General features: G+C 55.3%; 52 protein-coding genes (2 of these 52 cut by a window edge). 24 read left to right on the plus strand and 28 right to left on the minus strand.

The window, feature by feature from the left end:
* Window positions 1-74, plus strand: the end of a protein-coding gene (pyk, locus tag MPRO_RS13695) for a pyruvate kinase (RefSeq protein WP_067293524.1). 1375 nt of this gene lie to the left of the window's left edge; only the last 74 of its 1449 coding nucleotides appear in the window; its start codon lies off the left edge, out of view; it ends in the stop codon at window positions 72-74.
* Window positions 75-341: 267 nt separating this feature from the next.
* Here pyk and choX read toward each other — a convergent pair whose 3' ends face one another.
* Together choX and betC are read right to left on the minus strand one after the other, a co-directional pair.
* The gene (gene choX, locus MPRO_RS13700; protein WP_245635095.1) at window positions 342-1304 is read right to left on the minus strand and encodes a choline ABC transporter substrate-binding protein; all 963 of its coding nucleotides are present in this window, start codon (window positions 1302-1304) and stop codon (window positions 342-344) included.
* A gap of 122 nt (window positions 1305-1426) precedes the next feature.
* Complete coding sequence (betC, locus tag MPRO_RS13705) at window positions 1427-2947, minus strand: choline-sulfatase (RefSeq protein ID WP_067293526.1); 1521 nt, start codon at window positions 2945-2947, stop codon at window positions 1427-1429.
* Window positions 2948-3090: 143 nt separating this feature from the next.
* Between betC and MPRO_RS13710 the strand changes: the two genes are divergently transcribed.
* Window positions 3091-3996: a choline sulfate utilization transcriptional regulator gene (locus tag MPRO_RS13710; protein ID WP_067293529.1), complete on the plus strand. Its 906-nt coding sequence runs from the start codon at window positions 3091-3093 to the stop codon at window positions 3994-3996.
* Between the two features lie 45 nt (window positions 3997-4041).
* Here the strand turns inward: MPRO_RS13710 and MPRO_RS13715 are convergent, their stop codons facing one another.
* Window positions 4042-5022 carry an aldo/keto reductase gene (locus MPRO_RS13715; RefSeq protein WP_067293532.1) on the minus strand — a complete coding sequence of 327 codons (981 nt, stop codon included), beginning with the start codon at window positions 5020-5022 and terminating at the stop codon, window positions 4042-4044.
* Between the two features lie 149 nt (window positions 5023-5171).
* On the opposite strand from MPRO_RS13715, the gene MPRO_RS13720 reads away from it, so the two are divergent.
* The 3 genes from MPRO_RS13720 (at window position 5172) to MPRO_RS13730 (ending at window position 7227) form a co-directional block, all read left to right on the plus strand.
* Window positions 5172-6083 carry a LysR family transcriptional regulator gene (locus MPRO_RS13720; RefSeq protein WP_067293535.1) on the plus strand — a complete coding sequence of 304 codons (912 nt, stop codon included), beginning with the start codon at window positions 5172-5174 and terminating at the stop codon, window positions 6081-6083.
* 105 nt (window positions 6084-6188) lie between these two features.
* On the plus strand, window positions 6189-6653 hold the full coding sequence (locus MPRO_RS13725) for an NUDIX hydrolase (RefSeq protein ID WP_067293537.1): 465 nt from the start codon (window positions 6189-6191) through the stop codon (window positions 6651-6653).
* A 172-nt stretch (window positions 6654-6825) separates the two neighbouring features.
* A complete protein-coding gene (locus MPRO_RS13730) occupies window positions 6826-7227 on the plus strand; it encodes a DoxX family protein (protein ID WP_067293541.1) in 402 nt (133 codons plus the stop codon).
* 69 nt (window positions 7228-7296) lie between these two features.
* Here MPRO_RS13730 and MPRO_RS13735 read toward each other — a convergent pair whose 3' ends face one another.
* The 7 genes from MPRO_RS13735 to MPRO_RS13765 all read right to left on the minus strand — a co-directional run bounded on the left by MPRO_RS13735 (window position 7297) and on the right by MPRO_RS13765 (window position 14200).
* Complete coding sequence (locus tag MPRO_RS13735) at window positions 7297-7803, minus strand: DUF2780 domain-containing protein (RefSeq protein ID WP_369406733.1); 507 nt, start codon at window positions 7801-7803, stop codon at window positions 7297-7299.
* On the minus strand, window positions 7763-8098 hold the full coding sequence (locus tag MPRO_RS13740) for a YegP family protein (RefSeq protein ID WP_067293546.1): 336 nt from the start codon (window positions 8096-8098) through the stop codon (window positions 7763-7765). Before MPRO_RS13740 ends, MPRO_RS13735 begins: the two co-directional genes overlap by 41 nt.
* 184 nt (window positions 8099-8282) lie before the next feature.
* Window positions 8283-8894, minus strand: a complete 612-nt coding sequence (locus tag MPRO_RS13745; protein ID WP_067293681.1) for a 3'-5' exonuclease — start codon at window positions 8892-8894, stop codon at window positions 8283-8285.
* Window positions 8895-9257: 363 nt separating this feature from the next.
* Window positions 9258-10772, minus strand: coding sequence for an IS1182 family transposase (locus tag MPRO_RS13750; RefSeq protein ID WP_067293549.1), 1515 nt, complete (start codon window positions 10770-10772; stop codon window positions 9258-9260).
* 156 nt (window positions 10773-10928) lie between these two features.
* Window positions 10929-11999 (minus strand): AraC family transcriptional regulator, encoded by a 1071-nt coding sequence (locus MPRO_RS13755; RefSeq protein WP_067293684.1) that lies wholly within the window; start codon window positions 11997-11999, stop codon window positions 10929-10931.
* A 208-nt stretch (window positions 12000-12207) separates the two neighbouring features.
* Entirely contained in the window at window positions 12208-12585 is a 378-nt protein-coding gene (locus MPRO_RS13760) for a hypothetical protein (RefSeq protein ID WP_067293552.1), read from the minus strand.
* A gap of 190 nt (window positions 12586-12775) precedes the next feature.
* Window positions 12776-14200, minus strand: a complete 1425-nt coding sequence (locus tag MPRO_RS13765) for an FAD-binding oxidoreductase (protein WP_067293554.1) — start codon at window positions 14198-14200, stop codon at window positions 12776-12778.
* Window positions 14201-14396: 196 nt separating this feature from the next.
* Between MPRO_RS13765 and MPRO_RS13770 the strand changes: the two genes are divergently transcribed.
* On the plus strand, window positions 14397-14636 hold the full coding sequence (locus MPRO_RS13770) for a thioredoxin domain-containing protein (RefSeq protein ID WP_067293558.1): 240 nt from the start codon (window positions 14397-14399) through the stop codon (window positions 14634-14636).
* 258 nt (window positions 14637-14894) lie between these two features.
* Here the strand turns inward: MPRO_RS13770 and nagA are convergent, their stop codons facing one another.
* From nagA to nagB, 3 genes are read right to left on the minus strand one after another with little or no spacing between them, the layout of a single operon-like run.
* Entirely contained in the window at window positions 14895-16037 is a 1143-nt protein-coding gene (nagA, locus tag MPRO_RS13775) for an N-acetylglucosamine-6-phosphate deacetylase (protein ID WP_067293561.1), read from the minus strand.
* The gene (locus MPRO_RS13780; RefSeq protein ID WP_245635096.1) at window positions 16037-16936 is read right to left on the minus strand and encodes a glucosamine kinase nucleotide-binding domain-containing protein; all 900 of its coding nucleotides are present in this window, start codon (window positions 16934-16936) and stop codon (window positions 16037-16039) included. Before MPRO_RS13780 ends, nagA begins: the two co-directional genes overlap by 1 nt.
* 54 nt (window positions 16937-16990) lie before the next feature.
* Entirely contained in the window at window positions 16991-17770 is a 780-nt protein-coding gene (gene nagB, locus MPRO_RS13785) for a glucosamine-6-phosphate deaminase (protein ID WP_067293564.1), read from the minus strand.
* A 393-nt stretch (window positions 17771-18163) separates the two neighbouring features.
* Between nagB and MPRO_RS13790 the strand changes: the two genes are divergently transcribed.
* From MPRO_RS13790 to MPRO_RS13825, 8 genes are all read left to right on the plus strand, one after another.
* On the plus strand, window positions 18164-19438 hold the full coding sequence (locus MPRO_RS13790; RefSeq protein WP_067293567.1) for an ABC transporter substrate-binding protein: 1275 nt from the start codon (window positions 18164-18166) through the stop codon (window positions 19436-19438).
* 104 nt (window positions 19439-19542) lie between these two features.
* Entirely contained in the window at window positions 19543-20475 is a 933-nt protein-coding gene (locus tag MPRO_RS13795; protein ID WP_067293570.1) for a carbohydrate ABC transporter permease, read from the plus strand.
* A 12-nt stretch (window positions 20476-20487) separates the two neighbouring features.
* On the plus strand, window positions 20488-21336 hold the full coding sequence (locus tag MPRO_RS13800; RefSeq protein WP_067293571.1) for a carbohydrate ABC transporter permease: 849 nt from the start codon (window positions 20488-20490) through the stop codon (window positions 21334-21336).
* 40 nt (window positions 21337-21376) lie between these two features.
* Window positions 21377-22531: an ABC transporter ATP-binding protein gene (locus MPRO_RS13805; protein ID WP_067293573.1), complete on the plus strand. Its 1155-nt coding sequence runs from the start codon at window positions 21377-21379 to the stop codon at window positions 22529-22531.
* A 60-nt stretch (window positions 22532-22591) separates the two neighbouring features.
* The gene (locus MPRO_RS13810; protein WP_067293577.1) at window positions 22592-23374 is read left to right on the plus strand and encodes a GntR family transcriptional regulator; all 783 of its coding nucleotides are present in this window, start codon (window positions 22592-22594) and stop codon (window positions 23372-23374) included.
* A 497-nt stretch (window positions 23375-23871) separates the two neighbouring features.
* The gene (locus tag MPRO_RS25835) at window positions 23872-24333 is read left to right on the plus strand and encodes a hypothetical protein (RefSeq protein WP_067293580.1); all 462 of its coding nucleotides are present in this window, start codon (window positions 23872-23874) and stop codon (window positions 24331-24333) included.
* A complete protein-coding gene (locus tag MPRO_RS13820; protein WP_067293583.1) occupies window positions 24330-26906 on the plus strand; it encodes a GH3 family acyl-acid amido synthetase in 2577 nt (858 codons plus the stop codon). Before MPRO_RS25835 ends, MPRO_RS13820 begins: the two co-directional genes overlap by 4 nt.
* Window positions 26893-28038 (plus strand): mandelate racemase/muconate lactonizing enzyme family protein, encoded by a 1146-nt coding sequence (locus MPRO_RS13825; protein WP_067293585.1) that lies wholly within the window; start codon window positions 26893-26895, stop codon window positions 28036-28038. The genes MPRO_RS13820 and MPRO_RS13825 overlap by 14 nt, the downstream gene beginning before the upstream one ends.
* 53 nt (window positions 28039-28091) lie before the next feature.
* On the opposite strand, the gene MPRO_RS13830 is transcribed toward MPRO_RS13825, so the two are convergent.
* The 11 genes from MPRO_RS13830 to MPRO_RS13880 all read right to left on the minus strand — a co-directional run bounded on the left by MPRO_RS13830 (window position 28092) and on the right by MPRO_RS13880 (window position 39474).
* Entirely contained in the window at window positions 28092-28658 is a 567-nt protein-coding gene (locus MPRO_RS13830) for a hypothetical protein (protein ID WP_158651819.1), read from the minus strand.
* Window positions 28659-29022: 364 nt separating this feature from the next.
* Window positions 29023-29430 (minus strand): GFA family protein, encoded by a 408-nt coding sequence (locus MPRO_RS25090; RefSeq protein ID WP_082708765.1) that lies wholly within the window; start codon window positions 29428-29430, stop codon window positions 29023-29025.
* 107 nt (window positions 29431-29537) lie between these two features.
* The gene (locus tag MPRO_RS13835; protein WP_067293590.1) at window positions 29538-30137 is read right to left on the minus strand and encodes a hypothetical protein; all 600 of its coding nucleotides are present in this window, start codon (window positions 30135-30137) and stop codon (window positions 29538-29540) included.
* A 911-nt stretch (window positions 30138-31048) separates the two neighbouring features.
* The gene (locus MPRO_RS13840; RefSeq protein WP_158651820.1) at window positions 31049-31453 is read right to left on the minus strand and encodes a hypothetical protein; all 405 of its coding nucleotides are present in this window, start codon (window positions 31451-31453) and stop codon (window positions 31049-31051) included.
* A 1608-nt stretch (window positions 31454-33061) separates the two neighbouring features.
* Window positions 33062-33862 (minus strand): metallophosphoesterase, encoded by an 801-nt coding sequence (locus tag MPRO_RS13850; protein WP_067293598.1) that lies wholly within the window; start codon window positions 33860-33862, stop codon window positions 33062-33064.
* Between the two features lie 78 nt (window positions 33863-33940).
* On the minus strand, window positions 33941-34273 hold the full coding sequence (locus tag MPRO_RS13855) for a YnfA family protein (protein WP_067293601.1): 333 nt from the start codon (window positions 34271-34273) through the stop codon (window positions 33941-33943).
* Window positions 34274-35017: 744 nt separating this feature from the next.
* The gene (locus tag MPRO_RS13860) at window positions 35018-35566 is read right to left on the minus strand and encodes an SRPBCC family protein (protein WP_067293602.1); all 549 of its coding nucleotides are present in this window, start codon (window positions 35564-35566) and stop codon (window positions 35018-35020) included.
* A gap of 99 nt (window positions 35567-35665) precedes the next feature.
* Window positions 35666-36397: an EAL domain-containing protein gene (locus MPRO_RS13865; protein WP_067293605.1), complete on the minus strand. Its 732-nt coding sequence runs from the start codon at window positions 36395-36397 to the stop codon at window positions 35666-35668.
* Between the two features lie 46 nt (window positions 36398-36443).
* Complete coding sequence (locus MPRO_RS13870) at window positions 36444-36875, minus strand: BLUF domain-containing protein (RefSeq protein ID WP_067293608.1); 432 nt, start codon at window positions 36873-36875, stop codon at window positions 36444-36446.
* 169 nt (window positions 36876-37044) lie between these two features.
* Window positions 37045-37668, minus strand: a complete 624-nt coding sequence (locus MPRO_RS13875) for a sulfotransferase family protein (protein WP_067293610.1) — start codon at window positions 37666-37668, stop codon at window positions 37045-37047.
* A 351-nt stretch (window positions 37669-38019) separates the two neighbouring features.
* The gene (locus MPRO_RS13880) at window positions 38020-39474 is read right to left on the minus strand and encodes an MFS transporter (RefSeq protein WP_082708767.1); all 1455 of its coding nucleotides are present in this window, start codon (window positions 39472-39474) and stop codon (window positions 38020-38022) included.
* Between the two features lie 142 nt (window positions 39475-39616).
* On the opposite strand from MPRO_RS13880, the gene MPRO_RS13885 reads away from it, so the two are divergent.
* From MPRO_RS13885 to MPRO_RS13925, 9 genes are all read left to right on the plus strand, one after another.
* Window positions 39617-40543 (plus strand): LysR family transcriptional regulator, encoded by a 927-nt coding sequence (locus MPRO_RS13885; RefSeq protein ID WP_067293613.1) that lies wholly within the window; start codon window positions 39617-39619, stop codon window positions 40541-40543.
* A 244-nt stretch (window positions 40544-40787) separates the two neighbouring features.
* Window positions 40788-41747: an AAA family ATPase gene (locus MPRO_RS13890; protein WP_067293616.1), complete on the plus strand. Its 960-nt coding sequence runs from the start codon at window positions 40788-40790 to the stop codon at window positions 41745-41747.
* Window positions 41748-41760: 13 nt separating this feature from the next.
* Window positions 41761-42714, plus strand: a complete 954-nt coding sequence (locus tag MPRO_RS13895; protein WP_067293620.1) for a DUF58 domain-containing protein — start codon at window positions 41761-41763, stop codon at window positions 42712-42714.
* Window positions 42711-43241 carry a DUF4381 domain-containing protein gene (locus tag MPRO_RS13900; RefSeq protein WP_067293622.1) on the plus strand — a complete coding sequence of 177 codons (531 nt, stop codon included), beginning with the start codon at window positions 42711-42713 and terminating at the stop codon, window positions 43239-43241. Before MPRO_RS13895 ends, MPRO_RS13900 begins: the two co-directional genes overlap by 4 nt.
* Window positions 43235-44251 (plus strand): vWA domain-containing protein, encoded by a 1017-nt coding sequence (locus MPRO_RS13905; RefSeq protein WP_067293625.1) that lies wholly within the window; start codon window positions 43235-43237, stop codon window positions 44249-44251. Before MPRO_RS13900 ends, MPRO_RS13905 begins: the two co-directional genes overlap by 7 nt.
* The gene (locus MPRO_RS13910) at window positions 44248-46257 is read left to right on the plus strand and encodes a VWA domain-containing protein (protein ID WP_067293627.1); all 2010 of its coding nucleotides are present in this window, start codon (window positions 44248-44250) and stop codon (window positions 46255-46257) included. The genes MPRO_RS13905 and MPRO_RS13910 overlap by 4 nt, the downstream gene beginning before the upstream one ends.
* Window positions 46251-48050 carry a BatD family protein gene (locus MPRO_RS13915; protein ID WP_067293630.1) on the plus strand — a complete coding sequence of 600 codons (1800 nt, stop codon included), beginning with the start codon at window positions 46251-46253 and terminating at the stop codon, window positions 48048-48050. The genes MPRO_RS13910 and MPRO_RS13915 overlap by 7 nt, the downstream gene beginning before the upstream one ends.
* Window positions 48051-48199: 149 nt before the next feature.
* Window positions 48200-49084, plus strand: a complete 885-nt coding sequence (locus tag MPRO_RS13920) for an AEC family transporter (RefSeq protein ID WP_067293634.1) — start codon at window positions 48200-48202, stop codon at window positions 49082-49084.
* A 91-nt stretch (window positions 49085-49175) separates the two neighbouring features.
* Window positions 49176-50027 carry an SDR family NAD(P)-dependent oxidoreductase gene (locus MPRO_RS13925; protein ID WP_067293637.1) on the plus strand — a complete coding sequence of 284 codons (852 nt, stop codon included), beginning with the start codon at window positions 49176-49178 and terminating at the stop codon, window positions 50025-50027.
* A 232-nt stretch (window positions 50028-50259) separates the two neighbouring features.
* Here MPRO_RS13925 and MPRO_RS13930 read toward each other — a convergent pair whose 3' ends face one another.
* The 3 genes from MPRO_RS13930 to MPRO_RS13940 all read right to left on the minus strand — a co-directional run bounded on the left by MPRO_RS13930 (window position 50260) and on the right by MPRO_RS13940 (window position 55297).
* Entirely contained in the window at window positions 50260-52896 is a 2637-nt protein-coding gene (locus MPRO_RS13930) for a TRAP transporter permease (RefSeq protein ID WP_067293639.1), read from the minus strand.
* 77 nt (window positions 52897-52973) lie between these two features.
* Window positions 52974-53963, minus strand: coding sequence for a TAXI family TRAP transporter solute-binding subunit (locus MPRO_RS13935; RefSeq protein WP_067293650.1), 990 nt, complete (start codon window positions 53961-53963; stop codon window positions 52974-52976).
* 41 nt (window positions 53964-54004) lie between these two features.
* Window positions 54005-55297: an aminotransferase class V-fold PLP-dependent enzyme gene (locus MPRO_RS13940; RefSeq protein ID WP_158651821.1), complete on the minus strand. Its 1293-nt coding sequence runs from the start codon at window positions 55295-55297 to the stop codon at window positions 54005-54007.
* A gap of 344 nt (window positions 55298-55641) precedes the next feature.
* Here MPRO_RS13940 and MPRO_RS13945 point away from each other — a divergent pair, with 344 nt between their 5' ends.
* Window positions 55642-56604 (plus strand): LysR family transcriptional regulator, encoded by a 963-nt coding sequence (locus MPRO_RS13945; protein WP_245635097.1) that lies wholly within the window; start codon window positions 55642-55644, stop codon window positions 56602-56604.
* Between the two features lie 244 nt (window positions 56605-56848).
* On the opposite strand, the gene MPRO_RS13950 is transcribed toward MPRO_RS13945, so the two are convergent.
* Window positions 56849-57671, minus strand: partial view of an Ig-like domain-containing protein gene (locus MPRO_RS13950; protein ID WP_067293656.1) — the 3' portion only. The gene runs 1553 nt beyond the window's last position; the window shows 823 of its 2376 coding nt (coding positions 1554-2376); its start codon lies beyond the right edge, outside the window — the gene reads right to left on this strand; it ends in the stop codon at window positions 56849-56851.

Genomic DNA, 57671 nt, shown 5'->3' on the forward strand with positions numbered 1-57671 from the left:
AGGGTGATTACATGAACGCCCAGGGCGGCACCAACACCATGAAAGTCGTCAAGGTGGGACAGGCTATCGCCTAGCAGGTTGTTGCAAGACAACCGGTGAAGTAACACAGGAGGCCCGGCCTGGCCGAGCCTCCTGCACCACACTCCTTGGAGTGGCCCCCGTTATCGTCTGTTGGCTCACAGGCTCATATTGGTTGCAGATATGATTTATCGATAACGGTCTTGGCAGGCACCGGACGGATTCCCTCGGTTGCCTGCTTTTTTATGCCTGTGTGTTTGCTTTGCGTTTCAGTTATCTTTCCTGCTGTAAATATATGTTTTTATAATCTATTTTATCCGGCCTCAAAGGCTTAGATGGTTTTGTACCGCCGCCAGTCCCGGCTGCCCGTCACGGGTGCTAACGTTTTCCAGCCAGCCTGCCAGCACCTCAGGATTTGCCTTGAGCCACTCGCTCGCAGCCAGATCCGCCTTCTTGCCGTCTTCCAGAATGGCGCCCATGATGGCGCTTTCCATGTCCAGGTTGAATTCCAAATTGCTCAGCAGTGTGCCGACGTTGGGGCATTCAGCACTGTAGCCCTTGCGTGTAACCGTATGGATACTGGCACCGCCATAGTTGGGACCAAAGTATTCATCGCCCCCTGCCAGGTAACGCATGTCGACGCGCAGATTCATTGGGTGCGGCGCCCAGCCCAGAAAAACAATGGATTCATTCTTGCGCACCGCCCGGCTTACCTGGCTCAGCATGGCCTGCTCGCCGGACTCGATCAGCTTCCAGCCCTCAAGGCCAAAGTCGCCCTTGTCGATCATGCCCTGCAGCAGACTATTGGCCGGCGCACCCGGGTCTATGCCATAAATGCGCTGGCGAAAGTCTTGGCCGCGGCTGCCAAGATCCGCAAAAGTGGTGATACCGCTGTCATACACATAGGTTGGCACTGCGAGGGTGAATTTCGCGCCCTCCAGATTACTGCGCACCAGGTCAAGTTCAGGTCCGTACTTGTCGATAAAACCCTGCTGTGCCGGCATCCAGTTGCCCAGAAACACATCGATCTCGCCCTTTTTCAGGCTTTCAAAGCCGATGGGGACCGCCAGCAGGTCCACTGAATGTTTGTACCCCAGCCCTGTGAGTACAGTGCCAGCCAGTGCATTGGTGACGCTGATATCGGTCCAGCCGGGGTCGGTCAGGCGCACCTGCTCGCACTGAGGCGCCTCGGCGGCTGCTGCATTCTGTGCCGCTGCGGCCAGCCCCAGCGCCATGGCGCTGACTAAAACGCCACGCTTGAACGTCATTTTACGTTTTGCATTCATTGTTATTGTCCTGAGTCTGTATATGACCAAAATAAAGCCTGGAAACCAGACCGCCGTGTATCGGCCTGGCTTCCGTCAGCTCTTCAATCCTGTTCTTCAGTTCAGCCCCTCACTCCAACTCTTCAATCGAGATGGGGGAAACGCGAGCGGCGCTCCAGGTCGTCCAGATCTATTGTGTTGCGCATGTACTGGACACTGGCATCGACGAAGGGCTGGTGATCCCAGGAGGTGACCTTGCCCTTGCTCAGGGCATCGGCCACCAGGCGACGGCGGCGCTGGCTCCAGAGCACATCCTGATGCAGCGCATCCATATCCCAGCGCTCACTGACTTCCTGCATCAGCGCGGCTACCAGGTCCGCCTGGGCTGGGTTCTGCGCCAGATTGTTCAGTTCCTGCGGATCAGCCTTGAGGTCATACAGCTGGGCGGGATCTGTCGGGCAATAGATGAACTTGTAGTTGTCTCGCCTAATCATCAGCACAGGCGCTATGGTGCCCTCGGCCATATACTCACCGATTACTTCATCATGCCCCTTGCCGCCCTGCAGATGGGGTACCAGGCTGCGGCCTTCGATCGGGGTGGCGTAGGCGCTGAACTCGCCGTTGCTGGCCATATCGACAAAGGTGGGCAGCAGATCGAGGGTCGAGACGCTGGCACTGATGCGTGCCGCATTAAAATGGGCCGGCGCATGCACAATCATCGGCACCCGAGCCGAGTTTTCGAACCAGCTCATCTTGTACCAGAGGCCGCGCTCGCCCAGCATGTCACCATGATCACCGGAGAACACGATAATGGTGTTTTCATCCAGTCCGGTTTCCTTCAGTGTTTTTAGCAAGGTGCCGATCTGATCGTCTACATAACTGATGGCACCGTAATAGGCGCGGCGTGCGTTGCGGATCTGCTGCTCGGTGATGTCGGTCTTGTCCATTTCGTAAACGAAACGCAGGCGTGCCGAATGCGGATCCTGATCCTCGGGCGCTATGTTGACGGTCGGAAGATCTATATCGTCATTGTCGTAGCGGTCCCAGTACTCCTGCGGAATCGCATAGGGGTCGTGGGGGTGGGTCATGGAGACCGTCAGACAGAACGGACGATCATCGCTGTTGCGGGCATGGTCATAGAGGTAGCGGCGGGCATTGAAAACGACTTCGTCGTCATAATCCAGCTGATTGGTACGCACGCAGGGGCCAGCCTGGGTTACCGACGACATGTTGTGATACCAGGTCGGACGGGTTTCAAATTGATCCCAGTTCACCGCCCAGCCAAAGTCCGCCGGATAGATATCGCTGGTCAGACGCTCTTCAAAACCGTGCAGCTGATCCGGGCCGCAGAAATGCATCTTGCCCGACAGCGCAGTGCGGTAGCCCAGATGGCGCAGATAGTGGGCAAAAGTCGGCACGTCGGCCGGCAGTTCCGCTGCATTGTCGTAGGCACCAATCTTGGATGGCAGGCGACCGGACATCAGTACGAAACGCGAGGGCGCACAGAGCGGGCTGTTGCAATAGGCTGAATCGAACACCACGCCCTGCTCGGCCAGGGCACTGAGGTTGGGTGTCTTCACCAATGGATGACCGTATACCGGCAACGCCGATGCGGCCAGCTGATCGGCCATAATGAACAGAATATTGGGTTTGGTTTTACTCATGGCAGCTAGGTACTCCTCTAACCCTTGTTTAATACTCAGGCCCCGCACAGAGAGGCCGCGATATAAGTGTCAGGGAAGATACTGCGCGCCCGCAGCATTGCTGTAAACTGGGTAAAAACTAATGCCAGAGATTAGTAGTGCTAATGTCAAAGCCGGATTTTCTGCCACCCACTGCCAGTCTGCAGGCCTTCGAAGCCGCCGCCAGGCTGCACAACTTTACTGCGGCGGCACGGGAGCTCAACAGCACCCAGTCAGCCATCAGTCAGCATATCAGCCGGCTCGAAGAGGATCTGGGCGTGCCGCTGTTCCAGCGCCTGCACCGGGGCGTGCGTCTGACCGCTGGCGGCGAGCTGCTGTTTGATGCCGTGAGTGAAAGCCTCACGCGTCTGCGCCTAGGCATTGCCGCGGTGCAGCAGAAACAGGCGAAGGAAATCATCAATGTCGCCACGGACTTTGCCCTGGCGGCCTTCTGGCTGGTACCGCGCCTGGCAGACTTTAGAGCCCTCCATCCCGACACCGAAGTCAGGGTTATCACCGCGCAGCATCAGATCACGCCGGATCAGGCCGATATTGATATCGCCATCAACTTTGGCGATGGCAGTGAAGCACCCGGGCGCAGCGTGAAATTATTCGATGAGCGGGTGGTGCCCGTTTGCAGCCCGGCACTGCGGGAGCGCTGGGTTGATGGCAGCAAGCAGGCTTTAACCCAGATGCCCCTGTTGCAGCTGGAAGCGGATCATAATGCACGCTGGTTTAACTGGTCGCGACTGTTTGTGGCGCTTGATATTCGTGAAACGCCACGCGAGCCTGATCTGGTGTTCAACAACTACACCCTGTTGCTGCAGGCCGCTATCGCGGGCCAGGGTGTCGCTATTGGCTGGCGCCCGCTGGTGGACTCGATGCTCGACAGCGGCCTGCTGCTATCGCTGCTGGAAGAACCGGTCAGCTCGGACTACGGCTACTACCTGATACTGCCCCGGGCACGAAAACTGTCAGCTATTGTGCAGCATTTCGCCGACTGGCTACAGACTCAAGCCAGTCCTGCCTAAGAGCTGACACCAGCAGAACAGGGACCAAACGCGCTGAGACTTTTATCAGATACTGCCGCGTACCTGTGCTCTGACTTCGCTCTGGTAAAATGCAAACAGTTCCTCATGCAGCTCTCGCGGCAGTGCAGCCAAAGTACTGGTTGCCACATTCGCCGCTACCTGCTCTGGCTTGCTGACACCTGCGATCACCGTTGATACCGCTGGCTGATCCAGTATCCAGCGCAGCGCCAACTGTGCCAGCGTTATGTTTTGCGGCACATAGGTCTGCAATTTGGCGACCAGCGCCACGGCGGTTTCAAAAGGCAATCCGGAGAAGGTTTCGCCCACATTGAATGCCTGGCCATCGCGATTGAAATTACGGTGATCCTGTTCGGCAAAACGGTGATCGAGCCCGAATTTCCCGGACAGCAAGCCGCTGGCCAGAGGCAGGCGCACGATCACACCCACATCGGCTTTTTGAGCCGCTGGCAGCAATTCGGTGATGGCATCCTGGCGAAACAGGTTAAAGATAATCTGCAGGCTGGCAAGATTGGGTTGGGCCAGGCAGTGCAGCCCCTCTTCCAGGGTTTCTACACTGGCGCCGTAATGCTGAATCAGGCCTTCGCTGCACAGGTCATCCAGCCAGCCAAATATTTCGCCATCGCGCAGCACTTCAAAGGGCACACAATGCAACTGCGCCAGTGTCAGAGTCTCCACGCCCAGGCGCCGTGCTGAAGCCTGCAGGCTGGCGCGAACACCGGCCTTGGTGTAGCCCGACGGATAAAGGGCCGCATCGCGCCCAAGCTTGGTAATTACCCTGACCGGATGGCCCGTTCTGGCCCGCCAGTCGCCGATGCGCTGCTCACTCTCTCCGGCGCCATAGACATCAGCGGTATCCCACAGGCTAACGCCCTGCTCCCAGGCGGCATCCAGAATCTGCGTCGCCTGTGCTTCGGGTACAGGCCCAAAGTCCCCACCCAGCTGCCAGCATCCCAGGCCTATTTCGCTTACCGCCAGTCCTGTCTTGCCCAATATACGTGTATTCATGTGCCCCGGTGCCCCTTTTAAGGTTTCTGCAATAGACGCCTACTGTAGGACCTAGCATATTGTTAATAAATAGCCTCCAAATGAACTCACTGTTTTAAATAGAGATACAATAAAGCCCATTACATCAGAGTTAATCAGGAGCCACTCCGATGCAGGCCGGCATTACTGAATTTGTAGCCGTGGCACAGGCGGGTAGTTTCACCGCTGCCGCCCAGGCCCTGGATACATCCAAATCACGCCTGTCCCAGGCCGTCAGTCGGCTTGAGAAGGAGCTGGGCGTTACGCTTTTGCAGCGCACGACCAGGCGCATCAGCCTGACCGAAGTCGGTGACGCCTTTTATCAGCAATGCCGCCAGGGACTGGATCTGCTGCGCCTGGCGGTGGATGACGCTCAGACACAACAACAGCAAATGAGCGGTACCATCCGCATCAACTCCGTGGGCGGCATTCTCGGTGAACAATGGCTTAGCCCTATATTGCTGCGCTTTATGGCGCTCTATCCGCAGATTAGGGTCGATCTGGATTTCAGCAGCCAGCGGGTTGATTTGATCAGCGATCAATTCGATCTGGTGGTGCGCATGGGTGAACTGCCGGACTCCAGCCTTATTGCCCGCCCGTTGCAACAACTTGAGTCCATCGTTTGTGCCAGCCCTGACTTTATTGCTCGCCATGGCATGGTGCAGCACCCCGACGAACTGTCGCAGTTACCTGCAGCTCTGGGTTCACTAACTCGCTATCGCTTTAACCGTGTTAGCGCCGCAGATACTCAGACCCAGAGCCCCGACAGTACGGAGTGGCATGCAAGCAGCCGCCTGCGCTGTCGCAATGGTCATGTTATGAAGCTGGCGGCGCTGCAAGGTACGGCCTTTACCATCCTGCCGCGCATCTATCTGCAGGCCGATATTAAACGCGGTACTCTGGTGCAGCTACTGCCCGACTGGGCATTGAAACCTGCGATTCTGTCACTGGTATATCCGCAGCATCGCTATCGTCTGCGCCGGGTGGAATTGCTGGTGGACTTTCTGACCGAGGAGCTGCGAAACCCCATTCGGTTGTCATAGCTCCGGGGGTATTAATCGCAGTAATGCAGGCCCGCATCGATACACGACCGGCAGAGTCCGGCTGCTATACTGCTGTCCCCACAGCGCCAGAGCCTAAGATTTCTTATGACGACTGATGCCACTCCACCCCAGGGCATTTCTGAACTGCATCCAGGGCCCATTCCTGCCGCCAGCGCCGTGTTACTGCAGAACGGCTGTGCCCTGCTGGTACAGCGTGGCCAGGCCCCCAATGCGGGCTGCTGGAGTTTCCCCGGTGGCAAGATTCAGGCTGGCGAAAGCGTGCAGCAGGCGGCGTTGCGCGAACTTGAGGAGGAAACCGGTGTACAGGCAAGCGCAGACAGCATCCTCACGGTACTCGATGTTATGGGCCGCAGTGGCGTTAATCTGGACTATCACTATCTGCTGGTGGTGATTTACTGTCACTGGCGCGCAGGCGCCCCCCGCGCTGCGGACGATGCCGCCGATGCCCGCTGGATTCCTATTGAGCAGCTGCGCCGCGGTGACTACCTGCTGACCGACAGCGTGCTGCCGGTGCTGGATCTGGCGCTATCACAAGGCCACGCCACCTAAAGACATAACCCAACGCAAGGCGCCGACCAGATCTGAAATCAGCGAGCGGTTGCAGCTGTTCGTTCGGTTCTTGCTCTTCGAGACTGTTATCTATACTTAGCGCTGTAACAGCTTGAGCCTGCACCCGTTAAAACCAAAGGCAAGCAACAGGATATCCCTGAAGGAGAATCCCATGTCTGGTATAGAGTCAATCAACACTCGTGTATCACCCTGGCTGCTCAGTCTGCTGCGCATTGTGTCTGCCTTTCTGTTCATGCAGCACGGCGGGCAGAAACTGCTGGCTTTCCCGGCGCCGCCCAATAACCCTATTGAACTTATGTCCCTGATGGGCCTGGCCGGCGCCCTGGAGCTCTTTGGGGGCGCACTCTTGCTAGTGGGCCTGTTCAGTCGCCCGGTCGCATTCCTGCTCAGCGGCATGATGGCGGTAGCCTACTTTATGGCCCATGCTCCGCAGGGTTTTTGGCCTATGCTCAACGGCGGCGAACTGGCAGCGTTTTACAGCTTCACCTTTCTGTATCTGGCCTTTGCAGGCCCAGGGCCACTGAGCCTGGATCGATTGTTTGGCGGGCGCTGAAACGAAAACGACTCAGTCCGCTATCAGGCTGAGCCGTTTGTGTCCTGAGTTCTGGGCTACGCCTGTGAGCTACTGTCCGAGGGCTTTTTTCACCAGCGCCGCTACGCCCTCGCCACCCTGGCTCTGGATGTAATTGAGCAACACGCTGGAGAACTGGCTGATCATGTCGGCATTCAGCCCCAGCTTGGAGAAGCCCGCCGCCAGCCCCGCAAGATCGCCAAGCTTGCCGCCACCAAAACTCGATACCAGGCCGCCGAGGACGCCCATCAAACCACCACCGCCAGAATCGGGCGCGGCCTCCAGCAGACCTGAGGCATTGGGAATAATTGCCGACAGTTGGGAGAAATCGCCAGCCGACAGCTTGTCCTGCAATAACTTAAGCAACAGGCCACTGCCACCTTCGGCCTGACCTTCAGTGACACCCGCCGCGCTGACGAGTTGTTGAATCAATTCACTCATTGTTCTATCCCCTTGCCCTGATTTCGCCGCCCGGCTGCTGCCGGACTCGCCATAACATCTATTCGTATCTGCCGATTCAGTCGGCATCGACCTCTTCGACAGGCATGGCGGGGGCATGGGCCTTCAGAAACGCCATGGCTTCACTGCGCAGCGCCACCGATGCGAACAGACTGCTGGTCGCCACCACCTGACCATTGGTGGCTTTCAGGTTAAAAAAGAATTTTCCGTTCTTGGACTCTGCCAGATCATAGCGGCCTTCGGCCTGGCTATTTTTGCGGACCGACTCGATGCCGTTCATACAGCTTTTCTTAACGGCATAGTTTTCACTGCGCACGACAGAAGACCCGTCCGCACCCAGGAAGGAGAAGGTATAAGGCTCTTTCGCCTGACTTTTCTTTACAAGGATTTTCACTGTTTGACACTCCTGTTATCAAGGGAACGGCGTCTTCCTGACCGGAACAGCAGTCGCCGGAAACTTGCCCGACAGGCGCGGACATACTGAGTATGTCCACATCTATTACGCAAGTGCAGCAAAAGTATAGCCACAGAGTGGAAAAGCGATAGTCAGCAGGGAGAAAAACGACGGTAAATACAGGCTAAAGCGCAGCAATGAATCCTGGAACGGTTTTTTTCGGCATTTTGCTGATCTTGTACAGCAGCTCAAACGGAATTTCACCCAGCCGACAGCGGCCCGACAGCTCGGACAGCATCGCCAGCCAGAGCTTTGCGGTCATCTCGGAATCGTAGAGGGCGCGGTGAAAAACGCCTTCGACCGGAATATTGGCATAACGCACCAGGGTACCCAGTTTGTAGTCCGGTGCTGCCTGAAACAGCCTGCGGGCCAGCAACATGGAGCAGGCAAACTGCCCTGGATAACGCCGGCCGATACGGCCAAATTCAGCATCCAGAAAGCGTTTGTCGAAGGAGGCGTTGTGTGCGACCAGATTAAAATCGCCGATAAAATCGGCGAAACGCGCCATAACCTCAGCGTTACCGGCGGCGCTAGCCAGCATTTCGTTACTGATACCGGTATAGCTTTCAATAAAACCACTGACGCGCTGGCCAGGATTCATCAGCTCCTGAAAACGCCCCGTAACCTGGCCATTTTCCAGTCGCACGGCACCAATTTCTATGGCCCGGTCGCCACCGTCGGGCGAAAGCCCCGTGGTCTCGAAATCCAGTATCACCACAGTGTCAGCATTGAACATCAGTACTCGCCTACCCGCTTTCAGCATTGAACATCAGCACCTGGCTATCAGCTTCTTAAGCCCAGGCCGGCGGCATTATAACGTCACCCAAGACCTGCGTCGCCCAGACTGGGTATGTCCGTGTCATTGTGTTTCTTCTTATCAGTAGCCCATGAGCAAACTCAGGTGGCTCGCAGTAGGTTGAGTATTGTCGGACAGCCTCCTAGGAGGCTGTCCGAGAATGCCCTACCAGCCACCACTGCGACCAATAAATGACCACTTGGCTATCCGAAGGCGAGCTGCGGTCAACTAAAAGGCATCCAAGAACATCGCTATCCGCTTTTTTATGCCTCAGTTACTTGTTTTCAGCCCCAATCCAGCCCTTCAGACCGGATTGGGGACTAAGTTTCCACGTTTCGGGCGCACCAATCCTGTCGCCATCGCTTTGACCATTTTTTTGAGGTTATGGGTCGCGCACATCAGGGCAAATTCTCCCGCCGCCTTCACAAGGCCTCGGACGCTAAAGCCCTTAAAGCCAAGGTTCTTGATCTGACCGAATACCGGTTCCACGATGGTTTTGCGCTTTTTATAGATCTCTTTGCCCTCGCTCGAAGCCATTTTTTCATTCATCTGCTGTCGCAAAGGCTCTTTGTCATCGGTGCTGATCGTGCGCCCTTTACCTTGGCGGGATTGGCAGCAGCGCCCCTGGAAGGCACAGGCCGTACAGTCGGCGGCCGCGGCTTGATAGAACTTTCGGCCATCGCGGCTATGCTGCTTCAGAACCAGCACGGCGCCACCGGGACAGCTGAAGTGATCGGTTTCCGGATGATAGTCAAAATCGGCCTTGACGAGTTTCCGCGCCGAGGTATCCAGCGGTGTAGGGCATGGCTTTTCGCCTCTGTCGGTGGCGATATAGGCGTCGATCTGCGCATTCTCCAGCGCCTCCAGGTTCGACCCCGACATATAGCCATTGTCGACACTCATCTTGTCTGGCAGTTGACCGCCGGTGGCGGCACTGAGGGCCTCCAGGGCCGGGGCGACTTCCTGGATGTCATTGGCGTTCTGGCTCAGGTGCTGTCCCAGAATGATTTGGTTGTCACTGTCAACGCTGACCTGGCCATTGTAGCTGTATTGAAAGTGCCCCTTTTTGCCCATGATGCGGGCATCGGTGTCGGCAAAGCTGATTTGCTTCTTGCCGTCGATCGCCTGGCCCGGATTAAGGGCTTCTTCGCGCTGTTCCAGGGCCTTTTTTGCCGCCCGGATCTTCTGCTGACGTTGCTGTTTGTGCTTCAGGTCATCCGCTATCTCGTAGCCGGTTTGTTGCTGATAGGCCCGATTTTCCGCGTCGTCGCAGCGCTCAGCCTGGCGAACGAGATCCGCTATCTGGGTCGTCAATACCGCATCTTGCTCCCTCAGGTGCTGATAGCTCATCGCCTTGTGCCTGGAGGTATTGGCCTTGAATTTTGAGCCGTCGAGGCTGATATGCCCGAATGAGGCCAGCTTCAACGCCAGAGCCAGCTGGACGCTTTGGCGAAAGCAGTCGTGGAAAAACACCGCGTGCTTCTTGCGAAAATCGCTGAGCACGCGAAAGTCGGGGCACTGCATCTGCGCGATATACATGAAGGCCAGATCCTGCCGACAGTGCCGCTGAATATCACGTGAGCTAAACACGCCATGGCTGTACGCATAGATCAGGATGGCGACGAGGACGCGAGGATGAAAGGCTCTTTGTCCGAGGTGACTGTACTGCGGCTCGATTGTACTCGTGTCGAGCAGCTTGAAAATGTCCTCATAGAGAAAGCAGTCATGATCCTCAGCCAACAAATCAAAGATGTTGCTGGGGAACAGAAGATGCTGGTTCACTTCAACCGGACTGTCCTTAAACGGAGGCGACTGCATAGCGATACTCGAGGTCTTCCTTGAGGGGCGGATGCCATTATAACTTATGCTCGCCCATTCTCGGACAGCCTCCTAGGTAGTGCGGTGCGGATGAGCCATGCAGACTGACCTTAAGCGTCACGAAAGCGCCTTCAACAGATGCGCGAAAACGCGGTATCAAGATGTAACAGAGCTGGGCTCGCCTGCCCCTGCGCGGTGGCTGTGGCGATAAACTGCCGGCGTCACGCCGCTCCATTTTCGAAAGGCGCGCACAAAGGCACTGGGCTCCGTAAAGCCGAGCATGGCCGCGACTTCCTGCACGCTGATATCGGGGTAGTTCAGGTATTCCTGGGCAGCGGCGAAGCGACTTTGGTCCTTCAGCGCCTGATAGGTCGTGCCCTCGCGCTCAAGTTGGCGCCGCAGAGTTCTGGATGACATGTGCAACGCGCTCGCCGCCGCAATGATGGTGGGGGGTGTTCGGCTAAAATCCCGCCCTATAAGGCCACGTACCTGGGCGCTGACCGAGCGATCACCGTTCACCATCACCATCAGCTGATAAGGTGCCGTGCGCAGGAAGCTGCGCAGGGTTTCAGCATTTTGCATCATCGGCATCTCAAGCTGCTCTGCCGGAAACACCAGGCAGTTTTCCGGGCCGTTAAACTCAAGCGGACACTGAAACAGGTTCTGGTAATCATTCAGATTAGGTTGTGGTGCGAAGGTAAAACCGACTTTTGCCAGCGGCAGACGATACCCCAGCATCCAGCTCATGAAGTGATGCCAGATCGACAGCGACGAGCGTATCAGCCCAGGGGTTTCATTGGATACCAGCCGCTTGACGGTATCGGCAGGCATGGAGTTGAGCGCCACGTAGCGAAACACGGCATTGCTGCCCTCGATATCAATATGGGGCTTGACCGTAGGCCCCTTGCAGATCTCGTAAAACTGGCTGCAGCGGCGTATCGCCTCGCCAAGCGTGGCACAGGTGATAACACTGAAACACATCATGCGAAAGGTGCCGTTGGGCATGCGCCCGCCACTGAGCATGCCAAAGGATTCGTCCTGCACCAGCCACATCATGCGCTGGTATAGCTGCCCAAACTGTTCGGCCGGGAAATCCTCCCGTCCCTCCAAATCGGCACGGGACAGCCCGATGGAACGCAGTAACGAGTTAACGTCATAGCCTTTTTGCTCGGCATGGATCAGCAAGCTATCAACGTAATCAATCGCAACGGCGTCAGACTTTGACATAAAGAAGGTGACCATATGCTTGTAACTGATTGAAAATATTACAGGCGAATCAGGTGCAGGTACAGTCTCGGGTGTTTCGAAAGAACGGCCGCCCAGGGGCGGCCGAAATCAACTCTGTGGCTTGGCAGATGAAGCGTGAACGCTTCATCACTGGGCCTTGCGTCGAGTATTTTGCTGGAACTAAGGCCCAATGCGAACAGTTAATGGCTCAGAGCATCACCTTGATTGTTGCCATATCTTCATCAGAAGGCTTGTGATTGAGTTGCAGCAGTATGCGCGTCAGAGTACGTATCTGCTCGCTGGTGCTGTCGTTTTCGAGCAGCTTTTCCAGCGCGGCGGCATCTTCGCTTTTAACCTTGTGTTCTGTCCTGGCCAGTGCCTGGGCGAGAACCTTCTCCCCTTCACTGCTGCCGGGATCCTCCGCAATTCTAAGTAATGATTTCTGTGCAGCCTCCGCAGGAAAATGATTGAAGTTGTAGAGAATGTTCGCAATCGTTCTGGCTCCAGGCGAATCTGCCAGGCTCATAGGCGCAACCAGGGCAGTCATGAGCAGCAGCACAAGCATGCGGATGTGTTTCAGATACATAAAAAATCTCCCTCAAAGCGTTTTCGCCCTGTCATTTAATCCTGCAGGGGGCCCTGTTTATCCGCAGCATAGCCGTTAAAAGGCGAGCATTGGTTTCCATTGTTATGCAGTTACAGCCACATGTGCACCTAAGTGTAGCCAAATCAGCCGGCTCTTGTTACGGCAGCCTTTTTGGACAGCCTGCGACGTTTTAGCCCACGGGCGGTATGTTCTGGTTCATGCGCAAAAGGTTGTCGGGATCATACTTCTGTTTGAGATTGGCCAGACGCTGGTGATTTGCACCATAGGCTGCGCCTACCCGGTACTGCTCGTCGGCAGTCATGAAGTTGACATACACGCCGCCCATGGCATGGGGCACCAGAGCATCAAACAACTGCCGACACCAATTAATACAGCGCTCATCATCTTTGACTGAGTTCCAGCGACCGTGAACGTTAATGATAAATTGATTCTCGCGGTGCGGATAAGCCGTCGCATCCACCGCCAGCCTGTTGGTCGCTCCCCCCATCTGTGCGATAAAGATCTCGGTCTGATCTGATGGCAGTTTCTGACAAAACTCAATCAGGGTATCGATAAGCGCGTCTGGCAGTGATGCGAGGTTATGGGACTTCCAGTAATTTCGCGCTCCTGGCGTTAACAGGGGATCAAAGGCAGACTGCCAATCCACGAATGGTTGGCGGCCCACATGCTCTCCCAATGGCGTACCCAGCCTGCGCAGTGGATCAATGAAAGCTTCAGCATCGTCCAGATTACCACTGTAGCAAAGCGCAAGTATCAGGACCTCGGTTCCATGTACCGTTTCGGGTAGAAACGGCAGCGGCGGTGCCTTTCGCATCACACCCCAAACGCTGAGGTTATCGGGAGCTTCTGCCGCGAAGTCCCCATACTGCTGCAGTACGTCACGGGCCTGACTCAGCGGGTATACAATCAGACCTGCCACCACTTCGGGTAAAACGGGCTGCAATGAAAACTCGAAGGCCGTGACGATACCAAAATTTCCGCCACCACCGCGCAGCGCCCAGAAAAGGTCGGGATTATCCTGCTCACTGGCCCGCAGTAGCCGACCATCGGTACCGACAACATCCGCTGATAGCAGGTGATCAATGGCCAGCCCGAAGCGCCGTGACAACCAGCCAAATCCCCCGCCAAGTGTCAGGCCCGCGATACCGGTGGTCGAATTAATGCCCAGCGGCACGACGAGCCCGTGGGCCAGGGTCTCTTGGTCAACATCACCCAGAAGCGCACCGGCACCAACCCAGGCCGTTGCGGCTGTCGGATCGACACGAACCCAGCGCATAGGCGCAAGATCGATCATAAGGCCGCCTTCGCAGACAGCGTTGCCGGCAATATTGTGACCACCTCCGCGGACCGAGATCAGCAAATTATTGTGTCTGGCAAAATCAATTGCCGCCCGCACATCGGCCGGTACGGCACAGCGAACTATCAGCCCTGGACGTTTGTCGATCATGGCATTCCAGAGCGTACGGGCCCAGTCGTAGTGTGCGGCATCAGTAGTGATTAATTCGCCGCGCAGGGATGCGGCGAAACTGTCGATGGTAGATGCATCCAGCTCAACGATACCGCCATCTAACTGGGTTAAGTGGTAACTAGACATAAACACCCCCTGAACGCTATTTGGTGCACATCCATGTCTGAAAAATAGGAGCCAGGCCGCAGGTGCGGCCAATTAAGTAAAGCTTAGTGCACCTTTACGCGTTGCAGGGCTCTATAGCTATGCGGGCATCGTTTGCCCGTGGTCGGTATCACTTTGCAGGGAAACACCTTAAGGCTTAAAGCCGGGAAACAGCATCATGAGAGTTCAGCTGCTCGTAACAAAAACGGATTTTTCAGTGGCCAATATAGAGAGAGAATTCCGGGATCTGGGGGTTGGTTATCAGGTTAATTACCTGGAAGACCATCCGGAACTGATCAGTCGTCATAATATTCGCCACTCACCCAATATTTTGATCGACGGTGAACTGGTGTTTCGGCACCAACCTACGGAGAACGAATTAAAGGCCTATTTCCAGCAAATGAAGCAGCGCCATTAGTCGGCTTTTATCGACTGTACTGCAGCGGGCAGATCCAAGATCTTGAGATCTGCCCATTGCCTCAGGAACGCAGTGTTGCACTCTGCGGTTGGAATTCACTAGCAGGCGCTCCCTATCTGTTGTTTAACCGAGCTTTTTACAGGTTAGATTCTCTCAGTAGATAACGGTATAAACCTATATGGTATTATCCATCGCTGATTTTTATCAGTTACCTAAGCCCCATCGCTAAGATGATTAAAAGCCCAACATAGGCGGCTATTAGTCTATATCGGCCTTCCCATCTATCCACGTCGGCCCTACTTCCAGCTGCTCGTTCAATAGCACCAGGCTCGCCTGGTAGCCTTTACGAATACGGCCATACCGATCCCCCAGGCGCAAAAACTCAGCTGGATAAAGTGACGCCATGCGAAGACTCTCCTCCAGCGACTGTCCAAGCAGGTTCACGCTGTTGCGTACCGCAGTAGCCATATCCAGATCCGATCCTGCCAGGGTGCCTTCAGGCGAGCTGACACGGCCGTTTTCCCGCACAATCGACTGACCGAGGAGTTCGAATTCACGGCCGCCTACCCCCACTGACTGAACCGCATCGGTTACCAGCATCATTTTACCGGCAGCTTTCGCGCGCAGGGCGATCCGCAGCGTTGCGGCATGTACATGGTGATTATCTACAATCAGGCCACACCAACTATTGGTATCTTCCAGCGCTGCCCCTACAACGCCGGGCTCACGGCTGGTGAGTGGCGTCATGGCATTAAACAGATGGGTAAAACCGCTCACCCCCTGGCGCAGTGCTTCGGTCATCTGGGCATAGCTCGACTGCGTATGTCCTGCAGCAACCACAATACCTGCCTCAACAAGATGGCGGATAAACCCGGGGCTTACCTGCTCCGGCGCCAGCGTCACCAGCGTGACCCCTTCTGAATTCAGGCTGCTCAGCAGCGCCAGAGCATCATCTTCTGGCGAGCGAATCATGCTGGCGGGATGAATACCCTTGCGTTGCAAGTTGAGGAAGGGCCCTTCCAGATGAATACCCAGTACACCCGGCACGCTGACAAGCGCCTCCCGGGTGGCACTCAGTGCAGCCGTCATGACTTCGCGCTTGTCACTGATCAGAGTTGGCAGAAAGCCGGTGGTGCCAAAGCGCCTATGGGCACGGCCTATTGCCCGAATGCCATCGACATCCGGACTGTCGTTAAAGAGCACACCACCGCCGCCATTCACCTGGGTATCAATAAAACCCGGCGCCAGTAACTGACCGCCAAGATCCAGAGTGCTGATACCCGAGGGCAGCTGTTCGGGGCTTGTGAGCGCTTCAATACGCCCGTCTCGCACCCACAGAGCACGGCCGTCAAGCATCTGTTCGCCATCAAAGATGCGGCCATTGATTAACGCATACTGCATCAGGATTTCCTCACATTTAACAGGCCACGGGCCAGCAACAGGGCACCATCCATTGCATCACCAACAGGCGCACAGAGTAACGGCAGCAGCACTGTCGGCAGCCAGGGCCGCAATGGCTCACTCAAGCCCCCCATCAGGCAAACCCGCTGGGCACCGAGACGCTGCAATCGTCCCAGCAGTGCGCCGGCGTCTTCGCCGCACTGCTGCAACAGACGCAGCGCCAGCGGATCCAGATCAGCGGCAAACTGCAGCACCAGCGGCGCAAAGGCACCGTAGTCCCGCGGCCGCGCCTGTTCGGACCAGTCCAGCACCTGGCTGTGGCTGTTGCCGAAGCCCGCCAGCACGGCCTTGCTCAGCGGTGTTTGTTCGATAACAGCGTCCAGGGCCAGCATCGACTCGCGCACCAGGTTCAGCCCCAGCCAGGCACCGCTACCCTGATCCGAGATCATAAAACCCCAGCCGCCGATAACGTCGAATTGGCCGGCATTCTGATAAACCCCGCAGGAACCGGTGCCCAGAATCAGTATGCCGCCGGCTTCACCGCCGTGCGCACCCAGGCAGGCGGTATGGGCATCGGTTTCGATGGCCACACCGGCAAAGGGATGGGGGAAGTCGCGTACCGAGGCCCGGCGCGCTTCATCCACGGCACCCGCCAGACCAAAGCCTGCATAGGTGCGCGGCAACACCGACCTGTCGAGCCCGGCTTGATGGAGGGCAACGTCGGTTGCCTTGAGGATCTCGGCGTAAGCCTTGTCCACGCCCAGGCGCACATTGGCACTGCCCGAGCGCCCTTCGCCCAGTATCTGTCCCTCTATGGTGCTCAGGCGCACCCGGCAGGAAGTGCCGCCGCCGTCCGCGCCGAGCAGGTAAACCGCGTTATCGTTCATGCTCTTTGCCATGCCCTCTGATCCGTTATTAAACCGCTGTTACGCCACACCCATAAGCCATGTCCGCTAGCGGGCTCTAAGCTGGTCGGTTTCTTCACGTACACGCTGGTAATACTCGCAGTGTTCCAGCCGCGCGCCGGCGGCTCGATCCACAATCACCACTGCGCAAGGATGCAACTGCAGCGCAGACGCAGGACAGCTGGCCGTGACGGGCCCTTCTACCATTGCATGCACCGCTTCGGCCTTGGCGTCTCCCGTTGCCAGCAGCAGGGTCTTGCGTGAGCGCAGAATTGTACCTATGCCCATGGTGATTGCCAGACTGGGCTGAAACTCATCGGCAGCAAAGAAGCGACTGTTATCTACCAGGGTCTGAGGCGCCAGAGTCTTTATCCGGGTGCCTGAGCCCAGGCTTGAGCTCGGCTCGTTAAAGCCAATATGACCATTGCGGCCTATACCCAGCACCTGCAGATCAATGCCGCCCGCAGCTGCTATCTGTGCTTCGTAAGCCTCACCAGCGGTCTGCGGGTCCGCCATGCCATCCGGCACCCAGGTATTTTCCAGCGCAATATCGATCTGACTGAACAGGTACTGATTCATAAAATAGCGATAGCTCTGGGGGTGCTCCGGCGCCAGGCCGACATATTCGTCCAGATTGAACGAACGGGCGCCGGCAAAGCTCAGGCTGCCACTGCGGTAGCGCCGCACAAGTTCTTCATAAAGTGCAATGGGTGTATTTCCGGTGGCGAGCCCCAGTACCGCACTGGGCCTGGTGTGCATCAAGCTACTTAGCTGATCGGCACCCAGACGCGCCACCTCCTGCGCTGAATCAGCAATGATTACCTGCATAGCATTCCTCCAGCCCCGGGGGGCTCTTATTGGCATTGTTGTTAGAGCTGCTTCGTTTAACTGCGTTGCACCCTGCCTGATTGCGGATCAGCCTGCGCTTCGCCCCTCGCGTGACCTGCAGCCTGCACTTAAGTCCACCAGCTCGATAACGAAAGCAATACCACAACAATACCATTATTTTTCCTTGACGCAACAATAAAGACCATTAGCTCTTAGAAAAGCCTGAAGTCGGACAACAAATAACCATTAAACGCATTATATTTATTAAGTGGTATTGCCATTGGCATTGCTAATGGTCTACATTGGTATCACCTGAGCGGCCACCACCTCTGTAGAGGTAGCGACCACTCCAATACAAGGCTCTTGCAACACTAAACCCGGAGAACAATAACAATGAGCACACCCATCAAAGCTATCGCAACAGGGCTTGGCGGCCTGTCCCTTGGTCTCCTGCTGGCCACCAGCTCAGTCGGTGTCTGGTCAGCTGAAAAGCTGGTAATAGAAAGCTGGCGCAACGATGACAGCAATATCTGGAACGACATCATCATCCCTGCCTTTAATCAGCAGCACCCGGAAATAAAACTGGTGTTCTCCCCCACGCCCCCGAGTGACTACAACTCGGCGCTGCAGGCCAAGCTGCAGGGCGGCACCGCCGGTGACCTGATCACCTGCCGCCCCTTTGATGTATCACTCAGCCTCTATACCAAGGGCAACCTCGAGGGCCTCAGCGGCCTTGCCGGTATGGAAAATTTCTCCGAATTTGCCCGCAGCGCCTGGGTGACCGACGACGGCAAGGAAACCTTCTGCCTGCCCATGGCTTCGGTTATTCACGGCTTTATCTATAACAAGGAGCTGTTTGAGGAGCTGAACCTGGAAGTGCCCAAAACCGAAAGTGAGTTCTTCGAGGTGCTCGACACCATCAAGAGCGAGAGCCGTTACATACCGCTCGTTATGGGCACCTCGGATCAGTGGGAATCGGCCACCATGGGCTTTCAGAATATTGGCCCCAACTACTGGAAAGGTGAAGCCGGACGCCGCGGCCTTATCGATGGCAGCGAGAAATTGACCGACCCGCAGTACGTGCAGGTATGGGAGCAAATGGCCAAGTGGGGCCCCTATATGGGTCGCGGCTACGAGGCGCAGAAATATGCCGATTCCCAGAATCTGTTTACCCTGGGCCGTGGCGTTATTTATCCTGCGGGCTCCTGGGATATTCCGACCTTTAATGACCAGGCCGACTTCGAGTTCGCCGCCTTCGCCCCACCGGTGCCGGATGGCCAGGAGAACTGCTACATCAGCGATCACACCGACATCGCCATGGGCATTAATGCCGCCAGCCCCAACAAGGAAGCGGCCCGTACCTTCCTGAGCTGGATGGCGAGCAAAGACTTTGCCGAGCTCTATTCCAACCAGCTACCGGGCTTCTTCTCGCTGTCCAATCACCAGATCGATATCAAGGACCCTGTGGCACAGCAGTTCCTCAGCTGGCGCGAGAGTTGCGAGCAGACTATTCGCAATTCCTACCAGATTCTGTCCCGCGGCACGCCCAGCATGGAGAACGAGCTCTGGAACGTCAGCACCCAGGTGCTTAACGGCACCCTGAGCGCAGAGGATGCGGCCAAGCAGGTCGAGGCAGGTTTGGCCCAGTGGTACAAGCCGCACCAGTAAAGATTCCTCGGGGCTTGCCAGCAACGGCGAGCCCCACACAGCAAGGATGCACCCTGGCGACCGGCTATCTACAAAAAGCAAATCCTCAAGGCGGGTACTGAACCATGTCTCACCCCAGCTCCATCCAGCGCCGCTTTCCGTGGCACATTCTGTTCTTTCTGGCCCCGGGCCTGCTGATCTACGTGACCTTCAGCGTGTATCCGCTGCTCGACACCCTCTGGCTCGGCCTTTTCCAGGAAGACGCAACCGGCCAGCGTTTCTTCGCCGGTATCAGCAACTACCAGACCCTGCTGCTGGATGCCGCCTGGTCCGAGCCGTTCTGGAACGCGCTCTGGAACAACACCAAGTTCTTTATCATTCACATGCTGGTACAGAACCCCATCGGGCTCTTTCTGGCCGCCCTGCTCAGCTCGCCACGACTGCGCCTGAGCAATACCTATCGCACCCTGATCTTCATGCCCACCATGCTGTCGGTAGTAATTATCGGCTTCGTCTGGCAGCTGCTGTTGAGCCCAATCTGGGGCATCAGCGAAGGCTTTCTGTACAGCATTGGCCTGGGGCAGTATTTCGATGCCTGGCTGGGCAAGGAATCCAGCTCGCTCATAACGCTGGCGCTGATTTCGGTGTGGCAGTTCGTCGGCATTCCGATGATGCTTATCTACGCCGCCATGCTGAGCATTCCGGATGACCTGATCGATGCCAGCGTGGTAGACGGCTCCAACGCCTGGCAGACCTTCTGGAACATCAAGCTGCCACTGATACTGCCCACCATCGGCATGGTATCGATCCTGACCTTCGTGGCCAACTTCAATGCCTTTGAGCTGGTCTACGCCGTGAAGGGCGCCCTGGCGGGCCCCAACTTCTCCAGCGACATCATGGGCACGCTGTTTTACCGCACCTTCTTCGGCTTCCAGCTGCAATCGGGCAGCATCACCATGGGGGCTGCGGTAGCAACACTGATGTTCCTGATCATTCTGGTGGGTGTGATGCTGTATCTGTTCGTTGTACAGCGTCGCATGAAACGCTTTCAGCTCTGAGGGGTAACAACAATGATTAGCCTGCCCGGCCTCAAACATAACACCGGCAAGACCCTCATGACCCATGCGGTTCTGCTGACCTACACCGTGATCGCGCTCTTCCCGATTCTGGTGATCATCATCAACGCCTTCAAGAGCCGCAAGGCCATCTTCAAGGACCCGCTGGCCCTGCCTACGCTGGAGTCGTTCAGCCTGGAAGGCTTCGAGCAGGTGCTTGGGCGCGCCGACTTCGGCCTCTATTTTGGCAACAGCATGATCGTGACCCTGGTCTCGCTGTTCTTCGTACTGCTGTTCGGCGCCATGGCGGCCTGGGCACTGACGGAGTACAAGTTTCGCGGCAACCTCTTTCTGGCGGTCCTGATCGCCATGGGCATCATGATTCCCATCCGCCTGGGCACCGTGAGCATCCTTAACCTTATGGCGAGCCTGGACCTGGTCAACACCCTCACCGCCCTGGTACTGGTGTATATCGCCCAGGGGCTGCCGCTGGCGGTGTTCATCCTGTCGGAGTTTATCCGCCAGGTGCCCAAGGAGCTGAAGGAAGCAGCGCGCTGCGACAACGTCAGCGAGTACAAGATCTTCTTCACCATTATCCTGCCGCTGATCCGCCCGGCCATGGCCACGGTGGCCGTGTTCACCATGATCCCGATCTGGAACGATCTCTGGTTCCCGCTGATCCTGGCGCCCGGCGAAAGCACCCAGACCATTACCCTTGGCGTGCAGCAGTTTATCGGCCAGTACGTGACCGACTGGAACGCGGTGTTGTCATCCCTGACGCTCGCCATAGTACCGGTGCTGGTGCTCTACGTGATTTTCTCCCGTCAGCTGATTCGCGGCCTCACCTCCGGGGCTGTGAAGTGATACGGGCAATACAGACACACAAGAATAAACGAGGTTAATCATGGCTGACGTTAAACTAAGCAACATCAAGAAAAGCTACGGCGATACACCGGTTCTGCACGGTATCGACCTGGACATCAAGCACGGCGAGTTCGTGGTACTGGTCGGCGCCTCCGGCTGCGGCAAATCTACCCTGCTGCGCCTGATTGCGGGCCTGGAAGATATCAGCAGCGGCGAGCTCTGTATCGGCGAACAGCAGGTTAACAGCCTGCCACCGTCGCAGCGTGGTATCGCCATGGTGTTTCAGTCCTACGCGCTCTACCCCCATATGACGGTGTTCAAGAACATGTCCTATGGCCTCAAGATTGCAGGCAAGGGCAAAGACTTTATCGACGCCAAGGTGCGCGACGCCGCCAAGATACTGCATATCGATCACCTGCTGGAGCGCCTGCCCCGCGAGCTCTCCGGTGGTCAGCGCCAGCGTGTCGCCATTGGCCGCGCCATAGTGCGCGACCCCAATGTATTCTTGTTCGATGAGCCACTGTCAAACCTGGATGCTGCGCTGCGGGTAAAAACCCGGGTCGAGATCGGCAAGCTGCACAAAGAACTCGGCGCCACCATCATCTATGTAACCCACGATCAGGTGGAAGCCATGACGCTGGGCGACAAGATAGTCGTCATGAACCAGGGCCGGGTCGAACAGTGCGGCACTCCGCTGGAACTTTACCAGCATCCCGCCACCCGCTTTGTAGGCGGCTTTATCGGCTCGCCCAAGATGAACTTTATCGAGGGCAAGGTTGCGGCAATAAGCCCCGAGCATATCGAGATTCAGCTCAGCAATGGCTGTCGCAGCCGTGCCTGTGTTGAGGCCGGCGATCTCAAGATCGGCGACGCTGTCACCCTGGGCGTGCGGCCCGAACACATCGAAGAGCGCAGCGACGCCGGCACCCCGCTCAGTGGTGAGGTTAGTCTGGTGGAGCGCCTGGGCGAGGCCAGCTTTATCTACATGACCCTGAGCGATGACACCGAGATGGTTGTACGCGGCAGCGGCGAGAGCACCGTTACCACTTGCGAGCATATAGAGGTATCCTTCGCCCCCCATAACGCCCACGTGTTTGACAGCAACGACCGTGCGCTGCGCAGACTCAAGCCCGGCAATGTGCATTCAACCGCACAGCTGGCAGAGCTCAAGGCCGTGGGTCAGGAAGCACTTTAAGGAATCCGCCCGTGCCTATCTGCAGATAGGCGCGGGCTTTGTTGCGGTACAGGATCAGCCATGGACAAGACAGACAGCCTCATTCACAGCATCTTCGACGCCCCCGTGGAAAGCTCGCGGGTCGCCAAACCTTTGTATCTGCAACTGCAGCAACGCATCCGCGATGCCATTCACAATGGCCAGCTGCAATATGGCGAGGCCATACCGCCGGAGCGGGAAATCGCCAGCAGCATGAACGTCTCCCGCGTGACTGTGCGACGCGCCATTGATGACCTGGTCACCGAGGGCCTGCTGGTGCAGCGCCAGGGCGTGGGTACCTTTGTCAGCGATCGCGTGGAGCAGCCGCTGAATTTTCTCAAAAGCTTTTCCGAAGTCATGCGCGAGCGTGGTCGCAACCCAGGTTCCAAATGGCTCGACCGCTCCCTGGGCCTGGCCAGTGACGAGGAACAGCGGGCGCTAAAGCTGGGCCCTGATGACGAGGTGGTGCGCTTTCATCGCCTGCGCACCGTAGACGATCAACCCATGGGGCTTGAAATGGCCGCCATTCCACGCCGCTTTCTCGACAACCCCTTCGCCATCAAGGATTCGCTCTATCAGGTGATGTCGGAACTGGGCCTGCGCCCGGTCAAGGCACTGCAGCGGCTGCGCGCCATCTCCATCGACGAAACCCGCGCCGCCCACCTCGGCATCCCCGTCAACAGCGCCGTACTCTATATCGAGCGTCTGGGCCTGCTGGCCGACGATACCCCGGTGGAATTCACCCGTTCCTGGTTTCCAGGTGATGCCTACGATTTTGTCGCCGAGATACGTAATCCGGATGGCGTGCCGGTGGAAAGCTTGTAACCGTATTAGGGTTTGGTGCATGCGCTGAGGACACTATCAGCGATGGGAAGGCGGGAATATATCGGAGACTGAGCCGATAGCGATATTGCGGGGGATTTGTAGGTTGGGTGAAAACCCTAAGGGTTGTAACCCAAGAACGGGGTTGTACCGCGTCATTCCAAGATTGCCCGACTCAGGAAGTGTTACCGGTGTCGGATAATCCTGGTTTCGCCCTCTGGGGCGAGCCTCCTATGCGGGGTCTTCGGTGACCCGCCAGGATCCGTAAATTGATATACACCTGAACGCATGGAGTCACTCAACACCTCACGGCCAACAGTCACCAAAGCACACTTCCCAGTTCTGTACTCGTACCTGTACGAACAACACCATGGAAAGCTTCATTCAGCCCTGCACTTCTAGCAGCGGCAAGTAGCATTTATTGATACTTGCTGGCGCGAATTCGTCCACTATTTCCATACCTGTTGCGGTAAATACTACTCTTCGCCAAGAATGGCCGCATGCAGCCACTCCCCCACAAGACCTTCCTGAACGCCAGAGCCGCCCAGCCCCTGATAATACTGACGGGCCTGTTTGCGCTGCGCGTGCTTGCACAGCCTCTGTCCCTGGTGATTGACCATGCACTACTGCCAGGGTGGGACAGCTGGCAGTCGGGTGTACTCGGCTATCCGCTTTTACTGAGCTGTCAGCTGTTGATTTTAATTGTGATGGGGCGCGTGAGCTGGCAGCTGCGGTGCGGGCTTAGCCTGCAGCGGCCCAGGCTGGGTCGTTTTCTGCTGGCCACAGGCGGCATCTATTTTGTGGCGATGCTGATCCGCGCCATGGTTGGGCTTATATGGCTTCCGTTACACCCCTGGTTCGGGAAACCCCTTCCCACCTTCTTTCACCTGCTGCTGGCCACCTGGCTGCTCTATCTGGGAATGACTCACCTGCGCTCAACGTCAAGGAGTTCGAAAACATGATCAAAACAAGTCGGCGACTTGTGGCTTTGTTACTGTTTCCGCTCACACTCTGCCTTGGGATCGCGACTCATCTGGTGTTGCTGAACATTGGCTATGGGGTAAATATTGCCACCTTCGTGCCCATTGTCTGCGGCGCGGCGCTTATCGCCGCCATGGAGTGGCTGGTACCGGCACGCCGCATCTGGTGGCCATCAGCAAAAGAACTGAAAACCGACTGCCAGTTCATGGCGCTGGTGCAGGTCGTACTGCCACCATTGGCAGGTTTTGCCGTACTGCTAACGCTGGTGACCCCAATCCAGGCGATGGCACCTGAATTCGCCCACCTGTGGCCTTCCGAGGCTCCGCTGCTGGCCCAGTTGGTGCTGTTCCTGTTGATCGCTGATTTCAACGCCTACCTGCTGCACCGGGCAGCCCATCGCGTGCCCTGGTTATGGAAATTGCATCAGGTTCATCACTCCCCGCGCAGGCTCTACTTTCTTAACGTGGGCCGTTTCCATCCGCTGGAGAAAATACTGCAAATACTCCTCAACACATCCCCCCTTATTCTGCTTGGGGCTGGCACCGAGGTCATCTCAGTCTATTTTGTGTTCTACGCCCTCCACGGCTTCCTGCAACACTGCAATGTAGACGTACGTCTGGGCCCGCTGAATTACATCTTCAGTGGTCCCGAGCTGCATCGCTGGCATCATTCGGCTAACCCCGAGATTTCCGGGCATAACTTTGGCAACAACCTGATCCTGTGGGATATGGTGTTTGGTACCCGCTACCTGCCGGATAACCGGCGTGTGGTCCGGCTTGGCCTGACAAACCCTCACCCGGCACAGGATTTCAGCACCCTGCTGCGACTGCCGTTCACTTCAAAATCTGCCACTTGTGGCTCCTTGCCGCGCCTGCTGATGTCCCTGGTGTTACGCCTGGTGAACTGGCACAACAGCCGTGACTGGGCCGCACGCAAATGGCATCCGCGCCGCGCGCAGGAACGTACACTGCGAAAAATCCTGCAGCAGAACCAGAATTGTCGTTACGGCCGGGAGCACCAATTCGCCGACATCAAAAGTATCGATGATTTTCGTAACCGCGTGCCCATCATTAACTATGAAGCAGTAAGGCCCTATATAGACCGTCACCTGCGTGAGGGCCGCGCTGAACTGACCCAGGCCCAGCCCCAATGCTATGCCAGAACCAGTGCAACCACCGGATCAGCCAAGCAGATTCCGTTAACCCGCTCAGGTCTGTTGGCATTGCGAATGCTGCAATGCCAATACCTTGCCACTGCCTGGACCATGGTGCCGGCTGCGTTCACCGGCTCACTGTTGTCATTCACCGGTGCAGCCCGGGAAGGCACCCTGACCAATGGCCAGCCCTTTGGCGCCATGACGGGTATTCTGTTCGATCGCCTGCCCGCGCGATTGCGGGCATATTCAGTGCTCAAACCCAGTATCTTTGAAATTGATGACTACGACCTTCGCAGCCGGACCATAGCACTGCTGGCATTGGCAGATCGCAACATCACCTGTATCACCGCCGCCAATCCAAGCTCATTGCTCCAGCTGTTACGGGTGCTGAAAGACAATGCCCAGTGCATCGCCAGAGCTCTGGTCACCGGGGATGCACGCGAGATACTTGCAAATAAAAACGCGCCTTTGCCCGATGATGTGCTCAGTGTTCCTGCGAATCCACAGCGGGCGGCTGAATTCCTCGAACTGGTCGCGGACGATCAACTGTCGTTCGCCAGGCTCTGGCCGAAAGTTGCCCTGCTCGCCACCTGGACAGGCGGCAGTTGCGGCATCACCCTGGGCAAACTGATGCCCTTAATGCCGGCTGATGTGCGGGTAACTGATCTGGGGTATGCCGCATCCGAATGCCGCGGTACCACACTGGTACCGAACACCGGTGACCCAGGACTACCGGTGCTGAAGTCAGTATTTTTTGAGTTTGCCGAGGTGGGCAAATGGGATTCAGGACAAAAAGACACTCTGCTCATCGATCAACTCAGCGAGGGCATCGATTACTACATCATTGTGACCACCGCCAACGGACTCTATCGCTACTTCATGAATGATGTGCTGCGCGTAACCGGCTACTACGGTGCCACGCCGCTACTAAAATTTATGCGCAAAGGCGCCGGGGTGACCAACATCACGGGGGAAAAGCTTGCGGAGGATCAGGTGATCGAAGCCATGCACAGAGCAGGACACAGCCGCAGCTTAGAACCTGCCTTTTACCTCTTTGTCGCCAACCTGGAGGCCGCCCGATACGATATTTACGTTGAGGGCATAGAAGGCACAGACGGCATAACAGGCTCAGAAGACGAAACCACCATCGACCTGGCGCAGGAGATCGACCGACAATTAAGCGCGCTCAATATCGAGTATGCCGCCAAACGGGGCAGCCACAGGCTTCTGCCGCCCAGAGTCATTCACCTTGCAGATGCAGCAGGCGAGGCGTACAAGCGTGCTGCGCTGGCCTGCGGGCAGCGCGAGACACAGTTCAAACCCAGGCTGCTGCTGGGCGAGTTGCCAAAACCCTTTCCCCTGCAGCCATTCCTGAGGCCTTTAGATGACACTGATTAGCACACTAGAACTGCGGGATTTGCGGATTCCCTTCACCACCGCCTTTCGCCACGCCAGTGCATCACGGGCTGAAACCGAATCGGTACTGGTTATCGCCAAGTCCCCGGCAGGCCTGGTGGGCGTTGGCGAATGTTGCCCACGCAATTACGTTACCGGTGAATCCATCGAATCGGTGCGCCGATTTTTCGAGGCCCATGCCAGAGACATTATTGGAACGGTTAACGATGTGCCTGCCCTCTTGCAGTGGGCGCTGGAACACAAGCAGGTCATAGATGCATCACCGGCTGCCTGGTGTGCGCTGGAACTTGCAGTGCTCGACCTGATTGGACGGCTACAAAAAAAATCCCTGGAAGCACTGCTGGGGTTGCCCGAGTTACAACGGCCACACCAGTACACAGCGGTGGTGGGCGACCAGTCACCGGCCAGCTTCGAAGCAACGCTGCGCCGCTACCAGGCGCTGAATTTCAGGGATTACAAAATAAAACTGTCCGGCAACCTGGCGCGGGATCAGTCCAAATGCCACATGCTGGAAGCGACGGGAATCAGATACTGTCGCGCCGATGCTAACAACCTGTGGCAGGACGCCAAAACGGCCAGCGCATACCTGCACAGCCTGGCCTTCGGTTTTGTCGCCATCGAGGAGCCGCTGCAAGCTAATGACATCGCCAGCCTGATCACCCTGGCTGATTCCCTGGAGACGCTGATCATTCTCGACGAAAGCCTGGTGCGCATAGAGCAACTGGATTCACTGCACGCGGCCAGTGATCATTTCTGGTTAAACCTGCGTGCCTCGAAGCTCGGCGGCCTGAGTCGCAGCATCGCTCTAATTGATAAAGCGCGGCAACTTAACCTGAAACTTATCGTCGGCGCCCAGGTAGGCGAAACAAGTATCCTTACCCGAGCGGGCCTGACCCTGAGTGAGTACGCCGGCGATCTTCTGCTGGCGCAGGAAGGCGCATTTGGCAGCCACCTGCTGCAATACGACATTGCCGATCCACAGCTTCAATTCAGTGCCGCAGGCAACCTGAGCATCCACAATCACTCTGTCTCGGCAAGCCCGGGTAACGGTCTGAATCTGTCTATGGAGCTTGTTCGTGCGGCGCCCATAATTGCGCAGCAAGGGCCCGCCTGAGCATTGATAAAACATATGGCTCAATCACTTCCTGCAACTTCGACTCTCGACACCTAGCGTATCCAGCGCTTGGCGTCGTCTATGTCCTTGGACGGCAATCCTTTCGTCAAGTCCTCAATCATGGAGTATGAACGGCAAAGCCGTACTTCCAGCGTATTTTCATTCTGCAAGGTTCCGTCTTCTTTCACCGGCCGATTATAATACCCAACAAAATACCTATCATCGACCTTTACCAGATTGCATGTACCCCAACTGGCGGTATCATTTCTTTTCGGCCAGAAACTAAAAAACATTTTTGAAGCGTCGCTAAACCCCGTCATTGTGTATTTTCGACCAACTTCAGACGCTGCAGGCCCTGCATACAGTCGACGTATATCCCCTTTAATTGTATTTCCAATCTGGCGGAAACGATAAAGATCTACCTTGGATACATTCTGGGTATTACTGTCAAAGATAACCAGAACCCACTTACCAGTGAGTGTATTTAATCGGTAAAGAGCCCATTTAAAAACCCATTTTAATGACTCATAGACAGCCGTAATAATCAAAGCAACAAATATTCCGGCCAAAGGATACTCTTTCAGCAAGGAATTAAGATTCGCTAAAATGCTATCCAACATATTGAAACCCTCACACCCTGAGCCCTGGCAGTACATGGCCACTAGCAGCCAACCAAACAGATCTCCATTTACTGAGAGTAGTAGGATGCCTGGCGACCCGCAACACGAGAGACCCAACGAGCAACCAGCACTTGAGGGACACGAATCCCCTGTAGCCTACATAATTCTCTGTATACGTTTGACCGGTCTTGCTCGCAGTCTCAAAAAAAACTGCTCCGCCACAGGCGCAACACGCGATACGGGTGGCCGGTTAAACCTTACCCGACAGGGACTTTCACCCTGCAAGATACATCAAGTTTCGCTTGACGCACTAACGCCAAAAGAAACGGCGGTGAAACCGTCCGCTTGCTTTCCTTGTTAAAAACTACTCTGGGAAGCCATTGAAATTATCAGCTTGCAAGCCTTGTTTGAGCCAACAGGCTTCTTCAGCGGTGAAAATATTGGCTTGCGGCTGTATATCAGGCAGCTTATTTAGTGAACCAGCAGGCACAATGAGTGACGTTTTAGTTTTGTTTATGAAGGGTACTGCCGATCCACATACTTTACAAAAGGACTTTGAAAACTCTCGTGAAGGGTGTTCATAGTTGGCGACACTGTCTCGCCCACTAAGCCACTCGATGTTGTCAGGATCGGTAAATAAATTAGATGCAAACGCAGAGCCCGTTAATTGCTGGCACTGTTTACAATGACATTGATAGAAAGCCTTGAATCTATTTTCTACAGAGAACTTTACTGTGCCACATAGGCACTCTCCGGTTAAATTATCTTCCATATCTCAAGTGCTCCGAGTTTTAACGCTTAGGTAATGGGCGCAAGCGCGCGTCAGCACGAAGCGTCCTTATTGTCTTGACTTGTTAGGTGGCTTGGGTAATGCGTTTTTCAGGCGAGGCTACCCGCTGCGCCCCAAACTAATAACACTGCAGCCAGCGCGGGGCTTAGTAGTAATATAAACATGTAAATACGACTAAGCCGCCTCGAGTAGCTTCGATTACCAATCATGAGAAAGTCTCTCAAGCCACCACTGCCACTCGGGCCTGGCCGATTACAAACCCACATTGTTAGCACAAAGACGAAAAAGAGAGGGCCAGTGAAACTCAGCAACAAGTTTAGAAACATAATCAAACCGCTCGGTCTCGCTGAATTTTCTCCACGACCAACGTCACCCAAGCCTGTATATAGCCTACCCCCTATGCCTTCATTAGCCCCAATGCCTTTGTACGTGAGAAACCGGTAATTCGATCCAACGAAAAGCGCCCATACGATAAATAGATGAACAGTAAGATCCGACAAGTGGATATTGAACGGGAATTCAATCAACCAATATTTAAGATCGGCTACAAAACTTGTGTAGCTATCTATAATGAACTTCGGGATTCCTTCGAACCCAATGTTCAGAAAATGGTTTGCAAGTTTAACCAGAGACAGTGCATTAGTTAAAGCTCCTACGGCGCCGCCTACCCAAAAAAGCTTCTTGCTCATTGTTGCCACCTAACGCCAAAATAACCCACGCCTACTGCGTCGGGTTGCTTGCCTTGTTGAACTAAGCCGCTGCGCGGCAGCTGGCGATACCGCCCCATCCCCAGCGAACTCATAAATACTTCTGAAGGGCACCCACTGTCGGGTGCCTGCCACCTCAGGAGTCATACCATCAACAGTATCGATCAACAACGCACCGATGTCCTGTATCAACGCCATGTCACCGCCCTCAGCCTGCAGGGCAAACGCCCCAAGACCATCGATGCCTATACCCCTGCCCTGTGGCGACTGTTTTGCGCTTTGTCGAGGGTCTTCAATCTCTTGGAGATGGCTGAGCAGAGAACGCTTTGATAGGGTATTCGCGCCTGACCTATGATGGAAATTCTCTGAATACCAGCCGGGCTAGTCGGTTGCAATAGAGAAGTAAGATCCGCGCTGCGCTGTGCAAAAAACGTTCATTCGTTTGCCCTGGTCCCTGGGGGCAATCGTGGATCTCTCAAGTTCCTGATCCATCTCTTCATGCATGCCACGGCTTAAGAACCCTGCTGGTTCGCCACACCTCACCTGATACGGTTGTTTTGCATGGACTTCGACTGCGTTACAAGCCTCGTCAACCAGACCATTATTACTGGAGCGATGCCAGCACGTCAGGAACACGGAATCCCCTGTGGCCTACATGATTCTCTGTGTACGCTTCACCTGTCTTGTTCGCAGCCTCGACATGAAACTGCTCCGCCTCAGGCGCAACACTCGATACGGGTGGCTGGTTAAACCTTACCCGACAGGGACTTCCACCCTGCAAGATGCATCAAGCTTCGCTTGACGCACTAACGCCTTTCTTCAACGGCCCAGCTTTGCTGGGTCCGCTGCAAGAATTTGTTATGTGCGCCGATAAACATTTCCACAAATCGGAACTAGCAAAGAAGCACACTTAGTGCTTTAGAAAATGAACTGACTGCAGCCAATACACCCACCCAAAAAGATAGATGCTCTAGATTCTCCCAATATTTTCCGAGCATGCGAAACCTGCCAAATGGGCCCCAAAGGTTCTTTTGAAAATATTCTAAGCTGCAGTCTAGTTCGACGAGAGTTCCAAGGATAACCCCTCCTGCAATTCCGGATATTACCCAGCTCAAAACCGATACCGCTGCTAGCCCTACGACGAATTGATCATCTAGTACCTCGCCTTGACCAATACCAATTAAAGCGATTACGCCGAACACCAGGCTTGCGTACAGTCCGACATGAAACTTCGTGTAGTCATACAGACGCTCGATTCGTACTTCATTATGTGGTTTATCTTCAGTTTCCTTGGTCATTTTATCCTCGGGAATTAAAGCACATAACATTTGTATCGTAGCCTCGGAGACCTATTTGCCTGAGGCCAGTATTTCCTGATAAATTTTCGTCAAAAATGGGCGCAAAGCCAGCCAGCATGATTCGCGCTCTTTTCTGTTAAATAGAACCACTATTTGTCTCAAAAGAGCTCAAAAACTGCCTTAAAACAGACTTTCTCTCGCTACGACCCGCCAAGCCCTACAGGCTGCTAGGTCGCATACCCACATTTTATGCCTCGACGTAATTTTTTGATTTTAAAGAAGTATTTTTATATTTTTGGCCACATGTCAAGATACTGGCCTGCAAGGCTGTTTATCCAGTCAGAGAACCCAAAGCGTATAAAAAACCACGCTACCGCCCTTCCTGTAACGGAATACCACCTGCGATATGGCCACAGGCCGAGTCAGGAGAACAGAAGTATAGGAAACATGGAGAGAATTCACCCAGCCTGGCTTCCGTTGCTCAGCTGACGATTGCGTTATTGACGATCAAAATCAGGCACCATTGCTCCGTCGGTGCTTCCAGTATCATGCCGAAATCAGCCGCAAGGCTCAAGGAGAAAGATGATTGGTGATTCACCATGAGAGAGTACCGGCCCACGGTGCTATTCAGCACCACCGGAATAACAGAGCGGCTTCGATCCCCTTCCAAACCGGATCAGCACACAAATACATCAGAACGGCTTATATTCCCCCTTATGAGCAGAAAATTGCTCCTGCATTTTCTGGCTACCGGCCATCCATGGCCGTATGCCGGCGAGCACTGGCGTCAGTGTGCGACCAGGCCCGCAGAGGCGAAGACAGGGACTGTCGAGCCGCAGATTAGGCACAGGATGTGCCGACTCCCCACCTTGAAGGCCGGCGCCCGCACAAAGGCGTCAGAGCGCAGCAAGAAGGCTTCATTGGGGGCGCCTTTCTTTGCACACGTCACCTTGTAGCAAGTCCTTGTCGCATAACAAGGAAAGTGGGCGCCGAGAGGCGAAATACAAACTCAACGACTCAACATCCGACATGGCGGTGCACCGCCGCTCGGTGCAATTCGCAGGATTATTGGCACCCTGCCAAGCCGTTGCCCGTTGCCCGCTGCCAAGCTTACAGAACGGCTCTTGAACCCCTTGTGAAGCCGGCGAGCACTGAGGTCATTCGACGATCAGGCCCGCAGGGGTGCAACAGGGACTGTTGCGCCTGCGACGCGGTACATGGATGTACCGTCGGCGGAGCCCGTCGAATGAGTTCAGAGCGCAGCGGAAAGGCTTCTTCGGGGGCGTGCTTTCTTTGCATACTTTCTTTGCACGAGCAAAGAAAGTATGTCGCCAACAGGCGAAACTCAAACTATCAGATAGCCGCGCAGCGTCCGTAACCACAGCGTTTCCGAGGCTTAGACCCGATAAGTCTCCAAAAACTGTTACCCATGTTATTGAATTGAACTGTTACCTATGAGGGTGAACTGTACCGAGAGGTGGCATACCACCAAATGGTGCAATTCGCAGGCTCATTGGCACCCTACGCAAACCAGTATCTCATCCCACCACCAGCACGCTCTCGTACGGCTTACGGCTTACGTCTTATAGCTTATGGCTTGCATTTCAGTCAGACAAAGACCAGCAGATTCGCGTTATAGCTGTGGGCACACTCGTTCCCGTAACCCCGCTGATTGCTGATCACGCGCGTTGCACCTATCTCGATATCGAAATTGTCGTGGGTATGGCCGTAACACCACAGATCAGGGGCATATTGGTGAATCAGCTGATCCAGGTCCTGGTTGAAATAGGGTGTCAGGTCACTGGGGTCAAAACGACGGTTGGCCAGCGACATGCTGGGCGCGAAATGGGTCACAGTCACGGTCTTCCCATTGAATGGGGTCGCCAGCTCCTGCGCCAGCCAGGCCTGATGCTGTTCACTCAGAACCTGGCAATCATCAGCCGTAAACACCCGCTTTTGGTAACCGATTACACGAAAGTCTTCAATCGTTTTTTGCGCCCGCAAACGGGCAATGGCCTGGCGCGCCTGACCATTGCCCAGAAAGCTGCTCCACAGGGTGCAGCCCAGGAATCGAACGCCTCCGATCACGACCGAGCCCATCTGCAGCACATGGATGCGGGGGTGGTTGACGAACCTTAACTTCAATGCCAACTCCGCAGCCTGGACATCGGCAATCCCATAGCCTTCGTGGTTGCCAGGAACATAGAGGATATGCGCGGCTGGAAACCCCTCGGACAGCTCCTGCAGGTAATCACCAACCTCCATGAGATTGGCAATGTCACCCGCCAGAACAATCACATCCGGATACTCTCTGGTACCCGGTATATGGCTCGCCATCATGCCCTTGGGCCAGCCCTGCAGTTCCAGGTGAAGGTCGCTGTGTAGCGCAATAGCCAGGGAGTCAGTCATAGATATGCTCTTGGGTAATCACGTTAAGCGCCGGCGGCAAGGCCTTGGGCTGTCTTTGAACGCAAGTTTGTGGTCATGTTATGCGCTGCGCGGGGCAAACATGATGATGGCCATCCCCACAAGTGCCACACCTGAACCAACAAAATCCCAGGTTGTTGGCCGAATGCCATCGACCACCCACAACCATAAAATGGCCATGAAAATATAGACACCACCATAGGCGGCATACACACGACCGGCAGCTTGCGGATGCAGCGAAAGCAACCAGGCAAAAGCCGCCAGGCATAGGGCCGCGGGAACCAATAGCCAGATTGATTTACCTTCACGCAACCAGAGATAGGGCAAGTAACAACCAACAATTTCAGCCAATGCTGTAGCGAAGAAAAGACTGACTGTTTTTAGTTCCAGCAAAAGACGCTACCTCTTGTGATCGAACTCCATGAGTGTCAGTCATCATGCCCACAACAGACTCTGGTTGGAAGGGAAAAGGCGCAGCGTTCGAGGTGCGAGGTGCGAGGTGCGAGGTGCGAGGTGCGAGGGGCGAGGGGCTAGATGAAAGAATCAAAAGCACCGAAAGCTGGTGCAACCCACCAGCATTTGGCGCCAGTTTGAGTAACATCTACGCAAATCATGGCCATTCGTGATTCGTGATTCGTCATGACTGCGTACCGGCCCACAGTGCAATTCGCACCACCGGGATAGCAGAACGGCTTTCATTCCCCCTTCTGAGCAGAAAATTGCTCCTGCATTTTCTGGCTACCGGCCATCCATGGCCGTATGCCGGCGAGTACTGGCGTCAGTGTGCGATCAGGCATGAAAGGTCGATGCAGGGACTGTATCGACGCCGATTAGCACATGGATGTGCACTTCTTACCTTGCAGGCCGCCCGCGCGCGCAAAAAATAACGCGCCAGCGAGGCGCAACCCCGGCCATCTAACCGCCTTGTAGCGTCCACCGGCACTGCAGACCAAAGGTCCATGAAGTCTCCCATGTCATTGCGCTGAGCTGTTACCTATGCGCATCAACTTCTCTACCAGGCAATTGCATCCCTTCTGCGGCCATACCGCCATAGCTGCGTACCACCACATGATGCAATTTGCAGACTTATCGCCACCCGACCAAAGCGCCCGCCAAGAAGTGATATTTCAGCAATATTTATACATCGCGAAAACGATGTTTAAACGCTTCGGCTCTGGCAGCCGCAAGATTGCCTGCACCAGAGTCTGTGAATACCCGCAGCAGACCATCGCTCAGCATATGAAGCATCTTGGCCAGCAGGTTGCTGTGGGAAACCGCGTAGATGTACGTGAAGTGCGTTTGCTCTTGTGGCTCGTCACGCCCAGTTGAGAGCAAAATAAATTCATGCTCGCAAATTTGCAGATGGGTGGGTTGGCTCAGCATCTTGACTTCTTTCTCTGCGCCTTTTGCTGTGCGAATCTTCGAACCCACCTTCAGCGGCCCCGTGACCGGCTCATAAAACGTGAAGCCAAACATCCAAAAATGCCAGCATTCGAACCTGTTGAGTTCGCCCCATACGGCATCGATAGGAGCCTCAACTAACGTGCTTGCTCTATATTCACTCTGTTTGTTGCCAAGATTTTTCAGGAACCCTCGAATGCTGTCTTCCCTGTGCGATAGAAAGATTCCGTAGATGGCGCTAACCAATACGCCAATGATCAGAGAATTCAATGCGGTCACTAACATCACAGGTGCTCCTTGCCTTGCCTTGCCTAACAACAGCATTTATTAACAAAAGTGAACGCTGGAGTCCGTAAACATTAGAGTCCACCCGCACTTTTTTTGTCAGACCATTAATGCCGGTTTAAATATCAACTCATCCTTCGTTAGCAAACACTCAAATGCGGGCTTTGCAAAATAATAGCCTTGATAAATATCTATTCCAATATTTTTCAACCAATTAAATTCAGCTTCTGTTTCAACACCTTCAGCCAAGATATCAATACCCAAATCCAGACATACATTATCCAAAGCCCTGACGATTGACTGCCGCGGACCATTTTCATTTATATTTCGAAGTAATGACATATCAATTTTTATAATATCTGGCTGTATATCCGCGAGCATATTTAACCCAGCATAGCCTGCCCCGAAATCATCGATAGCAATAACTACTTTTTCTTTACGAATTTTATTCAACACATCTGACAGTACATCTAAACTAGTAATGAATTCGTTTTCGGTGATCTCAATAACCAATTGTTTGGAAGAAAAGCCAAGCTCTTTTGCTTTAAATATAGTCTTCAAGACATTCGATCCGCCATCAAACAGAACCGAGCCTGGTGTAAAATTTAAATTTATAGAACAGTTTAGCCCTAATCGCGCGGCAAAAGTTAATGCTTTCTCACGATTGTATTGATCAAAATTGATCAGGTCTTTCTTTTTTACTTTATTGAATACAGAAAATGGCGGTTCGTTATTAATCCCTCTTAACAAAACTTCGTAAGAAATTATTTCGCCTTTCTCTATACTTACAATAGGCTGAAAGGCATGTGTGAACTCCATTTCCTCAAACATTAAGCATATCCCTAAAAATAATTAACTGAATGATAATGAACCCTTTCTAACTCAATCTCCACCTTCCTTTAGTGAACGCCTTGAGTAATTTTAATGACCGTCCAGCATCAATATTGTGCAAGCAGGATTGACCTTCGAAGAAGTCGTTCATTCCTTCGATTTGGTTAAGCTCACTCTTTGATAAGGGTGCATATCCCATGCTCCAGTCAGCGAAGTCTTTTTCAGGTATGGCTTCAAAAATTATTCTTACTATATTGCGATGTCTTTTATCTTTTGATATTTTAGAAAACAACTCTTGAATCTGAGTCTTTTCTCCTTCAAGAATTTGAAAAAAAGAACCCCTATCATAAAGAAGCATCCCGCTTACATTCAATTTATGATTGAATTCTCTGGCTTTTGATAACAACTCAAACATTTCCTCCTGACTAAAATCTCTTACGGCCTCACTGGCATATATTAGATGATATGTTTCATTCATGTCCCTTCATCCTTGTAAATATTTTCATTCCTGATCTAACAATTAAATTTAGTCGGTTTTGGTTCGTTTAGTGCGAAAAGCGAATAACTTTCAGGTGACCGCGTACCGACCAATAAATGTTGTTGAGATCCGCTACAGACTCCGCCTCCCACCTGAAAGGACGCCATAATCACTGGGACTTTCCTGGCGCAGCACTTTTCAGAATCGCATCCTGGAAATCCTGGGTGTTGTTTCGGTTCGGATACGGCTGCTCAGGCACAGGCAAGCGCAGGAACGCACAGAGCGGCTCCCAACCGTCCCCCAGATTGTGGACGAGCAGCCGCTCCGACGCTATGGTCGCCTTCACCGCCTTGATGTTTTCCTCGTAGGTCGCAATCGCATGGGCACGATCATCCGGTCGACCGCCAAAAACCTTGTCACGTACCAGCGCAAGCCCAAGTGACTCCGGGTCCGAACTCATCTGGATGCCACCCAGGATAGTCTTCTCAAAGCTCTGCCACCAAGTCTCGGCTGTCCGGCAGGTCAGCACGACTTTGGCCTGCGGATAAAATTCAGCCAGCTCCCTCCAGTAGTACGCCGACGGCCAGTCGACGCAGCTGCCATATCCTGCGAACAACCGGTTCCAGTCTGGTATCGCACCCTGTACAAGTGCGCGCCACATCAATTTTTGCTGCTCTTGCGCATTCACCTCATACATATGGTGACAAGGCCCAACCCCAAGGATGTCGAGCGCCTCGCGCATCGAGTCCGTGCCGGTACGCCCAAAACCTGCACCAATAACCTTAAGCATCATTCAAGCACCTTATTGGATGAAACCCGCCTGTGTCCGTCGATTACTGACACCTGCACTATTAACCCGGTGAACAAATAGGTTCCCTCCGTATTTTCCGTCACGCCCGACCTCTTTAGCTTAAAAGAATGGGCGCAAGTGGATGGACTTACTGGCCTTCTTGGGGGCGAAGAGATGGCGTTCACATTGGCCTGCGGCCAATGATGAAGCATCCCTGCTTCATGTATCAACCCGCCGGGTTAATAAATACAAATAGGGCGCCCCACATTTGTATCATAGCCTCGGGGCCTTTGTGTCTAATCCCAGCATTTCCTTATGCTTTTTTGTATAAACGGTCAAAGCCAGGTGACGTGATTAATCATGACGGCGTACCGAAGCACGTTTAACCAGCACCCGACTGATGGCCCCGATACCAAGGGCAACAACCATCAACAGGCCGGCAACAGCGAAGGTGACCTGCATGCCACCCGCAATGGCCTGCGCACTAGCGGTTGTAATGTCGGTCGTCATAGACGCGAACGCAAATAGCGCTCCCATGACGGCGGCACCGGTGATAAGTCCGATATTGCGCGACAGGCTCAGTAGACCGGAGATTACACCGCGCTGGTCTGCGCTTACCTCCAGCATGACGGCAGTATTGTTTGCCGCCTGAAACAGCTGATAACCGGGGGTCAGGATAGCCATCGCAGCCAGATAACCAGCAACACCGAAGATCGCGGGCAGTGCAGACAGTCCAAAGGCACCTGCCGCCATGGCGACCAGTCCTGCGATGGCCATGAATGGTGCACCCAAGCGGTCGACCAGATGGCCGGCAGGGACACCGCTTAGTGCGGAGATGATGGGGCCCATCGACATAACGATGCCAACAATCAGGTCACTGAGCCCGAGCGCCCGCGACAGATAAAAAGGCCCGACCACCAGCGTCGCCATCATCACATTCGCGACCAGCACGTTCAGGGCCAGGCTTGTGCTCAATACCACGTTGCGCAGCGCTGCCATTGGAATCAGGGGAGATGCCACCCTCGTCTGCGCCAGCACGAAGAGGCTCGCTACCAGGGTCGCGGCCAGCAACAGGGCCAGGTTAAGCGAATTGAAATCACCGCCCCCAGCTGTCACGGCCAGTGCATAGGTCGCAAGCGTGAGGCCAAGCAGCAGCGTTCCCACAGTGTCGAAGCCTTTACGCTCAGCTCCGCCTTTGCGTCCCGAAGCTGGCAGGTAGCGGTACGCCAGCAGAATATTCAGCATGCCCAGCGGCACCAGGATCAGAAAGATGGCACGCCAGCCGGGGCCTGCAAGCAGTAGGCCTCCCAGCGAAGGCCCAAGCGCGGTGCCAATGGCCGACATGGTGCCGAGCAGCCCCATGGCACTACCGGTTCTGTCCTTGGGCGTGATCTCTCGCACAAGGGCCAGGGTCAGCGCCATCAGGATAGCCGCGCCCAGACCCTGCAACGCGCGGGCAAGGATGAGTAACCCCAGCGTAGACGCTGTGCCGCACATAATTGATGCCAGCGTGAACAGGCTAATACCCGCGAGCAGAACCCGACGATGACCCAGAATATCGCCCAGGCGCCCAACACTCACGATCATAACGGTGATGGCAAGCAGATAGCCGATGATGACCCATTGCACCTGCTGGAAGGAGGCGCTGAACACCTCGACCAGGGTGGGCAAGGCAATATTGGCGATGCTTACGCCCAGGGAGGCCAGCAGCATCGAAAGTGCAAGGCTGGCGAGCGCCCAGCGGCCCCGCTCTGTCAGCTCGGGGGTTTGAGTCAGGTCCGGGACTGCATCTGTGATGTTTCGTTTCATGCTGGTATCCGTCTTCTCGCTGCTACATTCAACTCACCCTGAATATATCCCCTCGCCTTTCAGTGCGGTACACGCACCCCTTACACTTAATAAGTGCATCCAACGCCATGTCAGACCAGAGGACCCGTGCTATGGTTTGCGAATGCAGACCCCCGATTTCAATTTGCTTGTCACTCTTAATGCACTGCTTTGTGAAGGCAGTGTAGTCCGCGCCGCACAACGCTTAGGGCTCAGCCCGTCGGCCATGAGTCGGGCGCTGGCGCGGTTGCGCCAGGCAACGGGAGACCCGCTGCTGGTCAGGGCCGGGCGCGGGCTCGTGCCTACACCCCGAGCACTTGAACTGCGTGCTCAGGTAAGCCAGCTGATTGACGAGGCAGAGGCCGTTCTGCGCCCCCAGGCGGCGCTCGATCTCAAACAGCTGGTGCGGACATTTACCCTGAGAACCGGCGAAGGTTTTGTGGAGACTTTTGGCCCGAACCTTATCGCCCGCGTCAGCTCGCAAGCGCCCGGGGTGCGACTGCGCTTTGTGCCCAAACCCGACAGGAACAGTGCGTCGCTGCGCGACGGGGTCGTGGATCTGGAAACGGGCGTTGTGGGCAAAACCCTGGGACCGGAGATCCGTACCCTGGGCCTCTATCGGGATCGCTTTATCGGCGTCGTACAACCAGGCCACCCACTAAGCACAGGCAAGCTTACCGCCGCCCGTTATGCCGCCTGCGACCATATTGCAGTATCACGGCGGGGCATCGACCGGGGGCCTGTGGATGCAGCCCTTGAATTGCTGGGGCTGGAACGCAGGATAGTGATCATGGTGGGCGGCTATTCGGCGGCGCTCGCGCTGGCCCGCAGCTCGAACCTTATTGCGACAGTACCCGAAATAACCACGCACTCCTGGCGAGCGGCCCTGCATAGCTTTGCGCTGCCATTCCCGCCACCAGAAGTCACGGTGTCACTGCTCTGGCACCCGCGCATGCATGCGGATCCGGCCCATCGCTGGCTGCGTGAATGCGTCCGCGAGGCCTGCGCGCAACAATTTGCGAATCCTTCTACGAATGGGACTCTTGATTAAGGCTGCTGATTAAAACTGCTAAGTTAACGGCCCCTGACCAACCGAGTTGATTCTTACCCCTCATCGTCATAGCGCCCTGGGTTTGTTTATGCGTTCACCCCAGGCCGATGGCCCGTCTGCCCTTGATTTTTTCCCCTCAGCAACGGAACCAGAATCCCGCAGTAGAGTCCCAAGCCCTTGAAATTTGCTGATTTAACACCAGATAGAGCCTTACCATTGCGCTGTGCAGGGAATCGCCAACACCATGACACCACTTCTTCAGTTTCAGAGCCTGCAACAATGGCTGCAATCCCAGATCATTGGCCAGCACAGTCTGATTGAGCGGCTACTGATCGCCCTGCTGGCCGATGGCCACCTGTTAGTAGAAGGCGCGCCTGGGCTGGCCAAGACCAAGGCCATCAAGACACTGTCCCTGGCGCTGCAAGCGGACTTTCACCGGGTGCAGTTCACCCCCGACCTGCTGCCCGCCGATATCACCGGCAGTGATATCTATAGACCCGAGACCCATAGCTTCGAATTCCAGCCAGGGCCGCTGTTCCATAACCTTGTGCTGGCGGATGAAATCAACCGCGCCCCGGCCAAGGTACAGTCGGCGCTACTTGAGGCCATGGCGGAACGCCAAATCAGCATTGGTCAGCAAAGCTATCCGCTACCCGAACTGTTCCTGGTGATGGCAACCCAGAATCCCATCGAACAGGAAGGCACCTACCCGCTTCCCGAAGCTCAGCTCGACCGCTTTCTGATGCAGGTAAACGTGGGCTACCCGGATCGTGAAGCAGAGCTTGCGATACTGCGGCTGGCGCGCCAGGAAATCAGCGCCGAGGTGGCAGAGCCTCCCGCCCGCCTTACTCAGGCAAGTCTGTTCGCCGCCCGCGCCGAGGTTCAGAGTCTGCACCTGTCTGAAGCCGTGGAGCACTACATGGTCGAGCTGGTGATGGCCAGCCGTGACCCGCAACAGCATGCGCCTGACCTGGCGCGCTGGATCGACTATGGCGCCAGCCCGCGCGCCACCATAGCGCTGGAACGCTGTGCCCGCGCCCATGCCTGGCTGCAGGGGCAGGATTACGTCAGCCCCGACAATGTCCAGGCAATCGCCCACGACGTCTTGCGCCACCGCCTGCTGCTCAGTTTCGAGGCCGAAGCCAACGGCCAGAGCAGCGACGCGGTCATCTCCCGTTTGCTGGAGCGAGTACCGGTGGCCTGAGCGGAGCTGCAGCATGAGTTATCCAATCGATAAAACTACCGATCAGTTTTCACTCGAGGGCGCCTACACCCGGCTCGATCAACTGGTGGCGCTGCACCGCTTCGCCGCCCGTCTGAGCCTCAGTGCCCGACGCCACAGCAGCAGCACCCTGGCTGGCGAATGGCGCACTCACCAGCGCGGGCGCGGCATCGATTTTGATCAGGTGCGCGCCTACCAGGCCGGTGATGATATCCGCAGCATCGACTGGCGTGTCACCGCCAGGCGTCAGGCACCCCACACCCGGGTCTACCGCGAAGAGCGCGAACGGCCGGTGCTGCTGGCCGCCGACCTGCGCTCGCCGATGTTCTTCGGCAGCCGCCATTGCTACAAGGCGGTGCTGGCCAGCGCCCTTATCGGCACCCTTGGCTGGATCGCTCTGGCCGGGCGCGACCGCGTCGGCGGACTGGTATTTGGCGATCAGGAACACCGCGATGTACGGCCGCGCCGCAGCCGCCACAGCGTGCTGGAGCTGCTGCAACAACTGGATGCCTTCAGCCATCGCCTGACCACGCCCTGTCCCGCAGAAACACCTGCGCCCCTGAGCCAGCTGCTCGACAAACTGCTGCACACCAGCCACCCCGGCACCGCCGTCTATATCGCCAGTGACTTCCACGATCTGGACGACGCCAGTGAACAGCGCTTCTACCAGCTAGCCCGCCACAGCGACCTGACCCTGTTTCTGATTAGCGACCCGCTGGAGTATGGGCTGCCTGACAACGATGACCTCTGGATTGGCAACGGCCAGCAGCGCGCTGCGGTGCGCGATCTGAACCAAGCGGGCGAACAATTGGCCCAACGGGATCAGCGCCTGCGCGCGCTCTGCACCCGGCTGGCAATCCCGCTGCATCATCTCAGCACCGAAACCTCACCGCTGACCCTGCTGCAACAACTCTACGGCCAGCGCAGCGGCGCACGGGGGCGCGCATGAACACTACGCCCCAGGTCAGCCCCGCTGCTGCACCCATACCCGCAGGCCCGCCGTCGCTGGAACAGTTGCGCGATTTGCAGCTGCCGGCCGAGGTCGGCTTCTGGCCACCGGCGCCGGGCTGGTGGCTGCTCGCAGCCCTGCTGCTGGGCGGGCTGGTCTGGGCCGGCCTGTGGCTATGGCGGCGCTGGCAACACAACGCTTACAGACGCGCCGCGCTCAAGCTGCTCAGCGCCTATCAGCTGCAGCTACAGCAGGACAACAACCGTCAGCGCTATCTAACCCAGGTCGCCCAGCTGTTGCGCCGTACTGCCCTTAGCGCCTACCCGTATCAGCCACTGGCCGGATTGACCGATAATGCCTGGCGCCAGTGTCTGATCGACAGCAGCGGTCTTGATGCCTTTAACGGCAGTGCCGGCGACGCCCTGGTGCGCGGACCCTACCAGGCCGTGATCGACTTCGACACGGCAGCCGTAGAGCAGCTGGCACGCGACTGGATCCGAAAACACAAACGGAGGTGGTCATGCTGAGCCTCGACTGGCCCTGGCTGCTGTTACTGGCCCCGCTGCCCTGGCTGATCTACCGTTTTGCCCACCCTGCGCGGCGTCAGCAGGCGGCCCTGCAGGTACCCTTTTTCGACCAGTTGCAGCGCAGCGATGGCGTAAATTCCGCTCGTATCCCAGGCTCCCTGCGCCTGCGACTGGCGCTGTTGAGCCTGATCTGGCTGGCGTTGCTGCTGTCCGCCGCACGCCCACAGTGGCTCGGCGATCCTCTGCCGGTCGCCCCCAGCGGGCGCGACCTACTGCTGGCGGTGGATATCTCCGGCAGCATGGGCACCCAGGACATGCCCCAGGACGGCCAGTTGCTCGATCGCCTGACGGTGGTCAAGCAGGTACTGGGCCAGTTCGTGGAACGGCGTCAGGGTGATCGCCTGGGGCTGATTCTGTTCGGCACCCGCGCCTATATACAGGTGCCCCTGACCTTCGACAGCCAGGCCCTGGTGCAGCTACTCAATGAATCGCGCATCGGCTTTGCCGGCGAAAAAACCGCCATCGGCGATGCCATTGGCCTGGCAGTCAAACGCCTGACCGACCGTGCACAACAAAGCCGGGTACTGATTCTGCTCACTGACGGCGCCAACACCGCGGGCCAGGTGCAACCGCTGGAAGCCGCCCAGGTGGCGGCCAAAGAAGGCATCCGCATTCACACCCTGGGCATAGGCGCTGATGAAATGCTGGTACAGAGTTTCTTTGGTACCCGACGGGTCAATCCCTCCGCCGATCTTGATGAAAGGCTGCTGACCCAGGTGGCCGAGACTACAGGCGGGCAATACTTCCGCGCCAGGGACCCAGAACAGCTGACCCAGGTATACGCCGAGCTCGACCGGCTGGAACCGAGCCAGCAGGAAGAACAACTGGTACGCCCCCAGCAGGCGCTGTTTCACTGGCCCCTGGGGCTGGCGCTGGGGCTCTCGCTGCTGTGGGCACTGCAACGCCTTTGGCAGTCGAAAGCAGCCAGTGTGCGGGAGGCACAATCATGATCGAGGCCTTCCACTTTCTGCGCCCACTATGGTTGCTGTTACTTGTTCCCGTCGCTCTGCTCGGCTATCGGTTGTGGCAACAGCAAGCCCTGGGCAGCGGCTGGCAACGGCTGATCCCCGCCAGCCTGTTGCAACCGCTGCTGGAACAGCAGCCCGGCCAGCAGCGCCGTGCTCCATTGCTGGCTCTGGGCGCCGCCTGGTTAACAGCCACAGTTGCGCTGGCGGGTCCTAGTTGGGAACAGCTGCCGCAGCCGGTGTACCAGCCCCAGGCCTCACTGGTGGTGATTCTCGACCTCTCGCCCTCAATGCTGGCCCAGGATCTAAAGCCCTCGCGTCTGATGCAGGCACGCCTGCGAATGATCGATCTTCTGCGCGCCCGCCAGGAAGGACTCACCGCACTGGTGGTCTACGCCGGCGATGCCCATCTGGTCAGCCCCCTGAGCCAGGACCGCCAGACACTGCTGGCACTGGCCCCCACGCTGTCACCGGACATCATGCCGATACGCGGCAGCCAGGTCGAAGCCGCAGTGGAACGGGCGCTTGCGTTGCTCAACGAAAGCGGCCACGGCGATGGTCAGCTATTGCTGATTACAGACGGAGTTACTCCTGCGGCCGCCGATGCGGTAGCAGCCCAGCTGCAGGCCAGCGGCCTGCGCCTGTCGATACTGGGTGTTGGTACCCCGGAGGGGGCGCCGATTCCTAGTGATGATGGCAGCTTCGCCCGCGATAGCGCAGGGCGCATGATTCTGGCCAAACTCGACGCCCAGCCATTGATTCGACTGGCCCGCGACAGTGGCGGCATCTACCGTGCACTAAGCAGCAGCGCCAGCGAGCTCGACGACTTCTCGGCCCAGTTTGCCCAGCCCCGCATCGTCAGTGCACAGCAGGGGCAGCTACCCCTGGGGCAGTCCTTCGATCAATGGCGTGAGGCCGGCCCCTGGCTGGTGCTACTCCTGCTGCCGGTGGCCGCCCTCGCCTTTCGTCGCGGTTGGCTGCTGAGCCTGCTGCTGGTCTGCCTGATCACCCCCAGCCTGGCGCCTCTGCCTGCCGTTGCCGCTGAAACGTCTCCCTCAACAGGGAATTCCACGGCCAATACCACCGGCGCTGCGCAAGCAACGGACGCAGGTATTGCCGAAATTTCACGCGATCTATGGCGTGGTCTCTGGAGCACGGCGGATCAGCAAGGTGCCGCACAATTCCAGGCGCAGCAGTTCGATCAGGCCGCAGGCCACTTCCGCGACCCTGCCTGGCTAGGCAGCGCTCGTTATCGCAGCGGCGATTTCAGTGGTGCCAGCGACAGTTTCCGTGATGCTATAGCGCAGCAGGACAGCGCCGCCAATCACTATAACCTCGGCAATGCCCTGGCCCAGGGCGGTCAGCTCAAGGAAGCGCTCGACGCCTATAAGCAGGCGCTGCAACGTAATCCGCAGCTGGCCGATGCCCAGGCCAATCGCGATTTGGTGGAGCAACTGCTTCAAAAGCAAGAGCAGGGGCAACAACAAAGCTCCCAGTCCGACCAGAACCAGGACGACAATCAGGATCAGAGCCAGAATCCGCAGCAAGGCCAGGAACAACAAGATAACCAGAGTGGCGCCCAGCAGCCGGGCAACGAGTCGCAGCAAGGTGACAGCGACCCGCAGGCAGATAGCCAGCCGCAGGATGGCGGCTCTGAATCAACGCCGGAATCAGAAGCAGATAACCCGACAGACAAGGGCTCGTCCAAGCACGACCAGAACAGCACCGATCAGCCGGAGGCAAACGCCGACAAGGCAACCGGCAGCGAAACCAACAAAAACGCCAAGCAAGCGCCGGGCGATGACCAGAACGAGGTAGCGACGGGCACAGAGCCATCACCCCAACGCTCGCAGGAACTTGAGCGCTGGCTGCGCCAGCTGCCGGATGATCCCGGCGGATTGTTAAGGCGCAAGTTTGAATATGAATATCAGCAAAAGCTGGAGGCCTATCGCCAGGGCCGCTGGACACCACCTGAGGAAACCCGATGGTAAGCATCATCCCGCCGTCACGCACGGTGACCACATTCATTAGCCTGTGCTTAGGCCTGGTGCTGGCGCTGAGCAGCGCCTTGCTGCACGCCGAAAGCCTCAGTGCCAGCGTCGATCGCACCCAGTTGGCGCTGGATGAAACCCTCACCCTGAGCCTGCGCTTTGATTCCCGCGACACCCGCGCCGAGCCGGATATCAGTTCCCTGGAGCCCTTCTTCGAGGTGTTGGGTCGCAGCCAGAGTCGCCAACTGCGCTCCATCAACGGCAAGACCAGCGCCTTTACCCAGTGGCAATACAGCCTGGCACCCAAACAGCTGGGCCAGATTCAGATTCCCGCCTTCCAATTACAGGGCGCACGTAGCGAGGCGCTGCTGGTGCGGGTGACCGAGCCCCAGCTCAGTGCCAATACCCAGGATGCTGACTATTTTCTGGAGCGCGACCTGCAACCCGAAACTCTCTATCCAGGTCAGCAACTGCGTATACGGCTAAGACTCAATAGCGCAGTCGGCTTGTCTGAACTCCAGATCACCCCGCTCACCGTCGAGGGCGCCCGGCTGATAGAGCTGGAGGATCGTCAGTACCAACGCAGCCTCAACGGCCGCCCCTATCTGGTGTACGAAAAGAACTATGCCCTGTTTGCCCAGCAACCCGGTACCCTGGATCTGCCGGCCCAGATGCTCACCGCCATCGAGGGCGCCTCGCGCTCCGTGTTCGACCGTAACCGCGGCCAGACGGTGCGACTGCGTACCCAAGCGCAGCAGATCGAGGTCGCAGCGCCACCGGACAGTGCTGGCGCTGACTGGCTGGCAGCCGACAGCATCAAGCTGAAACAATGGCTAGAAACCGGCGCTACCTCTGTCTACGCTGGTGAGCCTGTCACCCTAAATCTGAGCCTGGAAGCCGAAGGTGCTGATCCTGCACGACTGCCGGGCCTGACGCCGCCTGCACTTGATGGCGTGCGGCTGTACCCGGAGCCCGTCGATGATCAGCAGCAGGTCGGCGCCGATGGCCTGCAGATCAGCCGGACACAGCGCGTCGGCCTGGTTCCCACCCAAGCCGGCACCCTGACTCTGCCGGGCACCCGGATACGCTGGTGGAACAGCCGTAGCGGCACGTTCAGCGAAGCGCGCAGTGAGCCCATTACCCTCACCGTATTACCGCCGCGCCAGGGCAGCCCCTCACCCGCGGCTCAGGCCCACGTAACGGCGCAGAGCGCAGCGACCAATGCCAACACACCTGCCACAAAGGATACAAGCGCCCTGCAGGCACCGCTCAAGGCCTCAATGGCGGACAGCTCAGATGCGTATCCCCTGCTCCTCTGGAGCAATCTGGCCTGGGCCGGTCTTAGTGGCCTGCTGGCCCTGGCATGGTGGCGCGCGCGCCGGCGCCCCGTTATGCCAGCATTGCCCGCCGTTAGCACAAATGACACAGCCAACCGACAGCTCGCCGAACGGCAAATGCAGCATGCCTGTCGGCACGGCAGTCCGTCACAAATCCGCCAGGCAATCCTCGACTGGGCAGATGCCTGTCAGCTCACAGGTAAGCTGCCACCGAGTCTTGCGCGCATCGCCGCGCTGGGCGATACCAGCCTGCAAACCGAACTGGCGGCGCTTGACCGCGCCCTTTTTGCACCCGAAAACGCATCAAGCAACGCACCTGATACCGCGCCTGATACAGCATCAAAAGCCACGACTGCGGTCAATGCTGAGCGGCTGCTAGCGGGATTAAAGGCACTTAATGGCAGCAGCCCTCGAACACAAACCCCGCCAGCCCTGGCTGAACTCTATCCGCAATAGTGGGCCATTAGCCCCCAGACCTGCAGTAGCGCTGTTACCTCGGCGGACGAGCTCTTCCTGCTTGCCATAAAGACTGATAGCGCTATCATACAAAGCCGCAGCAAGGCCCAGCCCCGCTTCTGCACGTAATTTTTTTGGAGGCAAGGCCCATGCTGATCGAGTTTTTTTCCAGCCTCACGCCTGTACTGGTCTGCACCAGCCTTGGCTGGATCCTGAGTAAACGCACCCGGTTGCTGGACAGCCCGGATCTTGGCCAGCTGGTTATGGTTATAGGCCTGCCGAGTCTGCTGCTTAACTCACTGCTGAAGATGGATGCCGGCATAGCCGCGTTGTCGCAGATTATTCTGGCGGCCGGCATCATGCTGGTGATCGCTGCGCTACTGGCCGCATTGACGCTGCGCATGTGCGGCCAACCCATGCAGTTTCTACTGCCAGTGCTGGTGAATCCCAATACCGGCAATCTCGGTATCCCAGTGGTCTTTGCGCTGCTCGGCCCGGAAGCCTTGCCTTATGCCGTGCTGATTTCCACCACCGTGGGCTTGAGCAACTTCACCTTCGGTGCCTGGCTTATGTCGGGCACGCTGAACCCGCGCGCACTCCTGACCAACGGTTCCATCATGGCACTGCTGGTCGGTATGGTGCTGCTGCTTACCGATACCCGGGTACCAGCACCGCTGCTCAATACCCTGGACATGCTGGCCGGCATTACGGTACCTATCATGTTGCTGCTGCTGGGGCGCTCTCTGGGTTCTATCAGCATCCGTACTCTGAGTGACCTGAAGCTGGTCGGCTGCATGAGTGCCGGGCGCGTACTGATCGGCTTCATCTCCGCCTTTGCTGCCATACAGCTGCTCCCGCTGCCGGACATACTGCAAAAAACCCTGCTGATTCAAGCCTGCATGCCAGTGGCCGTACTGAGCTACATGATGGCCACCCAGTATCAGGGCCCCAAGGATCAGGTGGCGGCGATCATTATGCTGTCAACGCCCCTGTCGCTGCTGGCCATCATGCTGCTGTCGGCGTTTTACCTTTAAGCCGTTGCTATTACGTTTAACCGCTAAATTGAGGCGCTAAATCTGTTAGCATGCTGGCCTGAAAAATAGCCGCACAGAGGACGCTGTCGACATGGAAAAAAGCATATTGATCACCGGCTGCTCCAGCGGGATCGGCCACCATGTGGCACTGGGATTGCGTCAGCGCGGTTATCGCGTCTTCGCCACCGCGCGCAAACCAGAAGACGTGGAACACCTTCGCGAGCAAGGATTCGAGACCTGCCAGCTGGATGTAAATGATTCAGACTCCATCGACAGTGCTGTCAACTGGGTGCTTGATCAGACCGGCGGCGGTCTCGACGCCCTGTTTAACAATGCAGGCTTCGGCCAGCCAGGCGCCGTGGAAGACCTGAGCCGCCAGGTACTGCGCGAACAGTTCGAAACCAACCTCTTCGGCGCCCACGAACTGGCCTGCCGGGTACTTCCGGCCATGCGCCGCCAGGGGCACGGCCGCATTATTCAACACAGTTCAGTACTGGGTCTGATTACGCTGAAATACCGGGGTGCCTACAATGCCTCCAAATTTGCTCTCGAAGGCCTTAGTGATACCCTGCGCCAGGAACTGCATGGCACTGGCATTCAGGTATCACTGATAGAAACCGGGCCTGTTATCAGCCACTTTCGCGAAAACGCTTACGCCAAGTTCAAGCTAAACATCGATCGCATCAACAGCCCTCACAGCGCTACTTATGCGGCAGTTGAAGAGCGCCTGGCGGCCCGGGGTGACAGCGGCAAGAAGGATCCCTTCACGCTGCGCCCGGAAGCGGTGCTGATCAAGGTGCTGCACGCACTGGAAGCCAAACAGGCGCGCCCGCGCTATTACGTCACCACACCGACGCATATCTTTGGCACCCTGCGCCGGCTGCTCCCGACCCGGGCGCTGGACTGGATTCTGCGCGCCGTTGCCGACCGTGAAAATCGCTAGGACATTATTAACCCGGCGGGTTAATACATGAAGCAGGGATGCTTCATCATTGGCCGCAGGCCAATGCGAACGCCAGAAAAACCAGCAAGTCCATGCACTTGCGCTAGTTTTTCTGGCGTGACGGGCAAACAGGGAGGGAACCTATTTGTCCACAGGGTTAATAGCCAACCGGGTGGCGCTGGCATTGGGCTTTTCGCTGCAACGAAAGGCCCAATGATAAAGCACCCTTGCTTTATGCATTAATCGACCGAGTTACCGGATCAGCGATCAATCCTGCCGATAGTGTTTTACGGCGACGTTGCAGCAAGATAATCAATGCAAATAAGACCAGCGCCGGTATATAGATCCACTGTTTCGCTGGTTGTACTTGTGGCACGTCTACCGCAGTAATGATCTGATCAAATTCCAGTCCTGCCTTTTGGGCGGGGCTATCAAAGCCTACGTAATCAACAACAGTTTTACCTTTACTGGTTAACAAGGCTAACCCAGCTGAATCTACCCTTGATGCGCCATCTGTCCCCTCGCCTAGTTGCAGGTTGGCCATAAATAGGCGTTCGTTACCCACATCATCTTCACCCTCAACCCAGAAGCGTAATGCAGTTCCTGCGGGCATTGAGTCTGCCGCTTGAACAAGCTGGGTGGGCGCGATTTGCTGATAAGGCGGTACCATTTGATCCATCCAGAAACCCGGACGGAAAAGAGAAAATGCGATTAACATCAATGTCGCCGATTCATACCAGCGACTACGCACAAGAAGGAACCCTTGAGTGGATGCTGTAAATATGAGTATGGCGATGGTAGCAATTATGAAAATTGCTATGCCTTCCAGCCAAGTAACATCGATCAATAATAAATCGGTATTGAAAATGAAAAAGAACGGTAGTACCGCCGTACGCAAGCTGTAGCCAAAGGCTACAAAACCAGTACGAATAGGATCTCCGCCAGATACAGCTGCAGCGGCAAACGAAGCCAAACCGACAGGAGGCGTAACATCAGCCATAATACCGAAGTAAAATACAAACAGGTGAACTGCAATCAGCGGGACTATTAAGCCGGACTCTTGCCCAAGGGTTACAACCACTGGGGCTAATAACGAAGAGACAACAATATAGTTGGCGGTAGTGGGTAACCCCATACCAAGAATAAGGCTCAATATTGCCGTCAGTATCAGCATGAGTAACAAGTTACCCATCGAAAGCATCTCAACCAAATCAGCCAGTACTGATCCAACGCCGGTTTGTGATACTGCACCTACAATGATACCTGCCGTTGCCGTAGCGATACCAATACCAATCATGTTGCGGGCACCCACGATCAAGCCATCAACCAGTTCATTGGCACCTTTTTTCAGTTGAGCAAACAGTCCCCCTTCCTGGCGAAAATATGCCATTAATGGGCGCTGTGTCAGCAGTATAACGATCATCAAAACAGTCGCCCAAAAAGCAGAGAGGCCAGGAGACAAACGTTCAACCATCAGACACCAGACCAGCACAACAACGGGTAGTAGAAAATGCAAACCCGATTTCACCGTTGGCCCCACTTCGGGAAGCTCAATCATTGGCGCGTGAGAACTATCTAATTTGAGGTTGGGCACGAGAGATGCGTAGCGTAACAGGCTAAGGTAAGTGGTTGTTAATAATGCACAAATAACCCATCCAGCATAGTCACCAAAGGCAGGTTTTATCCAGCCAATTCCATAGTAAACGACAGCAGCAATAACAGCCGTTACCATAAACCCGGTCAGCAAGCCGGTCACACGCAAATGCCATGGTTTGATGGCTCCACGACGTGGCAGACCCTGCATATCCAGCTTGAGTGCTTCCAAATGCACGATATAGACCAGCGCAATATATGAGATCAGTGCGGGCAAAAATGCATGTGTAATAACATCCACATAAGAGATACCCACATACTCAACCATCAAAAATGCCGCGGCACCCATGACAGGAGGCATAATCTGTCCGTTAACGGAGGACGCAACTTCAACAGCACCTGCTTTTTCAGCCGAAAAGCCAACACGTTTCATCATAGGAATAGTGAAGGTACCGGTGGTGACCACATTGGCAATGGATGAGCCTGAGATAAGACCCGTAAGACCAGAGGCAACGACCGCCGCTTTAGCTGGTCCGCCACGCATGTGGCCTAATAAAGAGAAGGCTACCTGTATAAAGTAGTTGCCTGCTCCAGCCTTATCCAACAGAGCACCGAACAGAACAAACAGAAATACAAAGCTAGAAGAAACCCCTAGTGCAATACCAAAAACGCCTTCAGTCGTTATCCATTGATGATTAATAAGCTGTTTAAGTGTAACGCCTTTGTGGGCAATGATATCCGGCATATAAGGACCGGCCAGTGAATAGGTCAGGAATATAATGGCCACAATCATCAACGGCGGACCCAGGGTTCTGCGTGCCGCTTCAAGCAACAGCAGGATACCTACAACAGAAACCAACAGATCCTGCATATTGGGAAGACCGGGTCGACCAACGAGTTGATCATAAAACAGGAATATATATGATGCACAAAATGCAGCTATAGCGCTGAGCACCATGTCGCTGATTGGTACACGACGACGCGGCGAGTGGGAAAAAGCAGGATAAGCGGTAAATGCCAGAAAAACAGCAAAGCCCAAATGTATGGCACGGACTTCTGTGTCGTTAAAAACTCCAAAACTGCCAATCATCGGCCAGTCATAGAATGGGAGAGGAGATGCTATCCATAGCTGAAACAGCGACCATAAAAGAGCCGTTCCAAGCAAGAGTTTACCCTGCCACCCCTCAGGAATGCGCGCGCCTGTGTCGTTAGCGGCGACCATCTCCTGAAGTTTTTGATCGTCAATTTTGCTTTGGCTGTTAGGCAAGCTCGTCATATTCAACCCCCCAAAAAAGAATCAGAATAAAAAGAGAGAAGAGATGCCAGGGCATCTCTTCTCGGGTTCTAGATAAATTACATCCAGCCTTTTTCTTTATAATAACGAACCGCTCCATCATGCAGCGGTGCCGACAGACCGTTAGATATCATCTGCTTTGGGTCCAAATTTGCAAATGCAGGGTGTAGACGTTTAAAGTTTTCAAAATTATCGAAAACCGCTTTAACTATCATGTAAACTGTATCGGCATCAACCTGCGATGAAGAAACCATTGTTGCCGCGTTACCAAAGGTATCTATATCGTTATCATTACCATTGTAAAGCCCACCCTTTATAACTGCTGGAGCATAGAAGTCATTTTCAGCAATTAGTTTATCGATCACAGGGCCGGTTACTGGAATAATTTTTGTATCACAAGATGTCGTAGCTTCCTTAATAATGCCGGAAGGATGGCCTACATTCGACAATATAACATCGAGTTTATTATCACAGAGCGCCTGCGATTGTTCAGATGATTTCAGCTCTGCCGCCAGCTTGAACGAATCAACGGTCCAGCCTTTCTCTGCCATGATTACTTCCATGGTGCCACGGGTACCTGAACCTGGGTTGTTAAGGTTAACGCGTTTACCAACTAGGTCATCAAAGGTTTCAACACCTGAATCTGCACGAGCAACAACCGTGAACGGCTCACTATGAAGGGAAAACAAAGCGCGCAGGTCTTCAAATTTACCTTGTTCGATGAAAGACTCATGCTCACTGCCGTTAAGTGCATAGAACTGCCAATCTGATTGAGCAACTCCCAGATCAAGACTGCCTTGACGGATTGCATTGATATTCGCAACTGACCCTCCCGTGGAGGGTGCTGTACACTTAATACCGTGATCTTCAGAACCACGGTTCACCAGGCGACACATAGACTGACCAACGACATAGTAAACACCGGTCTGACCGCCAGTACCGATAGTTACATATTTTTGATCCGCGTTCGCTGCCGTAATACTAAGAGAGGTAGCCAGACCGATTGCCGTAGAAATAATAATATTTGATAGTTTGTTTTTTACTGACATTGAGTGAATCCTTATTTTCGACTGAAGTTTTATTTTCTATATTATTTTAATATTTCCAGAAGGTTTTCCAGAAAAGTTCTCACCTCCTCTTCGGTGTTATAATGCGCGAACGATACACGCGCCACAGATTCGATTCCGAGCGGCCTAAGGATATTACCGGAATAGATATCACTGGAACGCGTATGAATCCGTATTCCTCGATCACCCAGCAATTCAACCAAATTGGCTGTTTCCATGTTTTCTACGCAAAATGAAACAACACCTTCGCGCTGATTAATGTCAGTAGTGCCAACCACAGTTACACCCTGCATACCAAGCAGGCCACAGTGTTCGGCGTTGCCGTTTAATAGCATTGAAATCAAAGCACGCTCGTGCTGCAGCATCACCTTGCCCGCAGCATGAAGTTGGTCTCTGGTTCCTGCTTCCTGGGTAAACTGCTTGCCCAACCAAGCCAGATATTTGACGACCTCGGTAATAGCAGCCAATGCGGACGGGTCACGACTACCCAGCTCCCAGACATTATTAGGTTTACCTATCAAACGGTCATGGGGGATAACACTCATTCGATCGGACAGCCAGGCGTAACCGTTATTGAATTTTGAGTACACCTTGTATAGCGACAAAACGTAAGCATCTGCGCCGTAAGCTTCAACATCCAGGTAGCCGTGGGGGGCATGCTGTATACCATCAACAATCACATAACACTCAGGTGCAATGGCTCGAATCGCGTCAATGATTGCCTTGATATCCATGACCACGCCGGTCACGGGATTCGTGTGAATAACCGTGGCAACCCTTGTATCGGGGCGAACGCAGGATGCGTAGTCCGCCGCACTGACAACGCCGCTTCGAGTGTCGAAGGGGACTTCAATCCATTCTCTGGAAGTATTCTCTGCCCAGATTTGAGTAGCACTGTAGGTCGATGGATGCTCAACCGAACTGGACAAAATTGAGCCCCCTTCCGGTGATGCAAGTACCGCACTTCGTACCAGGCGGAAAAGGCATTCGGTACCTGTTTCCCCACCGAAGACAACGCCACTCTTTGCGCCAAAAAGCAGCTTCAGATTTTCCAGACCTTCCTCAACGACAGAGCTCATCGCTTTGGAGGCTGCATTATTTCGATGCTCATTATCCGGGACTGCGCCTAATTCCGCAGTACGTTCAATGACAGACTTCAGGGTCAGGGATCCACCCGCACTTTCAAAATAAATCCGCTTACCGGCATAGGGGCAATGCTCGGTATGATGAAATTGTGACCGGATCTGTTCCAGCAGGTCCAAGTCCAGTGGCGAAGTGATTGGCTCTTGATTGGATTCCGCGTGGGCGTTGTTCATGGATAAATCCTGCTGATTGCTGGGGTAGATGTCATTGAACCCGTGCTCGACCGGGTTTTTCCTGGTGCTGTACTGCATTGATGTTCAGTCTAAAAAAGTAGAAACATAATAAAAAGCGAATAGTTGGAATAAGACTAAATAACTTTTTTTCATCTATAATGCATGCCTTTCACCGGCACTTGTAACGCCCATCCTCTGCCCCCCAGTGGGGTCAACTACAAGCCACCCACGTAACATCAAAAAATGTGATGCGCTTTTAAGTTGGATTATTGATTTTTGGAAAGTATCATATGGAAATTCTGTGACGATACAGCGCTTATACCTGTCACAGAGGATTATCTGACTTGACACTGCCCGAGTTGAATAATGAAATTTTCGGAATAACCAAAAGCGACCAGGCCATGATTACATTCAAACAGATTGAAGCTTTGTACTGGATATCGGAGCTGGGCAACTTTGCAGCAGCAGCTGAAAAGCTGCATACGACCCAATCCGCAATTTCCAAGCGTGTCAACGAGCTGGAAGCCGCTTTTGGCATGTCCGTGTTTGATCGTTCTCGCCGCAGTGCCAGGCTTACGGAAAAAGGCAAAGAACTGTTAATTATGGCGAAGGATCTGATTGAGATGCGAGACCAGATGCTTGAACGTATGGCTAATCCGGCAGTTCTGCATAAACGCTTTCGAATTGGTGTCACTGAACTAACGGCGCTGACCTGGTTACCAAAATTGGTGAAACTGATCGAACGGAACTATCCTCGGCTAATTCTTGAGCCGCAGGTTGAGCTGAGCTCAGCACTCTTCGATAAGATGAGCGATGATTCACTAGATTTTATTATCGTCCCTGACGTGCATGAAGACGTACGTTTTAGGGTACAACCACTAGGGTCCGTGGAAAATGTCTGGATGTGTACCCCTGATTACACAGATATTCAGGGGCCAATAGAATTACAGGATATTGCACAATTTAATGTGCTGATGCAGGGCTCCCGCTCGGGTACAGGGCTGATCTACGATCAATGGTTTTTTCAAAACAAAGTGAATATTAGCCAAACTCTGATCAGCAACAATCTGGTTGCACAGATAGGTCTAACATTATCCGGCTTTGGCATTTCCTACCTGCCCCTAGAAGCAATGACGTCATTAATAGAACAAGGACAGCTTCGGACACTGGACATTAACCCAAAGCTGCCTCAGATCAGTTATGCAGCGATCTATCGTTCCGATCGAGACTCACAACTTTACAAAGACGTAGCCAATTACGCTAAACAGGCCTGTGATTTTAGTCGTTTCCTGCTAAGTGGTCATTAACCTTAAGTGTTTCCCACTTTGGGCCACGATAATTTTTAAAGCTATTCATTTTAAAAATACAGATTTTTCTATAGGCTGATTTTATCAGATAATAGTCAGCACTCCTGAACAGGAAATCAGGATCTCTGTAGTCATATTTACTTCCAGCCCCACCAGATAAAAAAGGCAGCCCAAAGGCTGCCTTTTCTCTAACCGCTTTCTGCTTCTAATATCAGACTCTAAATATATTGATTGCACATAGATCTCAGCAACCCTTTTTAGGATGACATTTTACGCTACCGTCGCCACCCTTGCCTGCCAAGGACACTGACACCGTTGCCTGAGCCGTGAGGGCCCCATCGGTGATGGTATAGGTGAAGGTATCGCCACCGCGCCTGCTGCCACGACTGTAAACCAGTTGAGTACCATCGGCGCTCAGCTCCACGCTGCCCTTGCCGCCCTGAGTCCAGCTCAAAATGCTGATGGTATCGCCGTCGATATCCGAGTCGTTCGCCAGTACCGCAATGCTAACGGCGCTGTCTTTGGCCACTTCAGCACTGTCATCCAGCGCCACTGGGGCAGTGTTTGCCGACACTGCCGTAACGCTGACACTTACCCATGCCGATCCCGAAAGGTCCTTGCCATCGGTAGCTACATAGGAAAAGCCATCCGTACCACTGAAGCCGGCATTGGGTACGTAGCGCAGGCTGGCGCCTTCGGCAATTACCGAGCCATTGCTGGCCTGGGTAAAGGATGCCACGCTCAGGCTGTCGCCATCGGCGTCGCTGTCATTGCTGAGTACATTGATCGTTACGCCTTCGGCTTCCAGTGTGCTGGCAGTATCATCCTGCGCCACCGGTGCCTGATTGGGCGCAGGGGCTGTAGTGGCGCTGGCCATGGGTGACCAGGCCGTCATGTTGCCGCTACCATCCCGAGCCCGGGCCTGAAAGCTGTAAAGCGTAGCCGCACTCAGCCCCGTAGCGCTGAACTGGTTGCTGCCCTGCCAGGCACTGGTGGCACAACCTGCCCCGGTACTGGCAGTGCATTGAAACTGATACTCCACCACGCCTGAGTCATCAGTGGCCACA

The organism is Marinobacterium profundum (assembly GCF_001528745.1).
GTDB lineage: Bacteria > Pseudomonadota > Gammaproteobacteria > Pseudomonadales > Balneatricaceae > Marinobacterium_A > Marinobacterium_A profundum.

Excerpts from the sequence above, each read along its gene's own strand:
- choX (WP_245635095.1), bottom strand. The coding sequence starts at position 1,304 with ATGAATGCAAAACGTAAAATGACGTTCAAGCGTGGCGTTTTAGTCAGC.
- betC (WP_067293526.1), bottom strand. The coding sequence starts at position 2,947 with ATGAGTAAAACCAAACCCAATATTCTGTTCATTATGGCCGATCAGCTG.
- MPRO_RS13710 (WP_067293529.1), top strand. The coding sequence starts at position 3,091 with ATGTCAAAGCCGGATTTTCTGCCACCCACTGCCAGTCTGCAGGCCTTC.
- MPRO_RS13715 (WP_067293532.1), bottom strand. The coding sequence starts at position 5,022 with ATGAATACACGTATATTGGGCAAGACAGGACTGGCGGTAAGCGAAATA.
- MPRO_RS13720 (WP_067293535.1), top strand. The coding sequence starts at position 5,172 with ATGCAGGCCGGCATTACTGAATTTGTAGCCGTGGCACAGGCGGGTAGT.
- MPRO_RS13725 (WP_067293537.1), top strand. The coding sequence starts at position 6,189 with ATGACGACTGATGCCACTCCACCCCAGGGCATTTCTGAACTGCATCCA.
- MPRO_RS13730 (WP_067293541.1), top strand. The coding sequence starts at position 6,826 with ATGTCTGGTATAGAGTCAATCAACACTCGTGTATCACCCTGGCTGCTC.
- MPRO_RS13735 (WP_369406733.1), bottom strand. The coding sequence starts at position 7,803 with ATGCCCCCGCCATGCCTGTCGAAGAGGTCGATGCCGACTGAATCGGCA.
- MPRO_RS13745 (WP_067293681.1), bottom strand. The coding sequence starts at position 8,894 with ATGTTCAATGCTGACACTGTGGTGATACTGGATTTCGAGACCACGGGG.
- MPRO_RS13750 (WP_067293549.1), bottom strand. The coding sequence starts at position 10,772 with ATGCAGTCGCCTCCGTTTAAGGACAGTCCGGTTGAAGTGAACCAGCAT.
- MPRO_RS13755 (WP_067293684.1), bottom strand. The coding sequence starts at position 11,999 with ATGTCAAAGTCTGACGCCGTTGCGATTGATTACGTTGATAGCTTGCTG.
- MPRO_RS13760 (WP_067293552.1), bottom strand. The coding sequence starts at position 12,585 with ATGTATCTGAAACACATCCGCATGCTTGTGCTGCTGCTCATGACTGCC.
- MPRO_RS13765 (WP_067293554.1), bottom strand. The coding sequence starts at position 14,200 with ATGTCTAGTTACCACTTAACCCAGTTAGATGGCGGTATCGTTGAGCTG.
- MPRO_RS13770 (WP_067293558.1), top strand. The coding sequence starts at position 14,397 with ATGAGAGTTCAGCTGCTCGTAACAAAAACGGATTTTTCAGTGGCCAAT.
- nagA (WP_067293561.1), bottom strand. The coding sequence starts at position 16,037 with ATGCAGTATGCGTTAATCAATGGCCGCATCTTTGATGGCGAACAGATG.
- MPRO_RS13780 (WP_245635096.1), bottom strand. The coding sequence starts at position 16,936 with ATGGCAAAGAGCATGAACGATAACGCGGTTTACCTGCTCGGCGCGGAC.
- nagB (WP_067293564.1), bottom strand. The coding sequence starts at position 17,770 with ATGCAGGTAATCATTGCTGATTCAGCGCAGGAGGTGGCGCGTCTGGGT.
- MPRO_RS13790 (WP_067293567.1), top strand. The coding sequence starts at position 18,164 with ATGAGCACACCCATCAAAGCTATCGCAACAGGGCTTGGCGGCCTGTCC.
- MPRO_RS13795 (WP_067293570.1), top strand. The coding sequence starts at position 19,543 with ATGTCTCACCCCAGCTCCATCCAGCGCCGCTTTCCGTGGCACATTCTG.
- MPRO_RS13800 (WP_067293571.1), top strand. The coding sequence starts at position 20,488 with ATGATTAGCCTGCCCGGCCTCAAACATAACACCGGCAAGACCCTCATG.
- MPRO_RS13805 (WP_067293573.1), top strand. The coding sequence starts at position 21,377 with ATGGCTGACGTTAAACTAAGCAACATCAAGAAAAGCTACGGCGATACA.
- MPRO_RS13810 (WP_067293577.1), top strand. The coding sequence starts at position 22,592 with ATGGACAAGACAGACAGCCTCATTCACAGCATCTTCGACGCCCCCGTG.
- MPRO_RS25835 (WP_067293580.1), top strand. The coding sequence starts at position 23,872 with ATGCAGCCACTCCCCCACAAGACCTTCCTGAACGCCAGAGCCGCCCAG.
- MPRO_RS13820 (WP_067293583.1), top strand. The coding sequence starts at position 24,330 with ATGATCAAAACAAGTCGGCGACTTGTGGCTTTGTTACTGTTTCCGCTC.
- MPRO_RS13825 (WP_067293585.1), top strand. The coding sequence starts at position 26,893 with ATGACACTGATTAGCACACTAGAACTGCGGGATTTGCGGATTCCCTTC.
- MPRO_RS13830 (WP_158651819.1), bottom strand. The coding sequence starts at position 28,658 with ATGTTGGATAGCATTTTAGCGAATCTTAATTCCTTGCTGAAAGAGTAT.
- MPRO_RS25090 (WP_082708765.1), bottom strand. The coding sequence starts at position 29,430 with ATGGAAGATAATTTAACCGGAGAGTGCCTATGTGGCACAGTAAAGTTC.
- MPRO_RS13835 (WP_067293590.1), bottom strand. The coding sequence starts at position 30,137 with ATGAGCAAGAAGCTTTTTTGGGTAGGCGGCGCCGTAGGAGCTTTAACT.
- MPRO_RS13840 (WP_158651820.1), bottom strand. The coding sequence starts at position 31,453 with ATGACCAAGGAAACTGAAGATAAACCACATAATGAAGTACGAATCGAG.
- MPRO_RS13850 (WP_067293598.1), bottom strand. The coding sequence starts at position 33,862 with ATGACTGACTCCCTGGCTATTGCGCTACACAGCGACCTTCACCTGGAA.
- MPRO_RS13860 (WP_067293602.1), bottom strand. The coding sequence starts at position 35,566 with ATGTTAGTGACCGCATTGAATTCTCTGATCATTGGCGTATTGGTTAGC.
- MPRO_RS13865 (WP_067293605.1), bottom strand. The coding sequence starts at position 36,397 with ATGTTTGAGGAAATGGAGTTCACACATGCCTTTCAGCCTATTGTAAGT.
- MPRO_RS13870 (WP_067293608.1), bottom strand. The coding sequence starts at position 36,875 with ATGAATGAAACATATCATCTAATATATGCCAGTGAGGCCGTAAGAGAT.
- MPRO_RS13875 (WP_067293610.1), bottom strand. The coding sequence starts at position 37,668 with ATGATGCTTAAGGTTATTGGTGCAGGTTTTGGGCGTACCGGCACGGAC.
- MPRO_RS13880 (WP_082708767.1), bottom strand. The coding sequence starts at position 39,474 with ATGAAACGAAACATCACAGATGCAGTCCCGGACCTGACTCAAACCCCC.
- MPRO_RS13885 (WP_067293613.1), top strand. The coding sequence starts at position 39,617 with ATGCAGACCCCCGATTTCAATTTGCTTGTCACTCTTAATGCACTGCTT.
- MPRO_RS13890 (WP_067293616.1), top strand. The coding sequence starts at position 40,788 with ATGACACCACTTCTTCAGTTTCAGAGCCTGCAACAATGGCTGCAATCC.
- MPRO_RS13895 (WP_067293620.1), top strand. The coding sequence starts at position 41,761 with ATGAGTTATCCAATCGATAAAACTACCGATCAGTTTTCACTCGAGGGC.
- MPRO_RS13900 (WP_067293622.1), top strand. The coding sequence starts at position 42,711 with ATGAACACTACGCCCCAGGTCAGCCCCGCTGCTGCACCCATACCCGCA.
- MPRO_RS13905 (WP_067293625.1), top strand. The coding sequence starts at position 43,235 with ATGCTGAGCCTCGACTGGCCCTGGCTGCTGTTACTGGCCCCGCTGCCC.
- MPRO_RS13910 (WP_067293627.1), top strand. The coding sequence starts at position 44,248 with ATGATCGAGGCCTTCCACTTTCTGCGCCCACTATGGTTGCTGTTACTT.
- MPRO_RS13915 (WP_067293630.1), top strand. The coding sequence starts at position 46,251 with ATGGTAAGCATCATCCCGCCGTCACGCACGGTGACCACATTCATTAGC.
- MPRO_RS13920 (WP_067293634.1), top strand. The coding sequence starts at position 48,200 with ATGCTGATCGAGTTTTTTTCCAGCCTCACGCCTGTACTGGTCTGCACC.
- MPRO_RS13925 (WP_067293637.1), top strand. The coding sequence starts at position 49,176 with ATGGAAAAAAGCATATTGATCACCGGCTGCTCCAGCGGGATCGGCCAC.
- MPRO_RS13930 (WP_067293639.1), bottom strand. The coding sequence starts at position 52,896 with ATGACGAGCTTGCCTAACAGCCAAAGCAAAATTGACGATCAAAAACTT.
- MPRO_RS13935 (WP_067293650.1), bottom strand. The coding sequence starts at position 53,963 with ATGTCAGTAAAAAACAAACTATCAAATATTATTATTTCTACGGCAATC.
- MPRO_RS13940 (WP_158651821.1), bottom strand. The coding sequence starts at position 55,297 with ATGAACAACGCCCACGCGGAATCCAATCAAGAGCCAATCACTTCGCCA.